The sequence below is a fragment of the Hoylesella pleuritidis genome (assembly GCF_963541955.1).
Taxonomy (GTDB): Bacteria; Bacteroidota; Bacteroidia; order Bacteroidales; family Bacteroidaceae; genus Prevotella; species Prevotella pleuritidis.
Genome location: NZ_CAUTUT010000005.1, coordinates 1 through 57671 on the forward strand (window position 1 = coordinate 1; position 57671 = coordinate 57671).

Sequence of the window (57671 nt, forward strand, 5' to 3'; positions counted from 1 at the left end):
GAGCAACTGACTCTTAATCAGTGGGTCTAGGGTTCGAGTCCCTAAGGGCGCACAATGAGGCTAACCAAATATCGGTTAGCCTTTTTTCTTCATTAGACTGTGGCACAGAGTTTGCTTTTTGTCTCGGGAAGAGTTACAAAGTAGATAATAACGAACAATTAAAGAAAGGTAAGAGGATAAATATATGACGAGTCAGTTTTCACCTAAGGTGTCAGAAATACTTGCTTTCAGCAGGGAAGAAGCTGCGCGGCTGGCCAGCCGTTCGGTTGGTCCGGAGCATCTTTTGCTCGGTATTATCCGCGAAAAAGACAGTCCGATAACCGAGCTTTTCATTCGGATGGATATTGATCTCAAATCTGTCAAGACTGAACTTGAAAATAAGGTGAGAGAAGATGAGGTCAGTGAGGTTATCAATACCTCTGAACTCGTATTGAATGAGAAAGCAAGTAACATTCTGAAACTTGCTGTTTTGGAGGCACGGATACAGCATACCCAATTGGTGGATGTGCAACATTTGTTGCTTGCTATCCTTCACGATCAAGTTAATAATGGTGCAAAAGAAGTCTTGGAGTTCAATAATATGACATACGAAAACGCTTTAGCAGTTCTCCAAAAAGAAGTAAGTCCGACGCAAGATGGCATCGGACTACCTGACGAAGACGAAGAAGAGTTTGAAGAAAGCAGGACGACAGGCAGTGGGAATCAGTCTACCGGGAGTCACTCTACAACTCAAACGCATAAGTCTAATGCCAAGACACCGGTACTTGACAATTTTTCGACGGATTTGACACAAGCTGCCGTAGAGGGAAAACTTGATCCTGTGGTAGGCCGCGAGAAAGAAATACAGCGCGTAACAGAGATATTGTGTCGCCGAAAGAAGAATAACCCGATATTGATTGGTGAACCCGGCGTGGGTAAAAGTGCTATTGTTGAAGGTTTGGCACAGCTCATTGCCAAGCATCATACATCTCCGGTGCTCTATAACAAACGATTGGTAAGTTTAGATATGACGGGTATTGTGGCTGGAACAAAATACCGCGGACAGTTCGAAGAGCGTATTCGGGCATTAATTAAAGAGATTGAACAGAACCCTGATATCATTGTTTTTATTGACGAAATCCACACATTGATCGGTGCAGGAAGTACACCTGGCAGTATGGATGCAGCCAATATTATGAAGCCGGCATTAGCGCGCGGTACGATTCAGTGTATCGGTGCCACTACGCTTGATGAATATCGCAACAGTATTGAGAAAGATGGCGCCTTGGAAAGACGTTTTCAGAAGGTACTCATTGAGCCTACAACAGCCGATGAGACATTGCAAATCCTTGTGAATATTAAAGACAGATATGAGTATCACCACCACGTAAGCTACACTGATGAAGCGTTGAAAGCGTGTGTCAAGTTGACAGAACGCTATATTACTGACCGTTCTTTTCCCGACAAAGCGATAGATGCGATGGACGAAGTTGGTGCACGCATCCATCTACAACACGCAGAAGTACCGCAGACGATTGTCGATAAAGAGAAAGAAATAGAGCATATCAAGCAGAAGAAACAGGCTGCTGTCAAGAATCAAAACTTCGAATTGGCTGCTGGTTATCGGGATACGCAGACGCAGTTAGAACAGGAATTGGAAGAGTTAAACCGTCAATGGACCAGCGGAGAAAGTGAGACTCGTGAGACTGTAACGGATAAAGATGTTGCGGATGTGGTCTCAATGATGACTGGTGTGCCTGTCCAACGAATGGCAGAAGCCGAGGGGGTGCGTCTGAAAGGAATGGCTACAGAGCTTAAACGGTCGGTGATTGCACAGGATACGGCTATTGACAAGATGGTGAAAGCCATTCAACGTAATCGCGTCGGACTCAAAGATCCCAACCATCCGATAGGTGTTTTTATGTTCTTGGGTCCCACCGGCGTGGGCAAAACTTATTTAGCCAAAAAGTTGGCAGAGTTTATGTTCGGAAGTACTGATGCCTTAATACGTATTGATATGAGCGAATACACAGAGAGTTTCAATGTTTCTCGGCTTGTGGGAGCACCTCCGGGGTATGTCGGATATGAAGAAGGAGGACAGTTGACAGAGAAAGTTCGTCGGCATCCTTACTCCATCGTGTTGCTTGATGAGATTGAGAAAGCTCACGGCAATGTATTCAATCTCTTGCTGCAAGTGCTGGATGAGGGCCGTTTGACGGATGGGAACGGTCGCTTCGTAGACTTTCGTAACACTGTGATTATTATGACTTCTAATGCGGGAACGCGCCAGTTGAAGGATTTCGGACGTGGAGTCGGTTTCAATGCAAGCGGTAAATTAGGTTTGAGTATTGATGAGAAAGACAAAGAGTATGCCCGTTCCATCATTCAAAAAAGCCTTAGCAAGCAGTTTGCACCTGAGTTTTTGAATCGACTTGACGAGATAATAACTTTCGATCAGCTTGATCTCGATGCTATTAAACAAATTATTGACATTGAGCTAAAAGGTTTGTTCAAACGCGTTGGGGATATGGGCTATCAGCTGAAAATAACGAATGAGGCCAAAGAATTTGTCGCAACAAAAGGTTATGATGTGCAATTCGGTGCGCGTCCGTTGAAGCGGGCCATTCAGAATTACATCGAAGACGGACTCTGCGAGATTATTCTTTCGGATAAAGAAAAGTCTGGTGAGACGATTACTATCAGTAAAAAGAAAGGTAAAGACGAACTGATTTTCAAATAAATTGTATTGAATTGTGGAAATAATGATACCGGATGAGCTTGTCACGGGACGAGACATCCGGTATTTTTTATGATTATAAATCTTACAGAATGACATTCTGTGATATAAAAATAGATTGTTTAGACATTTTTATAAAAGAATAATTGTGTTGTCGAGAAAAAAGATTTAATATTGCAATTCTATTTAGAATTTAGACGAATTCTCATCTTTTCTTGTCGGTTAAGATATTATTTGTCTGTTCAATATGATCAGAAGATGAAGAAGTTTTATTTGATACTATTGATTGTTGTAGCTTGTTTGCAATTGCAGGCTAAGTCAATGAGAGAAATGTGGCTGACAATGCCCGATTCCATTGTGCCGTATTTGAATAAGAATCTGCGACTTGAGCTTGTAGATTATATGGATATGAAGGTCAAGTCTGAGGTAAAGAATCTTTTGAGAGGGATAACCGTTATGGATACATTGACTGCTAATTATGCTTCACTTACAATAAATGAAACTTTGAAAATGCAGTTGCGTTTATTGCCGATAACAAACGGAGATACTATTCTCTGTATGGTCAGGACTTTCAATGGACCTTTGCCGGAAAGTGAGATTGCATTTTTTACTTCTCGTTGGTACCGGCTTGAATACCCCTCTATTGATTTGCAATCTTTTGTTTCATCATTAGTTGTAAAACCGGATACAATGTCCCAACATCGGTTCAATGAGCTCAAGAATAAGATAGAGGCTGTAATGGTAGAAGCATCACTCTCGGATAAAGACGATGAATTGACGATTCGGCCTACTGTTCCGTTATTGGCACGTGGTGAAAAAAAGACTGTTGACACAATACTTATGCAAAGAAAACTTAAATGGAATGGTCGGACTTATAACTAATGTTATATGTTTGCACATTTCTTATATATACTCTTGCAAGTACAAATAAAATAATTAACTTTGTAACGTGTTTTTCATGGTATTAGATTATTAAGGTTAAGAAAGATTGGTTGTCGTGAGACAATCAATTTTTTTATGCTCTTTTCCGAACAGTTATATTCCTCTTGATATACAGATTCAATATAGACGTCTTTGAATGAAGCTGTGCTGCTATTTTCATTACATTTCGGTTGCTATACGAAAAACATCTATTCATCGTACGATTAATTATTAATGACACGACGTTTAACTGCTTTTCGGAACGTGAAAAGCCACAAATTGCAAGATACCTCATAACTCTCTGATAATCAAAAAGCCCAAGACTGAATGTGATTCGAATCTCGGGCTTTTTCTGTCTGTCAATTTATGACACGTGGTAAATATTGAAGTGATTTATTTGGAAGCTTCTTTCATTACACCTTCTATATATAGGCGAGTCATTTCGGGTACACCATTGGTGCGCACCGTAATGCTCTTTTTGAAATGTCCGGGGAACTTCCCTTTACCGTTATAGGTCACTTTGATCTGTCCTTTTTGTCCCGGTTTGATGGGTTCTTTAGTATAAGAGGGGACTGCACACCCGCAACTGGCTACGGCTTGATTGATAATCAACGGCGCCTGTCCTACATTCGTGAATGTGAACACTGCTTCTTGTACGGGATTGCTTTCACTGAATGTACCGAGATCAATGCTCACTTTATCAAACTTAATCTCTGCTTGCTGTTGTGCTGCAGCGTATGTCAGGCACGCGAACAGCATCAATGTTATACTTAATACCTTTTTCATCTCTTCTTGAATTTATATGAACTCAATGGCAAAGTTACGAAAAAGCCAATAGGACGATATTAAAATAAGGTGGAAATTGACACAAAAGTAATATTTATTAGCTAATTTTTAAATCTATTAATAATATGTGTGAGTGGTTGGATTCACTTAGTTTAAGAGGATGATATGTGATAAATCAAAGTTTTGTTATAAAATATCAAAGTTTTGTTGTACTTTTGCACGACAGATGAAATAAAGTAAAAGAAGATGTATAGAACGAATACTTGCGGCGATTTGCGCTTGGCCAATGCCGGTAAAAAGGTAACATTGGCAGGATGGGTGCAGCGTGTGAGGAAGATGGGTGGGATGACTTTCGTCGATCTTCGCGACCGATACGGTATCACTCAGTTGGTTTTCAATGAGGCAGATAATAAAGAACTCTGCGATAAAGCCAATCGGCTGGGGCGTGAATATTGTATTCAAGTGAAAGGCGAAGTAGGTGAACGGCAGAGTAAAAATAAGAATATCCCGACGGGAGAAATCGAGATACTGGTTTGCGAACTGATCCTTTTAAGTAACAGTTTAACACCTCCTTTTACAATAGAAGACAATACAGACGGTGGCGATGACATCCGGATGAAGTTCCGTTACTTAGACCTGCGCCGTCCTTCTGTGCGTAAAAATCTTGAATTACGCCATCGAATGACCATTCTGATACGCAATTTCTTGGATGCACAGAACTTTATTGAGGTAGAGACTCCGATACTAATAGGCAGCACTCCGGAAGGTGCGCGTGACTTCGTAGTGCCTTCTCGTATGAATCCTGGCCAGTTTTATGCGCTTCCACAGAGCCCTCAGACCTTGAAACAGTTGCTGATGGTAGCGGGATTCGACCGCTATTTCCAGATAGCCAAGTGTTTCCGCGATGAGGATTTACGGGCCGATCGTCAGCCGGAATTTACTCAGATCGACTGTGAAATGTCGTTTGTTGATCAAGATGATGTGATTGAGCTTTTCGAGGCTATGGCTCGCCATCTCTTCAAAGAGGTGCGCGGTGTGGAACTTCCGGCTAAACTTCAGCAGATGACTTGGCATGAGGCGATGCGCCGTTTCGGTAGTGATAAACCCGATTTACGCTTTGGAATGGAGTTCATTGAGCTGATGGATGAGTTGAAAGAGACCGGAGATTTCGGTGTATTTAATACTGCCGAGTATATCGGAGGTATTTGTGTGCCGGGATGTGCAGATTATTCGAGAAAGCAACTTGATGAACTGGCCGAGTTTGTTAAGCGTCCGCAGATAGGTGCCAAGGGCTTGGTTTATATCAAATATAACGCGGATGGAACGGTGAAAAGCAGTGTCGATAAGTTTTATTCACCCGAAATAATGGCACGGGTTAAGGCAAAGATGGGAGCTAAAGATGGCGATCTTGTCTTGATTTTGAGCGGAGACAGGATTAATAAAACGCGCACTCAGCTTTGTGCTCTTCGTTTGGAAATGGGCGATCGGTTAGGTTTGCGTGATAAAAACAAGTTTGAATGCCTTTGGATTGTCGATTTCCCGCTCTTTGAATGGAGCGATGAAGAGCAGCGTTTGATGGCCACCCATCATCCGTTCACAATGCCGAATCCCGAAGATATACCGTTGCTTGACGAACATCCCGAGCAGGTTCGTGCCAAGGCTTACGACTTTGTATGCAATGGGATAGAAGTAGGCGGCGGCAGTTTGCGTATTTACGACGGGCAGCTGCAAGAGAAAATGTTCCGTATTTTGGGCTTTACCGAGGAACGCGCAATGGCACAATTCGGTTTTCTCATCAACGCTTTCAAGTACGGAGCACCGCCTCACGCTGGCGTGGCATTTGGTCTTGACAGGTTTGTTTCGATTATGGCTGGTCTCGATTCTATTCGAGATTGCATTGCATTTCCTAAAAATAACAGCGGACGTGATGTGATGTTAGATGCTCCCTCGCTGATAGACAAGAAACAATTAGATGAGTTGCAGATCCGTGTTGATTTAAGTCAAGAAAACTAAATATAGCTATCTGAAAAATTGCTTGATGCTGTTTTTCTTTGATAAAGAAGAGGTTAAGCAGAAAGAAAGTCGTAATTTTGCAACAGAATATAAAGAACCGTGATCCAATCAAAGTGAAAGCGGATAATTTTAGTTTATATTATTATGGCAGAAAAGAAAGCAACGACGAAGAAAGCCGTAGCAACTAAGACAGAGACAACTAAGAAAACTGTGACGAAGAAAGCTTCGGAAAAAAAAGTAGAAGTGCTGATCAATGCAGAGAGTGTCGGTTTCAGAGCTGGTGACGTGTATCAAGCACTGGCAACAGCAGCCAAAGCATTGACGGTAGCTGAAATTGCAAAGGCTGCAAAAATCACAGCAGAGGAAGTTCTTCTTGGTATGGGATGGCTCTTCAAAGAGGGAAAAATTAAAAATGAGGCCAGTAAGATCGTCCTTGCTTAAATAGGAATTCTGAAAAGAGCCGCAGACATTGAGCCTGCGGCTTTTTTATTTATGCAATACAAAAGAGAAATTATTCGTGTGCTTACCGAAGCTGGTGAGGATGGACTTTCTGTTCAGAAGATTGCCTATCACGTGTTCAATTCTTGTAATTCTCTGTTTCGTACCGTGAGTTATAACGAGATTTATCGTTTGGTAGCAACTTATTTAGTCAATAATTCCAAGAATCGGGAGTCAGTGATAGCGCGGACTGATAGGCGGGGAGTCTATCGTTTGAATCTTGAATCAAGAGAAACACGGCAGTTAATGCTTCAATTCGTAGATGAATCAACGGCTAACGAAAATGGAGATAATGTTTTCGAGGATGATCTGTCATTACCTTTGTTTTGAACAAAACTTACTTTTTGTTTTGTCATTTGCTTTATTTAAATTATCTTTGCAATACAAACATTTGAAACACAAGGTTTATGGCGCAGAGCAACAATCATTTGGTTATTATGGCAGGAGGTGTGGGAAGTCGCTTCTGGCCGATGAGTACCGTTGAGAATCCGAAGCAGTTCATCGATGTTTTAGGGGTAGGCCGGACTTTACTTCAACTTACTTTCGACCGGTTTTCGGGAGTTTGTGTTCCCGAAAACGTGTGGGTGGTTACGAACAAGATGTATTTTGACATCGTTAAAAAGCAATTGCCCGAGATTCCTGTGGATCATATCTTGACCGAACCGTGTCGGCGGAATACGGCTCCGTGTATTGCCTACGTCAGTTGGCGTATCAAGGCACAAGATCCCAAGGCGAATGTCGTGGTTAGTCCGAGTGATCACATTATTACGGACCCTGTTGGGTTTCGACGTGTGGTGACGATGTGTCTGCAATTTGCAGGTGAAACCGACGCTATTCTTACGTTGGGAATGAAACCGACACGTCCGGAGACAGGTTATGGATATATTCAGGCAGATATGACAACGACCTCTGCTCGTAACAAAGAGATTTATCGCGTAGATTCATTCCGCGAAAAGCCCGACTTGCAGACTGCTCAGGCGTATATCAGCAACAGTAATTACTTTTGGAATGCGGGCATTTTCATTTGGAGTGTCAGTACGATTGTTAACGCGTTTCGGGTGTATCAGCCCGCCATCAGTAAGATTTTTGAGAGTATGCTTGACGTTTATGCTACCGATAAAGAGCAGGCTTTGATTGACGAACGTTATCCGGAGTGTGAGAACATTTCGGTGGATTATGCCATAATGGAGAAAGCCGAGGAGATCTTTGTGTGTCCGGCTGATTTCGGGTGGAGCGATCTCGGTACGTGGGGGAGTCTGTTAGCACAAACCAAACACGATCTTTATGGCAATAGTTGTATCGGGAGTAACATTACGATGTTCGATTCGCATAATTGCATTGTGCATACGACTCAAGAAAAGCGAGTTGTTATTCAGGGTTTGGATGATTGTATTGTGGCAGAGTACGATGATGCTTTACTGATTTGTAAATTATCGGAAGAGCAGCGTATCAAACAATTTACAGAAGAGAAATAAATTATTTTGAGAGTTTATGAAGATAGCATTGATTACAGGAATAACGGGCCAGGACGGTTCTTACCTGGCCGAGTTTTTAATTGAAAAAGGTTACGAGGTGCATGGACTTTTGCGTCGTTCGTCGTCGTTTAATACAGGGCGCATCGAACACTTGTATTTGGACGAGTGGGTGCGGGATATGAAGAAACAGCGTCTGGTTAATCTGCATTGGGCCGATATGACAGACTCTTCTTCGCTCATTCGGATTATTCGTGAAGTAAAACCCACTGAAATTTATAACTTGGCAGCACAGAGCCACGTGAAAGTGTCGTTTGATGTGCCCGAATATACAGCTGAGACAGATGCTGTGGGCGCCTTGCGATTATTGGAAGCCGTACGTATTTGCGGACTCGATAAAACCTGTCGAATTTACCAGGCATCGACATCCGAGCTCTACGGAAAAGTGCAGGAAGTGCCGCAGCGTGAGACAACACCTTTCTATCCACGGTCGCCTTATTCTGTAGCAAAGCTGTATGGATTTTGGATTGTGAAGAATTATCGTGAGAGCTATAATATGTATTGTTGCAACGGAATTTTGTTTAACCACGAAAGCGAGCGGCGTGGAGAGAATTTTGTTACGCGTAAGATCACTTTGGCAGCCTGCCGAATTGCATTGGGATATCAAGATAAGTTGTATCTTGGGAATATGGATGCGCGGCGTGACTGGGGATATGCCAAAGATTACGTAGAATGTATGTGGTTGATTCTGCAACAGCCTAAGCCCGATGACTTTGTCATTGCAACGGGCGAGATGCATACTGTGCGTGAATTTTGTACGTTGGCTTTCCGTGAAGCCGGTATTGAACTGCGTTGGGAAGGTCGGGGTGTAGAAGAAAAAGGAATTGATATAGCCACGGGTAAAGTGCTTGTAGAAGTAGATCCGAAATATTTCCGGCCGTGCGAAGTAGAGCAATTGCTTGGCGATCCTACCAAAGCGCGCAAACAATTGGGTTGGAATCCCACCAAAACTTCTTTTACAGAACTGGTACGTCTGATGGTTGCACACGATATGAAATTTGTTGAGAAGTTGTATCTCAAAACTCAATTGCCGGAGTAACGTGTTATGTTGAATAAAGATTCGAAAATATATGTCGCTGGTCATTGCGGATTAGTGGGGACAGCGATTTGGAATAATCTTCTTGACCGCGGTTACCAAAATCTGATAGGGCGCACGCACAGCGAACTGGATTTAACCGATCAACAGGCTGTGCGCCATTTTTTTGATGAGCAGCGGCCTGATGCTGTAGTTCTGGCTGCAGCTTTTGTCGGTGGAATTATGGCTAATTCGCTTTATCGTGCCGACTTCATTATGCAGAATATGAAGATGCAGTGCAATGTTATCAGCGAGAGTTTCACCCACAATGTGCAGAAACTGCTCTTCCTGGGTTCTACCTGCATCTATCCGAAAACAGCTCCCCAACCAATGCGCGAAGACGCATTGCTTACTTCGCCACTTGAATACACCAACGAAGAATATGCCATTGCCAAAATAGCTGGGTTGAAAATGTGTGAGAGCTATAATCTTCAATATGGTACCAACTATGTAGCAGTGATGCCGACCAATCTTTACGGCCCCAATGACAATTTTCATCTGGAAAACAGTCATGTCATGCCAGCGATGATGCGTAAAATATATCTGGCTCATCTCATAGGTAAGGGCGACTGGCAGTCGGTTTCAGCAGATCTGAACAAGCGTCCCGTAGGGGGTATTACGGGACAGCATTCACGACAGCAGATACTCAATGTGTTAGCCCGTTACGGCATCTACGACAACAAGGTAATACTGTGGGGAACGGGCAATCCTCTGCGCGAGTTTCTTTGGAGCGAGGATATGGCCGACGCCAGTGTCCATATTCTGCTTAATGTCGATTTTAAAGACATCATCGGTATTGAGAAATATTCTTCTGTGTTTTACGGCCAGAAGACCGATGGGGTAGTAGATCGTAACTCTTCGGCAGGCCGTGGTGGTGCAATTCCTTCATTAGGTGAGATTCGCAATTGCCACATCAATGTCGGTACTGGTGTAGAGGTCACCATTCGTGAGCTGGCCGATTTGGTAGCTCAGACCATAGGTTTCAGCGGAAATATCGAATTTGATGCCAGTAAGCCCGATGGTACACCACGTAAGCTCATTGATGTAGACAAGCTTCATCGGTTGGGGTGGCGTCATCGTGTAGAGATCAAAGACGGTGTACACCGCCTGTTTGATTGGTATCGTGCAAGTCTATAATATGGAACGAAATAAGAATGCTTTTCGTATTTACTCTTATTCCGATAACTTAGGAATTAAATTCTTGTTTTAAAAAGCGTGGGGTAAAGCCATCTTTGCTATGTGCCACTTTGGTAGGCGTACCAGTAGAGAGAACTTTACCACCACCTCGACCACCTTCTGGTCCCATATCGATAATGTAATCAGCTAATTTGATGACATCCAGATTATGTTCGATGATAATGACAGTATTGCCTTTATCCACCAACTTTTGCAGAACGTCCATCAACACGCGAATATCTTCAAAGTGAAGTCCTGTCGTCGGTTCATCTAGAATATAAAGAGTTTTGCCTGTATCGCGCTTACTCAGTTCAGTAGCCAATTTTACGCGCTGGCTCTCTCCACCTGAAAGTGTAGTCGAGGGCTGCCCTAATTTAATGTAACCGAGGCCGACATCTTGTATTGTTTTAATCTTTTGGAGAATGTTGGGCACGTTTTCGAAAAACTCAACGGCTTGATTAATGGTCATATCAAGTACGTCGGCGATACTCTTTCCCTTATAGCGCACCTCCAAGGTTTCTCGGTTATAGCGCTTACCGTGGCATACTTCACAGGGCACCATTACATCGGGTAGAAAGTTCATTTCGATGACTTTATATCCATTTCCACCGCAGGCTTCGCATCGCCCGCCTTTAACATTGAATGAAAAACGTCCCGGTTTATAGCCACGAATCTTTGCTTCGGGAAGATTGACGAACAAAGAACGGATATCGCTGAATACACCCGTGTATGTTGCGGGATTACTGCGAGGAGTACGCCCAATCGGACTCTGATCAACATTTACCACCTTATCGATATAATCTACACCTTCAATAGACGTATAAGGCATCGGGCGTTTCAGTGATCGATAGAAATGCTGAGACAGAATGGGTTGTAACGTCTCGTTGATCAATGTCGATTTTCCCGACCCGCTGACACCAGTCACCACAATAAGTTTACCCAACGGAAACTCAACATCAATATTTTTCAAATTATTGCCGCGTGCACCGCGAATCCAAATACTTTTTCCGTTGCCGGCGCGATATATCTTCGGGGCCTCTATTTTACGCTTGCCCGTGAGATAATCGGCCGTTATCGTGCGGATGTTTAGCATCGCCTGTGGCGAGCCTTGGAAAACAACCTCTCCACCGCGGCGCCCTGCTTTCGGTCCGATATCGATAATATAGTCGGCATTGAGCATCATATCTTTGTCGTGTTCTACAACGATAACAGTATTTCCGAGATCGCGAAGTTCTTTCAATGAATGAATCAGTCGCTCGTTATCGCGCTGATGCAGTCCGATGCTTGGTTCGTCCAGAATATAGAGAACATTGACAAGTTGTGAGCCGATCTGTGTGGCTAATCGAATGCGCTGACTTTCTCCGCCCGAGAGAGAAGACGACTGCCGATTGAGCGAAAGATAATCCAAGCCCACTTCTAAGAGAAAACCAACACGCGTCTTGATTTCTTTGACAATCTCTGTGGCAATTTTACGCTGTGTGGTATCAAGATGGTCCTCTACATTGTCGAGCCATTCACGCAGTTCAATGATGTCCATATTGGCTACCTCAGAAATATTTCGATCCCAAATACGATAGGAGAGTGATTCGCGCTTCAGCCGTTGACCTTTGCATTCTGGACATTTGCAGGTGGCCAGAAACTGGTCAGCCCATTTCTGTCCGGCTGCCGTCTCGTCGTTTTCCATTACGTTGCGAAGATATTTAATGACACCATCGAAAGCAATGAAATAATCAGTCGAGGTATGAACCAGTTCTTTCGAGATGCGCACATTCTCTAAACTGCCATAAAGTATCTCGTCAAGTGCATCAGCAGGAATCTTCTCAACAGGCGTCTTCACATTGCAATTGTATTTCTGCAAGATAGCGTCAATCTGCCAAAAAATCATTTGATTCTTATATTTCCCAAGTGGGATAATAGCGCCATCGTGAATGCTTGCCGACTTATCCGGAATTACTTTGCCAAGATCGATCTCATTTACATATCCCAGTCCTTTGCATTTGGAGCAGGCACCTTCGGGCGAATTAAACGAGAAAATATTCGGAGCAGGCTCGCCATACGATATGCCCGTAACCGGATCCATCAGTCGTTTGGAGAAATTATGAATCTCGCCGCTGTCCTTGTCCATAATCATCAGCACGCCGTCGCCCTGTCTCATTGCGACTTGAATGGTTCTCCGCAATCGTTCATCGTCTTTTTCCTGTACTTGAAGTTTGTCGATCACCACTTCGATATTATGATTTTTATATCGATCTACTTTCATCCCTCGTACAATTTCTTTCAGTTCGCCGTCTATGCGAACATAAAGATATCCCTTGCGACGCATACTCTCAAACAGCTCACGATAATGTCCTTTGCGCTGGCGTACCAATGGAGCAAGAACGAAAATACGCTTATCCGCATAATCACGGAGAATCATTGTGATAATTTTCTCTTCGGTATATTTCACCATCTTCTCGCCCGACGCATAACTATAAGCCGTTCCGGCACGGGCATAGAGCAGACGAAGATAGTCGTATATCTCGGTAGTTGTGCCCACGGTCGAACGTGGATTCTTGTTAGTTGTTTTCTGCTCGATGCTAATCACCGGGCTCAATCCCGTGATTTTGTCTACATCTGGGCGTTCCATTCCACCCAAGAAATTGCGTGCATAGGCCGAGAAGGTTTCGATATACCGGCGCTGTCCCTCGGCGAAGATCGTGTCGAATGCCAGCGATGATTTGCCCGAACCCGACAGACCGGTAATTACCGTCAACGAATTACGCGGAATTTCAACATCTATATTTTTGAGATTGTGCACGCGTGCGCCCCACACATTAATCTTCTCATCTTCTCTTTCCATGATCTTCCTGCTATTTTGTTGTCGATCCCGAATGTTCTGTAATACTTCTGATCAAGTTTACATCTTGCCGGATCTCAAAATTCTTTCCGTCGGCCCCACGTGCCTTCACCACAACGAAATACACGCCTTCACTGACATCCCGACCGTGAAATCTGCCATCCCAACCGCCTGTAAGCTCTTTCCATTGATAGAGTTTCTGTCCCCAGCGGTTGAAAATCGTAGCTTCAAATGTCACGATTGCTCGATAATTACTTTTGGCTTTATAAACATCATTGATACCATCTCCGTTCGGCGAGAAAGCATTGGGCATTTCCAATCGACTTTCCTCTGTTTTACTTCCGTCGAGTCCGTCGTCTGTCGACGTATCGCAAGCTATGAGCCCGACGAACATCCATATCCCGAATACACTGATCAATATACGTTTCAAATCCATATCTCTGTTAAGTAAAAACGTTGCAAAGTTAGTAAAAACAATCTGCTTTTTAATACCTTTGCATCAATATTTTATATTTCAAGACTGCAATATGATGAGAGAGAATATGACGCAATCAACAGTTTGCAGAGCAGGCTACACACGTCCAAATTTCAATACACAAAAAACAATCCCCCTGTCGGTATTGAATGAGACCGTCGGGGGGATTGTATTCTCAGGGAAACCGGTTTACGGTTTGGGTGTGGGTGTTGTTCCACCGCCCTTGTGCTGTTTCGCCTTGGGGTTGTTCACCGAAAAGCGGAGGCTTTTCATCGACTCGTGCAGATAAGCGTTGAGATAGAAGCGTATTTTAGGCGTCTTGATGGTAGCGGCAGTCACGTCTTCCTCCTTTTCCATCTGTTTGCCCGCAGCCTGCACGCTGAATGTGCCGATCTGCCCCAACTGGACAGTGTTGCCCTCGGCCAACTCGCGGTGCAGGTAGTAGGCCAGTCGGTCAATAGCGTTTCGTACATCGCCTGTGGTGAGCGAGCTCATCTCGGCGATATCCTTAATCACTTCCTCGAACGTGATGATTCGGGGTTTGTCGGCCTTGGCAAAATACATTGTCTTGCCCTTTTTCGGGCCGATTTTCATCAATACTTTACTGACGATGTAGTTCAACATAATTGTAAGTTTTTATAGGTTTGAAATTAGGAGTTATTATGAGTGCTGTGCCTTTCGACGAACAGTCTTTTCGGTTGCGGCGAAGCTCTGTTACGGGGTTATAGCCAGCGCTCTCTTAGGATAGACCAACGCGTACCCCAAGGGTAGACAGATATGTACCCTTAGGGTAGACTAATGCCTACCCCAGGGGTTGATTTTGTATTGTTCTCTTTCAGATGCTTCATCTTATCAAAGATTGCTTGAAAAGAAAAGTTGTGGCAGTAGCCATTTACTTACGACGCTTACTGCGCTTTCCAGGGTCTGAAACCCATTCTACGATCATTACCGGCAACGCGTACGTGACTATCCGAAATACCTAAATAGTATGAAGTCATCTTTTCTTTCGGACGGGGAGTACTTGACCAGTAAGCACCGATAGCACCTACACTCGAATATGTACCGCCAAAATAAAGCCCTTGGGCCGGAAGGTAGAAATAATTGGTAATATCGGCAGGTCTCCCCCAAGTAATGGATGGATAACTCTGGTCGGCAACTGTCACAGTTTTTCTGTAATCAACACCGTTTGGGGCAACATCAGCCTGATATCCAATTATGTAATCTTTCTTCTTAAACCACATTCCACCTTCATATAAATGTCCCAGAGTAGTCCAAAGTGTAGTATCCCAATGTGGATCACCTTTATCTGCATACCAAAGAAGTTCATTTACATTAGGACAAGCAGCACAAGAACGAGACGCAAAAGGCAAGGAACTATTACTGGGGTTATAACCTATTATTTCATTATACCAACGTGGATCATCATTATCCTTAGGATAGTTCTTGTTATTATCATCGTCAACCTTAGGCTGATAATTTTCATAACCATTCCAATAATGTTGGCCAACTTTTGCATCCCACATATAATATACATTGCTCGGATAATCCGTGGGGTTGATTTTAGCCGTCATCGGATAGACCGTATTCGCTGAATAAGTGGCTGAACTGATTTTTTTAGTAAATATTCCTTTTACATTAGTTTTGCTATCGTAAAGCGTATATTCGATAGTTAAAGCGTGAGTACCCGGAGCGATAACCACATAGGCAGCATTCGTGCTTTGACTTGTTTCGGGATTATTAAGCGGGAAGCCATAGAAAAATTTACTACTTTGGGTGTTGGTTTTAGTGGTGAGCGTAATTGTCTTGGATGAACCGTTTCCTTCCAGGCCTGATTTCGTCAATGTGTAGGTGCCGGCGATATTGTTGTCGGAAATGACCTTAATCTGCTGAACATAAGTAGATACAAGGCCATTGGGCGTGCGAGGAAGCAGACAGAGATAAGCAGCCTTATGGTCGAGATTGAATTTGTAAGTACCATTAGGTTGCTTATGGGCTGTTGCCGTGCCGCAGTCGCCGCATTTTCCGAGGTGAGCAGAATTATTAGGTGCACTCTGCATCTGTGCCGTGGCAATGGTTACTTGGTTATAAGTCGTGGCATTCTGCCCGGGATAATATACGTCTACTGTGGAAGAAGAATATCCCTTTGTCAATTTGAAGTGGGCAGTGGGCGATTTAGTCGTAATTTGCGCCTCGCCGCTCGCACCGTCAGCTGTCCAAATCTTATCGCCCTTTTCCCAAAAATACTTTACGGAAAAACCTCCCGGATAGGTTATGTCAAGAGAAGTGCGGGTGGCAGATTTGGCCTTTTTGTCAATATCGATACCGCCTACAAACGTAGCGTCTGGTGTCGTTTCTTTATTATTCTCTTTCGGATTATTATTTACACCTTCTTCATTGGTGCAAGCTACGGTGAATATCATAAGGATGACAACAACGAGCTTGGATAAAAATGATATTACGTTCATCTTCTTTTTTTAATTTTTTATATTACTTTTTCTAATCTCTAATTATTCAATCTCCCCAAGGGTTATTGCCCTGCGTAAATTCCTCCTCCTCTTCTTCTTCAAAGGAATTTCGCTTGGCATCGCCGCGATTATCACCGATGCGGCCCGGATTATGTCCTCCATCCAATTGGGAACCTGCCAACAGCGAATATTCTGTCGGCATCTTAACAACACTGATTTCAGGGGTGCTGTAAGCCTGTTTCATCACTTGATTCTTATTCATATTCATATCTAATTTGAAAGTTAATACTTATGTTATTTTCCTTTTGAGCACTTTCCTAAAAGGCACATAAAAGCGAACAAAGAGAACTTCTTGTTTATGGGATGTATACAGTATTTCGCGCGCGTACGTAAAATTTTGGAAAGGGGGTAGGACTGTGTGTTAGCAAATTATTTGGAACAGCCAAATAATCTACGTTAAAAGATGCGGAGACATAACTATTTCTCTGTATCGACATCGCATCTCCATCACTTCTATGCACGCTGTATATCGTCATAATCGTCGACAAAGGTAACTAAATATTCTTAAACACACAAAAAAAGGCGATAAAATTTGAAAATGTGCTGCGAGTTCATCATAATTCATTACCGAATACAATCCCTGTTTTTATCTTTAATAGAACAGAATATTTGGATTTCTGGTAAAAGACATCACATACTATAACTAATCGTTGAAGTCTTAATTATACAATAAAAACAGGGACCTATTATCTGTTATCAATAAAATTGACTATCTTTGCATATTGAAAGCAGTGTTTCGGCGCTGCCACCGGTACCGTTTTACGGTGCGGGAGGAAAGTCCGGGCAGCATAGGGCGCTCCACTTCCGAAAATAGAAGCTATTGGTAACAGTAGGTTAAGGCAGAAGAAAACAACCGCCATTCCTATGAATGGCAAGGGTGAGAAGGCGGTGTAAGAGACCACCAACAGATGGGTGATCATCTGGTTGTGCCCGCTGGAGGCTGCAAGTTCGCGTAAACCATCGTATACGGGTTGCCCGCTCGTTCCGATAAGGGCGATGGAGGGTAGAACGCTTGAGCTGTGGGGTGACTCACAGATTAGATAAATGGCAGGCACTCTGATGCCTGAAAAGACATCGGGGAACAGAACCCGGCTTACAGAAACACTGCTTTCGTTTTTTCGATTCGCCTGTCATATGGACACAGGGAATACTGTAACCCTTTGCAAACAGAACCGATGAGCAAGAAAATTCAAGATATCATACAGTTTATCAAGGTAGATATCTGGCGGCTGAAACCGACCGAAGTGTCTCCGCCTTATAGCTTTGCAGTGAGTGCTTTGAAAAAGTTGCTGCTGGCAGTGAGATTCTTTACGACAAAAGGTGTATTCGAGTCGGCTGCAGCACTCACATATTCTACAATCTTGGCGATCGTTCCCATTTCAGCAGTTGTCTTCGCAATTGCTCGAGGTTTCGGTTTTTCCAAATATATTGAAGATTGGTTTCGCAATGCATTTTCCAGTCAGCCACAAGCTGCCGATACAATTATCCGTTTCGTGAATTCTTATTTGGTGCATACGCACAGTGGTGTTATTTTAGGTATCGGACTTGTCTTTATGTTGTGGACTGTACTGATGCTCACTCGAAATATTGAGCAGACATTCAATAATATTTGGCAAGTGGAACGCGAACGGAGCTTAGTTCGTACGGTAACCGACTACCTGGCAATGTTTTTTATGCTGCCCATCATCATTATTTTGATTTCCGGTGTATCAGTGTTTCTTACTGCGGTGGTTAAGCAGACGCACGAATATCTGCTTTTGGGGCCGATGATGCGTCTCGCCATAGATATAATGCCGTATATTATAATGTCTGCGGTCTTCATCGCACTCTATGTCTTTATGCCTAATACTAAGGTTAAGATAGGGTACACGATCATACCAGGCATACTGGCAGGCGTGGCTATGCAACTGCTACAACTGTTCTACGTGCACTGTCAGATATTTCTCTCGAGCTATAATGCGGTATATGGTTCGTTTGCAGCATTGCCTCTCTTTATGCTGTGGGTACAGATTTCGTGGACGATTTGTTTGTTCGGTGCCGAGTTGAGTTATACCAATCAAAATTTAGAGGCTTTTGCTTTTTTGGCTAAAACAGATGATATAAGCCATCGTTATCGTCTGATGATGAGCGCCCTGTTGCTTAGTAAGATTTGCAAACGTTTTGCTGAGGGGCGCAAACCTTATTCAGCACTTGAACTGAAACTAGAGACGGGCATTCCAATCCGTGTTACGACCGATTTACTTTACGATATGGTAAAAGTCCATCTGCTGAGCGAGAGTATTGGCGGAAAGCGTTCTGATGACACGATTTTATTTCAACCGGCCGAGGCTTTAGAGCATATCACCGTAGGAACATTAACAGATCGTCTTGAAGCTATTGGAAGCTGGCGGCTCGATTTGGATTTACATCTGCACATAGATAGCCCTGCTTGGCGACAGGTAATGCAATCTCGCGATCGATATCTCAGCCATTTGAGAATGATCAAAGTGCAAGACTTATGACAATAAAGAGATGAATATGGAAACGATAATTATTGATTATGAGCACGTAGTGACTGACAAAATTGCTGCCCACACAGGAGATCCCGGTTTTCCGAACATCACTGATTATGGGATTACACGTAAACAATTGGATGATTATCTCTTTGACAAACAGGTAATCCTTGATAGTCGAGGTACGGAAAAATCCCAATACACAGTTCTGGGTATCTGCATCATTATTCCAGTGTTGATTCTTTCTGCTATTCCTGATCAACTCGTACCCGGCGGCGGATGGTCTCTCTTTTTGGGAGTAGGTGTCGGTTTAGTGATTGCTCTGATCGTCCGATTGCTCACGGCCTTATTTATCAAGAGACGTCTCTGCAAGATTCGTGATGAGAAAATCGAGTGTTATATAGCAGAAGTGTTGAAATATTAACAGAATAAGTTGATGAAATAACGAGTGAACAAGTTGATGAAGGAATGCAAATTTCTAGCAGCTGATTTGCTTACTCGTCAGCTTGTCGACTCATTTACTGATCATTTAAAAGACGATTAAAATGGATTTGACACAACTTCCCGACTTTATGAAATATAAAGATAAGTTCACACAAAATGGATTTGTTGAAAAAATATCTCGTATTGCTAAGCGTGCGGGTGTTAAATTAGTATATGCTGCCCTTATTCTCTATTATACTTTGGAGAGTGATCGGGTGTCCATTAAAGACAAAGCTATCATTATCGGTGCTTTGGGTTATCTGATTAGTCCTTTGGATGTTATCCCTGATGCTATCCCCATAGCCGGTCTTGGAGACGACTTAGCAGTCTTGATATATGTCCTTCGCAAAGTTTGGGATGAGGTTTCTGATGATGTAAAAGCCAAGGCTAAAACTAAATTGTCTCAATGGTTTGATGGTGACGAACTATCAAAAGTCGATAATCTTTTTGTTGATACTCCCGACGACCAACCGGTTTGATGACTATCGGTAAGTCGATTATGATTTATTCTTTCTCAATTTCTTGATCCTTCGTTTAGCTTCTGATACTTCGGGACATAGTTCGAGGGCCTTTTCGTAATTGCGGATAGCAGCTTTAGCCATATGCTCCCGCTCGCAATCGCGGCCCATTATTGTGTATTCTATAGCCAAACGTTTTAAGAATTCTTCCTTTGAACGAATGATTTCACGTAGGCGGAAAAGCTCTTCTTGCTGTCGGTTGATGATGTTCAGTTTGCGACGGATGAGTCGTTTAGCGGTAGGTTGTTCTATATCGTAACGGCTGTGAATGGCCAGAAAGAAACAGTCAAGAGCTGTTTGCATATCCCCTTTATCGAAGGCAGCTGCAGCTTCATAGTATGCTCTGTCGGCTTTACTTTGTTGTAGGGCTGTATGAATAGTGTTTGTGTTATTGAAATTGCGTGAGAAATGGATTACTTCGGGACGGACGAAGATGTTGCTACGCTGAATCGGCTCGCTGAGACTGAGACCTTCGAGCGATGTGCAGCGTGAGAGCGCCACATAAGTCTGACCGCCTGCAAAGATGCCTCCGGTGAAATCGATTTTCACGTGATCGAAAGTGAGCCCCTGACTTTTGTGTACTGTGATGGCCCAAGCCAGTCGGAGAGGGAATTGCTTGTATGTTCCGATCTCCTTTTCTTCTATTTTTTGCTCTTTCTTATTGAAAGAATAACATACGTTTCTCCATATTTCGCGCTCTACTTCGAGGTCACGCCCATCCTCGGTACGTACATAAATGCGGGCGCTTTGCGGCTCGTCGCTGATACCGATGATGATCCCAAGAGTTCCGTTAACCCACCGTTTGTCTTTGTCATTTTTGATAAAGAGAACCTGTGAACCTATTTTCAGCTCTAAATTGATTGGTGTAGGAAGCGTATTTTCAGGAAATTCGCCGGTGATGGAACCGTGGAAGTGGATAGATTCACCCGGAAGTAATTCTAATTGACGGGTGTTAATGTAATCGACTGTATCTCTTCTGCCCGCTAAAGTAATAGCGAGCTTACCGGTATTAGCATCTACCGGGGCTCCCACCCGGTGGTTAAGCGAAATCAGATCAGCATCACTCACTTGTGCCGTACGTATATGGTCGAGGATGTGGATAAACTGCGGGTCGCGTTGTCGGTATGTTTTTATAAGTTCAATAGAAACCAGTTGCATCTCGCGAAATACTTGAGCTTCGAAAAAATAGCCGAATTTGTAAAAAACTTGTAGCAATTCGCGGTCACTCTCTGTCACTACAGGCTGCAATTGATAGACGTCGCCGACTAGCAATAATTGCTTACCTCCAAAAGGTTCACGCATATTTCGACTATAAATTCGCAGCACTTTGTCGATGAAATCGATAATATCAGCCCGAACCATACTGATTTCGTCGATGATGATCAGTTCTACTTCACGAAGAATTTTGAGCTTTTCACCGTTGTATTTCAGTGTATTACGGATATTACGAACATTATATTGCGAGTCGTTTGGCAATAAGGGATGGAATGGCAGTTTAAAGAAACTATGCAGGGTTGCACCTCCTGCGTTGATGGCTGCAATGCCTGTGGGAGCCAGAATGATGTGTTTTTTCTTGGTGGTAGCGGCAATATAACGCAAGAAAGTAGATTTACCCGTCCCCGCTTTACCGGTGAGGAAAAGCGAACGACGGGTAAACTGTATGATTTGAAGTGCATTCTGTAACTCAGAATTGTCTAAATCGATGTCTTCAAAATAGGTCTCGGCCACGGTCGTTTGGACTCACAAGTCATCTAAATTCACCTCACGCTCAGTGGGGCGAGTACGTTTTCCCTCCTTTTTCTCAGTCTTATCGCTTTCTCCCTCATTCGGAATTGCAGGCTGGACGATGGGATTGCCATTCTCGTCAAGCATCACTTCGCCCTCAGAAACAATCGTACTGTCACTATGGGTGGTGTCTCGACGCACTGGTGTATAATAGCTTGCGCAGTTGTACATATCGCGCGTGATATCATCATCTTTGGCCGGTGGAAACTTGCTGTGATAATGTTTGAATGCCGGATCTTTGAAAACGGCCTGCAAAAAATAACCACATATCGGCAGGGCCGTACGACTGCCCTGCCCCAAAGCTCCTGTGCGGAAATGGATCGACCTGTATTCACCGCCCACCCAAGCACCAACAACGAGCTTAGGACTTACGCCCATAAACCACGCATCAGAATGATTATTCGATGTTCCGGTTTTACCGCCGAAGTCGGTATCGCGATAATTGCCCACATATCCCCATAAAGCCATTGATGTTCCACCAGGTTCACGCATTCCGCTTTCTAACAATTGCTGAACGAGAAATGCACTTTTATACGGTATTGCCTGCTCTTCGCCTGTGGGGACAGCATAAACTTCATTGCCGTCTTTATCTAAGATGCGAGTCACTAAGACTGGTTCGTGATGCTTCCCATCATTGGCCACCGTTGCATAAGCATTTACCATCTCGAGCAAATTAACATCGCTCGAACCCAAGGCAAGCGATGGTGCGTTGTCTAATGGACTCTTTATACCCATCTTATGAGCTGTCTCGATAATACGCGAGATTCCCATTTCTTGTCCCAAACGCACAGCCACAGAATTGATACTGCGTGCAAACGCTGACTTCAAGGCCATCGAATCGCCTGAAAAAGAGCCGTTGGCATTGGAAGGCGTCCACGTTGTCATCTCGTGTTTACGTTTGTCATACACTTGCATCGAGATATATTCATCGCGCCGTTTATCACAAGGCGTCAGCCCCTGATTCATTGCTTCGGTATAGACAAAGAGTTTAAACGTAGATCCGGGTTGGCGCATTGCTGTTACTTTATCATATTTCCACGAGTTGAAATCGATGTCGCCTACCCATGCTTTCACTGCTCCTGTCTGCGGTTCCATCGCTAAAAAGGCGCAATGCATAAAGTGAACCATATACCGAATGGAGTCCATCGTAGACAGTTCTTTCTCAATTGTACCCTTTTCATAATCAAACAACTTGACGGTATGTGGTTTATTGAGATAATATTTAATGGAATCAGGATTGTTGGGAAACCTTGCCACTAATGACTTATACACGGGTTGGCGTTGGGCTATGCCCTCAATGAAATTAGGAATCACCTTTCCATTCTCATCGATCCACGGGTCGCGGTTGCCCCAATGATTGTTGAAGTTGCGCTGTATCTGTTTCATCTGCTTGATAGCTGCATCTTCGGCATATTTCTGTAAACGTGTGTCGATGGTGGTGTATATTTTCAATCCGCTACTGTAAAGATCGTAACCGTTGTCGCGACACCAGTCTTTGAGATAGTCAGCAACAGCTTCGCGGAAGTATTTTGCTTGCCCGTCATAATTGGTTTCAACACTATAATTAAGCTTGATCGGTTCTACCGAGAGCGAGTCAAACACTTGTTTGGACAAATCTCCATGTGCAACCATATTGTTCAAAACCACATTCCGACGCCGAAGACTGTTTTGCGGATTGGTAATAGGGTTGTAGTGCGTAGTGGCTTTGAGCATACCTACAAGTACGGCGGCCTGTTCTGTGGTAATATTTTTAGGTGTTGTGTTGAAGTAAGTCTTACAAGCCGTTTTGATTCCAAAGGCATTCGAGCCGAAGTCTACGGTATTGGCGTACATCGTAATGATGTCTTTCTTATCGTAAAGCATTTCGAGTTTCAAGGCAATAATCCATTCCTTGCTTTTCATTACAAGTATGCGAATACCCGGAATCTTACCAATGAGCCCTGTGGAATATTGTGTTCGCACACGAAACATATTCTTAGCCAACTGCTGGGTGATAGTAGATGCACCGCGCGCATCGTGGTGAATGAGTGCGTCTTTCATTGCTGCAAACATTCCTTGGAAGTCAATGCCGAAGTGATGATAGAACCTTTCATCCTCTGTATCTACCAAAGCGTGCCAAAATTGTGGGTTTACCTCATCGTATTTGACAGGAGTTCGGTTTTCATTGAAGTATTTTCCGATGAGCTTGTTGTCTGCACTGTAAATTTCGGAAGCCTCTGATGTGTTGGGATGCATAATCTGGGCGAACCCCGGAGACTTACCGAACAACCAAAGAAAGTTGATGTCTACCATCCCGAGATACAAGAAAAGGGCAAGGGTACTTGATACAAATGCAACGCAAGTCTTGGTATACCACGCTCTGCCTTTATACAAACCTTTGTACCAAAGCCAAAAAACACGAGGCCTTCTAATGATCCAAGAGAATGCTTTCTGAACCTTATTCATAATCGTTTCACTGTTTTCTGCTGATCGGGCAGAGAGTTTTTAGAATCACAAAAATACAAAAATAAGTTCGTATTCAGCATTTTTCATCTATATAATTTATGATTTCTTCAATGTTGTCAGGTGCAAACCATCGGATATCTACATCTCGTTTGAACCACGTAAGCTGTTTACGACAATACTGTCGAGTATTCGACTGAATACGCCTAACAGCCTCTTCTAATGGAATTTGACCTGAAAAATAATCGAAGAGCTCACGATAGCCTACAGTGTTGAGGGCATTCAGTTCGCGATAAGGATACACACGCCGTGCTTCTTCAAGCAATCCGTTGGTTATCATCTGCTCAACGCGTTTGTTGATACGATCATATAGTTCTTCACGAGGGCGGTTCAACCCCACCTTTATGATATGAAATGGTCGCTTTTTGACAGTATTCCGGCGAAAAGATGAATAGGTTTGGCCCGTCATATGGCATATTTCTAAGGCGTGAACAATTCTTCGCGGATTATTCCGATCAACGATTTTGTAGTGTACCGGATCAAGTGTCCGAAGCTCTTCTACCAATGCAGGTAATCCCTCGTCAGCCAAACGTCGTTTCATCCATTGACGAGTATTGTCATCAACGGTGGGTATATCGTCAATACCTTTACATACAGCGTCTATATACATCATACTACCGCCTGACAGAATAACTCGTTTTTGTCCTGTAAGAAATAGTTGATTGAGCAATGAAAGAACATCTTTCTCAAAACAAGCAGCACTATAATAATCTTGGATACTGTGATTCCCGACAAAAAAGTGTTGCACACATCGTTGCTGTTCTGCCGTGGGCGCGGCCGTACCGATAGGCAATTCTCTGAATATCTGGCGTGAGTCGGCATTGATAATTGGACTTATTTCGTGTTTGGCAAGCTGTAAACACGTTTCCGTTTTACCGACACCAGTGGGACCAACAACGACGATCAGCGTATTCATCGGATTGAAAATGCAAACCGCACGACACGATTTAGCCTACTTGATAATACCTCGTCCGGATGATTCTACAAAGTCGATGATGTACTGAATTTCCGGAGTTATGCGCAGATTCTTTTTGATTTCGAGGATACCTTCGGCTCGGACACCTTTTGAATAGAGCAGACGATAAGCCTCGTGAATAAGTTCTATCAGTTCGTTACTGAATCCGCGGCGACGTAATCCCACAATGTTGATACCCGCATAACGTATCGGTTCTTTCCCTGCAATCACGTAAGGCGGCACGTCCTGACTTGTACGACTACCGCCTTGCACCATCACATAGCCACCGATATGGCAGAACTGGTGACACAAAACCTCTGCACTGACAATCGCATTATCATCTACTACGACCTCGCCTCCAAATTTTGTGGAATTCCCGATGATGAGATTTGATCCGAAAATACAGTCATGTGCAATGTGCATATTCTCCATCAAAAGGTTATTATTACCCACAATCGTGGTACCTTTCGAGGCTGTTCCGCGCGAGATAGTTACATTTTCGCGAATACTATTGTTGTCGCCGATCTCGCAAGTTGAGTCTTCCCCTTTAAACTTCAAGTCCTGAGGCTTGGTAGAAACACTTGCGCCGGGAAAGATTTCATTGCCGTTTCCCAGTCTGGCTCCATAGTTAATGGTAACGCTGTTTTGAAAAATATTATTGTCACCGATGACCGTATTGCGATCGATAAAACAGAAAGGGCCGATGACATTACCGTTGCCGAGCTTGGCTTCCGGGTGTACGTAGGCTAATGGACTGATCTTATTCATAACCGTTCATCATTTATTCTTAACAATCTGTGCCGTAAATGTGGCTTCCGAAACAACGTGATCGCCAACGAACATATAGCCTTTCATCGAGCTGACACCGTGTCTTACGGGGTGTAAAAGTTCTACTCTGAATAGCAAAGTATCGCCTGGAACCACTTTTTGACGGAACTTTACCTCGTCGATTTTCATAAAATAAGTAGACCATCGTTCAGGTTCTTCAAGCTGATTGAGTACCAACAGACCACCGCATTGCGCCATTGCCTCGATTTGCAAGACACCGGGCATTACCGGTTCTTGGGGGAAATGACCTACAAAAAACGGTTCGTTGCTCGTTACATTCTTGACTCCGACGATACTATTAGGCCCCATTGAAATGATTTTGTCTACCAATTGCATCGGATAACGATGTGGAAGCAACTCGCGAATGCGACTGTTATCCATTACGGGTGGGTCGTTTGGATCATAAATAGGTGCTTGAATTTCGTGTTTTCGGATTTCTTTGCGAATCAAACGGGCAAATTTGTTATTAATGGTATGTCCCGGACGTGTTGCGACAATACGCCCTTTGATAGGCTTTCCGATTAAAGCCATGTCGCCGATGACATCGAGCAGTTTATGACGAGTGCATTCATTCTCCCAAACTAACGGTTTGTGCTGGATATATCCCAGCTTAGTGGCATCCATATGAGACACTTTTAACTGGTCGGCTAATTGGTCCAAGAGCGCTTGGTTGGTCTGACGCTCATAGATAACAATGGCATTATCCAAGTCGCCGCCTTTGATCAAGTTAGCCTTTAACAGCGGTTCGATGTCACGAACAAAGACGAATGTTCGTGCAGGAGCAATCTCTTCGGCAAAGTCATCGATATTATCAAGCGTTGCAAACTGGCTATTGATAAATTTGGAATCGAAAGAACACATCGCCGTAATGCTGAACTGGTCATCCGGGAGAATGGTAACACACGATCCGGTAGTCTCGTCCTTTACTTCGATTTTATGTCGGATGATGTAGTAGTCCTTAGGTGCACTCTGTTCTTCGAGGCCGATTTGATGGATTTTCTCAACATACATAGTAGCCGATCCGTCAAGAATCGGAAACTCAGGACCGTTGACTTGAATGAGGCAATTGTCCACTCCGAGGGCGTAAAGAGCCGCAAGTCCGTGTTCAACGGTAGATACACGCACATCACCTTTGGCTAAAATGGTGCCTCGCTGTGTGTCGACAACATTCTCGGCAATGGCATCTATGATAGGCTGACTCTCCAGGTCGATGCGTTGAATCTTATAACCCGTGTTCTCAGGAGCCGGATTAAAGGTAACGGTAAGGCTCAATCCCGTGTGCAAACCTTTGCCACAAAGAGAGAAACTACCTTTCAGTGTATTCTGTTTCAGCATAATTCTTCTCGTATTTATTTCTTTTCTAATTCTTCAATTCTCTTTTGTAGGGCATCGATTTGCTTATACATCTCCGGTAATTTGCGGAAGATGGCTTGCGACCTGAAATAATTCTTGGGCTTCATTGGAGGTGTCCCAATGAGCGCTTGGTCACTTTCCAGATTTCCGGGAACACCCGATTGAGCACCTAAGAATACTTTATCGCCAATAGTTATATGTCCGGCAATACCTACCTGACCGCCTAACATACACCAATTTCCAACCTTCGTGCTTCCGGCGATGCCCACTTGTGCTGACATCACCGTGTTTTCGCCAATATCTGTATTGTGAGCGATTTGTACCAAATTATCCAACTTTACACCTTTACGGATATGAGTGCTGCCCATTGTCGATCGATCGATACATGTGTTGGCGCCGATCTCTACATCATCTTCAATGGTCACGATGCCGATTTGCGGTATTTTATCATAGCCCTCAGATGTAGGAGCGAAACCAAATCCATCTGATCCGATCACGCTTCCTGCGTGAAGGATAACACGATGACCCAGTTTGCAACCGTGATAAACCGTGACATTAGGATAGATCACACAGTCTTCGCCCACCTTCACATTGTCACAGAGTACAGCGTGCGGATAAATTTGACTTCCGTTACCAACCTCTACACCGTCGCCGATATAGGCAAAGGCACCTACATAGCTGTTTTCACCGATTTTCGCTGTCGGCGAAACGAAAGCCAACGAATCGATACCGCACTTCTTGGATTTAGTCGATTCGTACATCTGTAACAGTTTGGCAACACACTCATAAGCATTTTTTACGCGTATCAGCGTTGTTGTGACGGGCTGAGTAAGCTCAATACTTTCATCGATCAGTACTACACTCGACTGTGTATTATATATATAATGTGTATATTTTGGATTTGATAAGAACGAGATTGCACCCGGAACGCCTTCCTCAATCTTGGCAAAAGTATTGACGATAGCACTTTCATCGCCATCGACTTTACCTTGAATAAACTGGGCAATCTGCCCTGCTGTAAACTCCATTTCTGTCAGTTACTTGATTTAATTCTGCAAATATAGCAATTTTTGGGCAGAAATGGGATCAAGAAATCTAATATTTGTCGTTTTTTTTGAAAGTTGACAGTTCATTGAAAAATAATAAGTGCCAAAACAATTTTACACAAATAGATTTTGGATTGAATATAAATCGTATGATACTAATATTTTTCGCTATATTGAAAGCGACCGAAACTAAGAGAAAATAATTACGGAATGTTCATTTCTCAATTGAAAAATAAAATGGCTGAAGTCTCAATAAAGTAGATGTTTAGATATAAGTGTTATCTTGCTGATTATCAGTTGTTTTTATTGTTTATTTTTGTTGTCTGATAATTAACGGCTTTTCGCATTGCAACTAATGATTAGTTGTGTTGTATTTAATGGCTTTTTACCTTACAATTAACCGTTAATCGAATACCGATTAACGGTTAATTATAACATAAAGAGAATGAGGGTGTTATCTAATATTCATTAATTCTATTTCCATCTGTTGTTGAAGCTCTTGTGCTTTCTGTGCAGCAACTTCGGCAAAGTCTGTACCTTGACTGGCATAAATGATGCCGCGACTGCTGTTGATAAGTAGTCCACAGTCTTCGATCATCCCATATCGGCACACCTCTTGCAGGCTCCCACCTTGTGCACCGACACCCGGAACTAAAAGAAAATGCGTGGGAGCGAGTCGCCGAATATCTTCAAACATCTGTCCTTGTGTAGCTCCAACAACATACATTATATGTTCGTTGTCGCCCCACATTTGTGATTTGCACAATACTTTTTCAAAAAGTCGCTCGCCACTGGCATCTTCTGTTAGTTGAAAATCACGCGAACCTTTATTGCTAGTCAATGTAAGCAGGATGACCCATTTATCAGGATAGGAGAGGAAAGGTGTTACACTATCTTCGCCCATATAAGGAGCAACAGTGAGTGCATCTATATTGTACTCCTCAAAAAAGGTACGAGCATACATTGCCGACGTATTACCGATATCGCCGCGTTTGGCATCAGCGATGATGAAATGCTGCGGATAAACGTCTTTCAGATAACATATAGTACGTTCGAAAGCCTGCATTCCTTTCACGCCCAAGCACTCGTAAAAGGCTAAATTGGGCTTATAAGCTACGCAGAAAGGAGCTGTCGCGTCAATGATCGCTTTGTTGAAGTCGAAGATCGGATCGTTGCTCGTTCGCAGAGGAGCAGGAATTTTGCGGACATCTGTATCTAAGCCTACGCACAAAAAGGTGCGTTTGGCAAAGATTTGTTCAATGAGTTGCTGTCTGTTCATAGATTAATGATTTTATAATTCACTTTCTTTCATTCGCTCGGCATTCTCTGCCACAGTGAGCGCATCAATCATATCTTGGATGTTTCCACCCAAAAAGCCTTGCAGATCGTGCGTCGTATAGCCGATACGATGGTCGGTAACGCGACCTTGGGGGAAGTTATAGGTACGGATTTTAGCCGAGCGATCGCCCGTAGAAACAAGACTTTTTCGGCGGTTTGCAATGTCATCGACATACTTCTGATGCTCTCTATCATAGATGAATGTACGCAGACGCGAAAGCGCTCGCTCTTTGTTCTTGGGCTGATCGCGCGTTTCAGTACACTCGATGAGTATTTCTTCCGTCTCGCCTGTGTTGGGATTCTTCCACGGATAACGTAGACGTACACCAGATTCTACCTTATTCACATTCTGTCCGCCGGCTCCCGAGCTACGAAACGTATCCCATTTAATGTCACCTTCGCTGATGTTGACTTCGAATTTATCGGCTTCGGGCAGCACGGCTACCGTTGCAGCCGAGGTGTGCATACGGCCCTGCGTCTCGGTGGCAGGCACTCGTTGAACACGGTGTACGCCTGATTCATATTTCAATATGCCGTAAACCCCGTTGCCGCTCACGGCAAAATCGATTTCCTTGAAGCCGCCCACTGCTCCTTCACTTGCACTGGTTACAGAGAGAGACCAACTCTTTGAGTCGCAGAATTTCTTATACATTTGAAATAGATCGCCTGCAAACAGGGCAGCCTCATCACCTCCTGCACCAGCGCGAATCTCCATCTGGACGTTCTTGGCATCTTCGGGATCTTTGGGAATAAGCGCCAGTTTGATCTCTTCTTCTATCCGGGGTTGCAGCGATTCATTGGTTTGCAGTTCCTCACGAGCCATTTCCCGCATATCGGGATCACTCTCATTAGTCAGCAAATCTTTGGCCTCACGGATAGCATTTAGACAATCGATGTAACGCTTGCGGGCGTCCATAATATCACCAAGTTCCTTATATTCGCGTGTAAGTTTGACGTAACGGTCTTGTTCTGCGATAACATTTGGATCAGTAATCAGCGTCGAAACTTCTTCATAACGGCTCTCCAAACCGTCTAATTTCTCTAATATTGTATTTTGTTCTGCCATATTTAATAGTTGAATGTTCCGTATTCGGAGTAGATGGTCAGCGCTCGTGGGCCTTCTTCTATATGTCCTATAACCTGCGCATCGATGCCGAATGACTGACTGATAGCCATAATCGCGTCGGCAATTTCGGGCTGAACGTATAACTCCATACGGTGACCCATATTGAAGACTTGGTACATCTCTTGCCACGGAGTGCCGCTTTCAGCTTGGATCATACGGAAAAGTGGGGGAGTGGGGAACAGATGATCTTTTACTACGCGACAGTTATCGCCCACGAAATGCAGCACTTTTGTCTGTGCGCCTCCGGTGCAATGCACCATTCCATGAATGTCAGCACGATGCTTATCCAGTACGCGTTTGATAACGGGTGCATACGTTCGCGTAGGCGAAAGCATCAATTGTCCGGCATCAAGAGATAGTCCTTCTATGGCATCTGTCAGTTTTTTGTGTCCACTGTAAACCAATTTCTCGGGCATATTGTGATCGAAACTCTCGGGATAAAGCGCCGCGAGATATTTTGAAAAGACATCGTGGCGGGCGCTGGTGAGTCCGTTACTGCCCATACCTCCATTATAACGGTCTTCATAAACAGCCTTACCCGTAGACGAAAGTCCCACAATTACGTCACCAGGTCGTATGTTGGCGTTATCGATTATATCAGCTCTTTTCATCCGACACATTACGGTTGAATCGACGATAATCGTGCGAACAAGGTCGCCGACATCAGCCGTTTCGCCGCCAGTGGGGTATATTCCGATGCCCATTCGGCGCATTTCGGCCAGCAGCTCGTCTGTTCCATTGATGATAGCAGCGATTACTTCGCCTGGCACCAATAGTTTATTGCGCCCGATTGTGCTTGAAACCAAGATGTTGTCTACGGCTCCCACACACAGCAAATCGTCTGTATTCATCACCACGGCATCCTGTGCAATGCCTTTCCAAACACGCAAGTTGCCCGTCTCTTTCCAGTACATATAAGCCAAAGCCGACTTTGTTCCTGCCCCGTCTGCATGCATAATGTTGCAATATTCGGGGTCGCCACCCAGCACATCAGGTATTATTTTACAGAAGGCTTGTGGATAAAGGCCTTTGTCAATATGCTTAATCGCATTGTGAACATCCTCTTTGGCGGCACTTACACCGCGCATCATATATCTGTTTTCCATATTGAAATGTGTCTGTTTTATCGTTCGTGCCAGAAGTCCCAACTTGCGAACGCTTGCAAAAGCAGCATTTCGAGACCGTTTTTAACGGTCGCTCCCTGCGCTTTTCCACGTTTCATAAAGAGCGTTTCGTCTGGATTGTAAATCAAATCGTATAAAAGCGTATGACTATTCATCGCTTCATAGGGTAGGTTAGGGCATTCGTCAGCGTGCGGATACATACCAACGGGCGTGCAATTAACGATTACATTATACTCGCGAATGTCTTCCGGCGTAAGCCTTTCATATTGAATTGTATTGGGATGGGTGTCACTGCGACTCACAAAAAGAGTTTTCAACCCGAGTGAACGCAGTCCATAATCGATCGCTTTGGATGCTCCGCCGGTGCCTAAAATAAGCGCTTTCTTATGGCAAGGCTCAAACAGAGGCTCAATACTCTTGCTGAAACCGATTACATCACTATTGTATCCTTTAAGCAAAGTCTTCTTTCCGTTGTGTGTTACACGTATCACGTTCACTGCTCCGATGGCTTCGGCTTCAGGCGTAATGGCATCCAGGTAGTCGATTACCTGTTCTTTGTACGGCAGGGTAACATTAAGCCCACATAAATTAGGCGTTGAATCAAGAATCTCTCGCAAGTTTTCAATAGACGGAATTTCATAGTTGATGTACTGCGCATCGATTCCTTCGTTCTCGAACTTCTCATTAAAGAAGCCCACCGAGAAAGAATGCCCCAGTGGATAGCCGATTAATCCATATTTATCCATCGCTCTTGGTTGTTATGTTCATAATATGTAGCAGACTAAAAACTATTTGGTTGCGAAATACATTGTGCAAACGCCGAATGTGAGTCGCCTGTAACTGGCCTTAGAAAAGCCTGCTTTACGCAGGATATCCACCATTCGATCGCCTTGTGGAAAGGCTTCAATGGTGGCCGTGAGATAGCGATAAGCTTCCTTATCTTTGGAAATCAGTCGGCCGTACAGGGGCAGAAACGTGTGCGAATAAACCTTGAACAGCCAGCGCATCGGGGCAGAAATGGGAGCGGTTAACTCGACAATGCTTAGGTGTCCGCCTTTTCTCAGCACTCGACACATTTCTGTCAATCCGCGGTCTAAATCTTGAAAGTTGCGTATTCCGAATGCTGCGGTTACGGCATCAAAAGTCTCGTCAGCAAAGGAAAGCGACAAACAGTCTTCTTTCTCGAACGAGATTATTCCCCGTAATTCCGCTTCTGCCACTTTTTTCTGGCCGATATCCATCATTCGTTGGGATATATCCACGCCCACAAGTCGACTTGGTTGCAATATCTGTGCAGCCAAAATAGCAAAATCGCCGGTGCCGGTCGCGATATCAAGTACCGTTTTCGGGGCAAAGGGTAATAACTGCTTAATAGCCCGTTTGCGCCAACCTTTATCAATATTCAACGACAAACGATGGTTCAGTGTGTCATAAGTGGGCGCGATACTATCGAACATCCGTTCCACTAATCGTCCCTTTTCGCCTAGGCCGTTGTAAGGCTTTATCTTCTCTTGTTCGTACATCGGGCATTTATCTCGAAGCCAAATAGGCTTTTACATTGCGTTCGATACGAGCGGAAATATCGCCATTCTCAATGGCTTTATCAAACTTCTGGCCTGTGATGTGCTCGTAAAGCTCAATATAGCGGTCGCTCACACTCTCGGCATAAGTATCTGTTATTTCGGGCATCGACTGTCCAGGCTCGTTCATAAAATCGTGTTCAATAAGCCATTGGCGCACAAACTCCTTAGAGAGTTGGCGTTGAGGCTCTCCCTTTTCAAACTTCTCTTCGTAGCCATCTGCATAAAAATAGCGACTGCTATCAGGTGTATGAATCTCATCGATAAGGTAAATCTTACCGTCACGTTTACCGAATTCGTATTTCGTGTCAACGAGAATGAGTCCCTGTTTAGCGGCTATTTCTTGTCCGCGACGAAATAGTTTGCGTGTGTAGTCTTCGATAATCGTGTAGTCTTCGGCCGTTACCACGCCTTGAGTGATAATCTCTTCACGCGAGATATTAAGGTCGTGCCCCTCATCGGCTTTAGTTGTCGGTGTAACGATAGGTTCGGGGAAACGTTGGTTTTCGCGCATACCTTCGGGCAATTTAACACCACACAACTCGCGCTCTCCGTCTTTATACGCACGCCAAGCACTACCCGTGAGGATGGAACGAATTATCATCTCCACCCTGAACCCTTCGCATTTAAGTCCCACGGTAACCATCGGGTCTGGCGTAGCGAGTTTCCAATTAGGGCAGATGTCGCGTGTAGCATCCAAAAACTGGGCTGCAATCTGATTGAGAACTTGCCCTTTAAAGGGAATGCCTTTGGGTAGAACGACATCGAAAGCAGATATTCTGTCGGTGGCAACCATCACCAGTAAGTCGTCGTCGATATTGTAAACGTCGCGTACCTTACCGTGATAAACACTCTTTTGTTTATCAAATCGGAAATCGGTTTTAGTCAGTGCTTGCATCATTTCTATCTTGTTTTAAGTCTGTTTCACTGTTCTTTGCCTTTGTCGTAAGTATCATAAGCATTTACGATCTTTGTTACCAGCTTGTGGCGCACAATGTCTTTCTGGCCTAACGTGATGACAGCAATATCGTCGATATTGCCCAATACCCGCAAGGCTTCACGCAAGCCGCTACGTTGTTCACGCGGAAGATCAATCTGGGTCATATCTCCCGTGATGATCATTTTGGTATTCCAGCCCATCCGAGTGAGGAACATCCGTATCTGTGCAGGCGTTGTATTCTGCGCTTCATCAAGTATAACTACTGCGTCACTCAATGTTCTGCCACGCATAAACGCCAATGGTGCAATCTGAATGACGTGCTTCTCCATCATATCTTGCAGTTTGACAGCTGGCAGCATATCTTCGAGCGCATCGTAAAGCGGCTGTAGATAAGGATCGATTTTATCTTTCATATCACCCGGAAGAAAGCCTAACTTTTCACCAGCTTCTACTGCCGGGCGACTGAGAATAATCTTTTTGGCCGTCTTCTCTTTCAAAGCCTTTACCGCTAAAGCAATACTGAGATAGGTTTTACCTGTTCCAGCTGGCCCTACGGCAAACAACATATCGTGTGTTTCGTATGCTTCGATGAGCTTCTGTTGGTTTTCGCTACGCCCTTTGATGGGTCTTCCTGAGATACTATATATGAGAACGCCTTTCACACTCTCTGCTTTGGTCTTACGATGCTTGATGATATCGAGGATGTCTTCTTCCGAAAGAGAGTTAAAACGTAGTAAATGCAGGCGTAGGTTCTCGGTGTTTTCTTCAAATTTACACATCTCTTCCTCATCGCCCAACACGCGAATGACATTATCTCTGGCTACGATGCGCAACTTCGGAAATAGCGACTTGATGACCTGCAAATTACCGTTGTTGACGCCATAAAACATCATCGGATCAATGTCTTCTAATAGGATATGCTTCTCTATCAATGTTGATAACCTTAAAAATCTTGATATTTCTGTTGCAAAAGTACATTAAAAATATGAAAGTTGCAAATAAATCGAATTGCGAATTTCAAGTTCTGAATTAATTTGTTACCTTTGCATACCAATTCGAGAGCATTCTGAATGAAACTTTCTAAAAACAGATATCTAAGCGGATTTGCTGTGATTGTGTTGTTATTAGCACTTGTTCGGCTGGTCTTTCCATCCGTAGCGAAACCGCTTTCACATACATCGAATTCCGACTCAATTACAAGCGAAAAATCAGATACCGTTAAATACACGACGATTAACGGCTTTTCTCACGATGATTTGCCGTTAAACGCAAGCCAATTAACAGCAAATCGCAAGGGGGCTCGATTCTTCCGTGCAGACGGGACAATTGCGAAGCATCGGATCAAGAGTGTTCCTCATTTCGGAAACGCATTTCCCGACCAAAACGATGTGCAATTGATCGCGGCTAACAAACACGGTGTTCAGCCTGTTATTGACCGCCAAGAGGCCGAGCGGCGCAAGTCGGAACTGGTGTATGTGGGTAGCAATCCTTTTTTCAGTGTAGATCGGTTGCACAGTAGTATCCCTTACTTAGTACCGCGGGCGGCCGTTCTGCTGCAAGATATCGGGCGTAATTTCTTCGACAGTTTGCAGTTGAAGGGTGTTCCGCTGCATAAAATCATTGTTACGAGTGTGATGCGGAGTAAGGCCGATGTAACCAAACTTCGTGGGCATAATGGCAATGCTACACAGAACAGTTGCCATCTTTACGGTACTACTTTCGATGTTTGCTATAACCGGTATAAAACTGTCGAGGCGCCCAACGGACCTCATCGGCGATCTGTTCGAAATGATACGCTGAAGTGGATATTAAGCGAAGTGCTTAACGACATACGTAAGTCGGGTAGGTGCTATATTAAATATGAGGTTCATCAGGGGTGTTTCCATATAACAGTGAGATGATATTTATATGCAAATACACAGTGTATTAATGTTATATCCGATGTGGAATAAAAGAAAAAGTAAATTAATGAAACTCTTTTTGAAGCTGATTATCGTCTTTATTTTATTTCTTTTTCCTTTTCTGATACAAGCTCAAACACCCATAGCGAATCGGGTGAAAGCTATGGCCAAGCATTTACCCGAAGGGGCGAATGTGATTGCAAAATACACGGATAATAAGCGTCACTGTTTGTATTATGGCTTACACAACCGCCTTTTCAGATACGATGTCATTAAAAATAAGAGTGAAAATGTCGAGTTCTCATCATCGGGATATGCCCGTATGCTCAATACTTTTGTCAGTCCCAAAGGTGATTTTATCTTTGTTGTAGTAGCAAAAATACAGGACGAAACAACTAAACCTTATGACAATGAGGAGCTATGGCGTTATGACTCTCATTCAAAAAAATCTTCGAAAATAGGTTCCGGCTTCAAAGTCGAGAAAAGAAAAGGTTGTTTTGTTATCAAGAAAGTGTCTAAAAAGAAAGATTCTATTCATCTGATGACTCGTCAACGATGGACGGCAAAGGATTACTATTTTGATTTAGATGGTCATATCATTTGGGGTAAGGACGAATATCAAATTGATTTACGTAAATTACGGTAATTGAAAAACGGGTATCGAATGATGTCGTATCATCCAATACCCATTCTTCTTTTTAATTTGTTAATAATTTAGTAGGCAAAAAGCGGATAGTCTCTCATTGTCTCATTGACCTTGGTACGAACTTTCGTGATGACAGCTTCGTCTTCGGGAGCGTTGAGCACTTCTTCAATGAGTTCGGCGATCAGCCCCATCAGATCTTCCTTGGCGCCGCGCGTGGTGATAGCTGCCGTACCGAGACGGATGCCACTTGTTTGGAAAGCGCTACGCGTATCGAATGGAACCATATTCTTGTTCACTGTAATGTCAGCTGCAACTAAGGCCTTTTCTGCTACCTTACCGGTGAGTTCAGGATATTTGGTACGTAGGTCTACAAGCATCGAATGATTATCTGTACCGCCGCTCACAATACTGAATCCACGCTTGACGAGCTCTTCTGCCAGTACTTTTGCGTTTTTCTGTACTTGCTTTGCCCAGTCTTTAAACTCTGGTTGCAATGCCTCTTGGAATGCAACGGCTTTGGCTGCGATAACGTGTTCGAGTGGACCGCCTTGTTGACCGGGGAACACGGCGCTGTTGATCAGCTGGCTCATCATCTTCACTTCGCCCTTTGGAGTTTTGAGTCCCCACGGGTTTTCAAAGTCTTTACCCATCAAAATGATGCCACCGCGTGGGCCACGGAGGGTTTTGTGTGTGGTAGATGTCACGATATGTGCATATCTTACAGGATTCTCAAGCAATTCGGCTGCAATCAGTCCGGCAGGATGTGCCATATCTACCATCAGCAATGCACCCACTTTGTCGGCAATCTCGCGCATACGTTTATAGTCCCATTCCCGACTGTAAGCGGATCCGCCACCGATGATCAGTTTGGGCTTGTGCTCGAGAGCGAGTTGCTCCATCTCGTCATAATCGACGCGTCCGGTTTCCTTTTTTAGGTTGTAACCGATGGGATTATACAAGATTCCAGAGGTGTTGACTAAGCTTCCGTGAGAGAGGTGACCACCGTGGGCAAGATTCAAACCCATAAATGTATCACCGGGTTTAAGACAAGCAAGCAATACGGCAGCATTGGCTTGCGCTCCGGAGTGGGGTTGCACGTTAGCAAACTCAGCTCCGAAGAGCTTCTTTACACGCTCGCGCGCTAAATCTTCAACAACGTCTACAACCTCACATCCGCCATAATAACGCTTGCCAGGAAGTCCTTCTGCGTATTTGTTTGTGAGGTAAGACCCCATTGCTTCCATCACTTCGTCGCTGACAAAGTTTTCAGACGCAATCAGTTCAATTCCTTTCAGCTGACGCTGGTGTTCTTTTTCGATTAAATCGAAAATCTCTTGATCTCTTTTCATAATTTAAGATTGTTGTTAGTTTAGGTTTGGTTATTATGAATTTAACAAAGTTCTACCTTATCAATGTCTTGTTCTTTGTCGCAGTAATGGCATTTCAAAATTCCCGAATCCTTATCGACAACATTAAAGATAGTCTGCATCGGCTCATTATTGGTGATGCATTTCGGGTTGTTACACTTAACAATATTGCGCAACTCATCAGGCGTATCTACTGTTTTTTTCTCTACCACCTCGTAATCTCGTATGATATTGAGAACGATCTTGGGAGCAACCACTGACAAACGAGAAATTTCCTCATCTGTAAAAAACTTATCCGATACTTTGATAATGCCCTTCTTACCGATTTTTTTTGACAGATAATTGTTTCCGATTGTCACAGGAGTCGTAAGATTGAAAAGCCCTAAAAGCAATGCTACTTGGTAGGTCTTCTCTGCGGGAATATGGTCGATCACCGTGCCGTTTTCGATAGCTGCGACTAATCTTTCCTTCTTGTTCATCTTCCTTCTGTTTTTACTTGTTTTGCGAATAATCTATACGATGATGGTTGTATCAGTCAAAACATCGTCCAGAGTGATTCCTAACACATAGCTGAATATTGCTTCGCGAGCATAGAGTCCATTCTGCGCCTGTTGGATATAATATGCGTGCGGATTATCGTCCACGTCATAAGAGATCTCATTTACACGCGGAAGCGGATGAAGAATCTTCATATTGGGCTTAGCGAGATGTAACATCTCACACTTTAATATATAGGTATTCTTCACACGCTCATATTCCATTAAATCCGAGAATCGCTCCTTTTGTACGCGAGTCATATAAAGAATATCAGCATCTGCGATCACTTTGTCATTGAAAGCAGTATGCTCTTGGAAGCGAATGCCATTCTCCTTGCAATAAAGTTTGTATTCATTCGGCATTGACAATTCTTTCGGTGCAACGAAATGAAATGTCGGATTAAAATGTCGCATCGCTGTAATCAGCGAGTGAACAGTGCGTCCGTATTTTAAGTCTCCCACCAAATAGATGTTCAGATTGTCGAGCGTTCCCTGCGTTTTATAAATAGAATATAGATCGAGCAGGCACTGAGATGGGTGCATATGAGCACCGTCACCGGCATTAACAATGGGTACCGGAGCCACTTCACAGGCATATTGTGCCGCTCCCTCGATGTAATGTCGCATCACGATGACATCCGCATAGTTAGCCACCATCAGAATTGTGTCTTTCAGCGTCTCGCCTTTGCTTACGCTTGAAGCCTTTGCATCAGTAAAGCCTATCACCTTGGCACCTAACCGATTGGCAGCTGTCTCAAAACTCAATCTCGTTCGTGTAGACGGTTCAAAGAACAGTGTGGCCACAATCTTACCTTTCATAAGCTCCCGATTGGGATACTTTTCAAATGCCTGTGCCATCTGGATCAGGTATAGAATCTGTTCTTTTGATAAGTCTGCGATCGTCACAAAATTATGTTTTTCCATCTGCTTGATGAGTTATTTTGGGTCAGTGGAGTTGTTTATTTCGGGTGCTAAGATACATATAATTTTTGAATCAGATAGTGATTTAGGAAGAAAAGTTGTACTTTTGCACACAAATTTATTATTACGTAACAGAAATGAGGAAAGCTTTCATACATTTTCTGTGGGGCACACTCAGTATGGTAGTATTGCTAACCGTAGCTGCTTTCACAGCTATTTGGTTTGGCTGGATAGGTTATATGCCGCCAGTTGAGGACTTGCAGAATCCGATAGATCGTTTTGCCACACAGGTTTATTCGGCCGACGGAGCTGTGATGGGCACGTGGAATTTCAATCGTGAGAATCGCATCTGCATCCCTTATTTTCAACTGTCTCCTCATCTTGTTCACGCGTTAGTGGCCACAGAAGATGCCCGTTTCTATGAACATTCGGGCGTGGATTTCATTGCCATTGGCCGAGCTATTGTCAAGCGCGGACTGATGGGACAGGCAAGTGCCGGTGGGGGCAGTACCATTACCCAACAATTAGCAAAACAATTGTATTCGGCAACTGTGCATTCTACTACCGAGCGCCTCTTTCAGAAACCTATCGAATGGATAATTGCTGTAAAATTGGAGCGTAATTATACGAAAGAGGAGATCATTGCGCTTTATCTCAATTACTTTGACTTTTTGCATAATGCCGTCGGTATCAAGACGGCAGCTAATACTTATTTTAATAAAGAACCCAAAGATTTGTCTGTAACAGAGTCGGCTACATTGATTGGTCTGTGCAAAAACCCCTCGCTTTTCAATCCCGTGCGTTATCCCGCAAGGTGTGTTGAGCGTCGAAATGTTGTTCTGGCACAGATGGTAAAAGCCGGATATCTTACCGATACTGAATATCGCAAATACAGTGCACAACCTTTGGCTTTGGACTTTCATCGTACTGATCATAAGGATGGTATTGCCACGTTCTTTCGCGAATTTCTGCGCCGCTATATGATGATGAAGCGCCCCAATCGATCTGATTATCCTGTCTGGAACAAACGACAATATGTTATCGATTCTATTGCTTGGACCACAGACCCGTTGTGTGGCTGGTGCAATAAAAATTTCAAGAAAAACGGCGATCCGTATAATCTTTACACCGACGGACTGAAAGTTTATACCACCATCGACTCGCGAATGCAGCGCTATGCCGAAGAAGCTGTCTATCGCCACGTAGCTAAATTCTTGCAACCCGAATTTACGAAAGAAAACCGGAGAAAGCCCAATGCGCCTTTCACTGATCAATTGACTCGACAGCAGGTACGTGCAATTATGGACCGATCGATGCGGCAGAGTGAGCGTTATCGCGTACTGAAAGAGGCAGGAACATCTGAGGCCGAGATCCGCCAGTCGTTCCGCACACCCACTGAGATGTCTGTCTTTACCTATCACGGAGACATCGACACCATAATGACGCCGATGGATAGCATTCGTTATTACAAGTCGTTCCTGCGTTCGGGCTTTATGAGTATGGAACCCGTTACGGGGCAAGTGAAAGCCTATGTCGGTGGCATCGACTTTTCACATTTTCAGTACGATATGGTGATGGAAGGCCGACGACAGATCGGCTCGACTATCAAACCGTTTCTCTATTCGTTAGCGATGGAAAACGGATTCTCACCTTGCGACAAGGCGCCTAACGTGCAGCAGTCTTACTTGGTAGCAGGTAAGAGTTGGACGCCGCGCAATTCCAGCCATAGTCGTTATGGGCAGATGGTTACCCTGAAATGGGGACTGGCGCAGTCGAACAATTGGATATCGGCCTATCTGATGAGCAAGCTAAATCCCAGCCAGTTTGTTCAGATGTTGCACGACTTCGGTATCAGCACCCCCGACATTCATCCTTCGATGGCGCTTTGTCTTGGCCCTTGCGAAGTGTCTGTGGCTGAGATGGTGAGTGCTTACACCACGTTTGCTAATCACGGTATCCGTTGCGCCCCGATGTTCGTCTCGCGAATCGAAGATAACGAGGGTAATGTCATCACTTCTTTTCAGCCCCGTATGAACGAGGTTATCAGCGAGGCAAGTGCTAATAAAATGCTCATCGAACTGATGGCTGTTGTCGATGAGGGAACGGCTAAGCGCCTTCGCTTTAAATATCATATTGAAGGTGAAATCGGCGGGAAAACCGGAACGACGAATCGGAATGCCGATGCGTGGTTTGTCGGATTCACACCTCAGTTAGTTAGCGGCTGTTGGGTGGGCGGCGAAGACCGCGACATTCATTTCGACTCGATGCGGATGGGACAAGGTGCAACAATGGCCTTACCTATTTGGGCATATTATATGAAACTGGTTTATGCCGACAAACGATTGCCATATACTTCTAATACATTGTTTGGAATTCCCCAAGGGTTTAATCCTTGTGAAAAAGAAGATAGTGAAATAAATGGATTTGAGATAGATGAGATTTATGAATAAACTGTTGTTTTTAAGAGTCAGGATCATTTATAGGAACATCCCAGGAAAAACGCATTAAATAAATACGCTGATTCAATATCGCAGGACAAAATAAAGAAAATGACGTCATATCTGTTTGAATATGACGTCACTTTTGCTTGAATATGACATCATATTTATCAGGGTATCTAGAAAAGATTGAACCAGACAGTTTCATAATGCGTTTTTCCTGGGGAACATCCTATTTTGAAAATGTAATGCTGCATATCTTAATTTGAGTGTGAGGTAGACAAAACCTCTTTTCAGAACAAGTGCCAAAATCGCAACGGAGTTACGAAAAATGTTACTGCCCTTACGCCATAAATACCGGTTTCTGATACTTAGAAATACGGTGACTGGAGTGTCGATTGTTTGTCGAACTCACGTTAATTGAGAAGTACGAGTAAAGTGATGATTTCTTGGTTTGGGTTATCTTTTAATAAAATCTTCGGCTCGTTGCAAATCGGCAGGTGTATCAATACCGATTGTTTCGACATCAGTCAGCCCCACCTTAATCTTATATCCGTTTTGAAGCCAACGCAATTGTTCAAGACTCTCGGCTAATTCTAAGGATGATTGGGGTAAGTTGGTGATCTCGGCAAGCACAGATACCCGATAAGCATAAATGCCGATGTGTTTTAAGAATGGATATCGGGCAAGCCAATCGGCCGATTCTGCGCCGCGAATAAACGGGATTACAGAACGTGAGAAATACATAGCATAGCCCCGATTGTCGAGAATAATTTTCGGAGAATTCGTATTCTGTAGGGCTTCGAGTGAAGTAAACGGCTTGCCGAGCGTTGCAATCTGTGTACCGGAATCCTCAAAGCATTCGCAAAGCGTTTCTATCTGCGATGATTGTATAAAGGGCTCATCTCCCTGAATATTGATGATAACATCGTAGTTACCGTTTATCTTTCTGACTGCTTCCGCTATTCGGTCTGTCCCGCTTTTATGGTCGGGAGAAGTCATTACGGCCTGTCCGCCGAACGCAATCGCGGTGTTGTAAATCCGTTCGTCGTCAGTAGCAACATAAACCGTATTCAAAATAGCTGCCACTTGCTCGTAAACTCTTTGTATAACAGGCTTTCCTCCGAGCACGGCCAAGGGTTTCCCGGGAAAGCGAGATGAAGCATAGCGGGCGGGAATGATTCCTATAAATTCCATATTTTATGCAATTATATGGGCAAAGATACTAAATTTTACTAATACTTCTTGGTCTGTCGCAGATTTTTTACTACTTTTGGGGGTGAACAAAAAACAACTCTGAACAGTGAAAAATAAGATATTCGTTTTATTGATGCTATTGATTCCGGTCGCCGTTTGTGCCCAAAAGATTACGTTAGGTTCGTGTATAACAAAAGACGGAGGCCAATATAAAGGTGAAATGGTAAGCGGAAAACCGGAAGGAAAGGGTAGTGTGCTCTATAAAAACGGTGATACTTACGAGGGTGAATATGTAAAAGGACGTAGGCAAGGTTATGGAATCTATACGTTTTCTGACGGTGAAAAGTATGAAGGACAGTGGTTCCAAGATCAGCAACACGGCCGGGGCACATTTTATTTTTCAAATAATAACAAATATGTTGGTCTCTGGTTCCGCGATTATCAACAAGGACACGGCATTATGTATTATTATAATGGTGATAGATACGAAGGAAATTGGTATCAAGATAAACGTCAGGGAAAGGGAAAATATATTTATTCCAACGGCGCTTATTATAATGGAGAGTGGAAAGATGATCTGAAATCGGGCCGAGGATTCTTTGATTGGGGAGACGGAACAACATACGATGGAATGTGGGCCAATAACCAACGATCGGGAAAAGGAACCAATCATTATGCTGACGGCGATGTATATATAGGCGAATGGCAATCGGATATCCAGAATGGAAGAGGTATCTATAAGTTTCAGAACGGTGATGTATATGAGGGCGATTACATCCAAGGCGAACGAACGGGTGAAGGAATCTTTAAATATGCTAATGGTGATCGTTATACAGGCCATTTCAAGGATGGTGATAAGAATGGACAGGGTACCCTGGTCTTGAAAAACGGCGATGTGTATCGAGGTCAGTGGAAAAACGATATGCAATGGGGAACTGGTCGATGGACACTGAAAAAAGGCGACGTTATTGAAGGAACCTTTGTCAAAGGATCAATTGACGGCGAAGTGATTATCCGCTATTCCGACGGTTCAAAATTCAAAGGACAATATAAAAAGGGTAAGCGTAACGGGCCGGCTATTGAAGAGGACAAAAACGGAAACCGTTTCGAGGGTACTTATATCAATGACCGCCGCGACGGAAAGTTTATTGAGAAAGACCGTAACGGAAAGATTACAGCCCGCGGACATTATGATTCCGGCAGACGATTTACAGACTAAAAACAATCATATTATGATTATTGACACGTTAGACAATTTTGAAAGATACGTTTCTTTGAATCCTTTGTTCAGAGATGTCATTACATTTATCCGATCGAATGATATCAGACAGATGTCATTAGGAAAACATCCCATCCAAGGTGATGATCTGTTTGTCAACATTGCGAAATTCAATGGAAAAGCAAAAACAGCGGCTGTGCTTGAGTCTCATCGTCGGATGATTGACATTGCCCTCTGCTTCAATGCCGATGAAACGTTCGGTTATACGCCTGCTGATGCACTTCCGGAAGCTGTGTATCACGCCGAAGACGACTATTCTGTATATCCCGGTATTTCTGCACACACTTATTTGACAACCCATCCAGGAATGTTCACTATCTTTTTCCCACAAGAGGGGCACGCACCTTGTATATCGCAGGAAAACGAACTTCATAAGGCAATCTTCAAAGTAAAGGCATAATTATGGCAACAAAGCAGAAACATATAGGGTTAGTAAGAAATGATACTTATCTCGAGCCTTATGAAGAGGCCATCCGTGGACGTCATGATCACGCACTGTGGAAACTGAATCAACTTACGAAAAACGGTAAAAAAACGCTGAGTGACTTTGCCAACGGACACGAGTATTATGGACTTCATAAGACAACTCGGGGATGGGTATTCCGTGAGTGGGCACCAAACGCCACAGAACTCTATCTGGTGGGTGACTTCAATGATTGGAGTGAAACGGTGAAATATCGTGCGAAACGCATTGAGGGAACGGGAAATTGGGAATTGAAATTGTCTGAGAAGGCAATAAAGCACGGCGATCTGTACAAAATGCGAGTGCATTGGAATGGTGGAGAAGGTGAACGAATCCCTGCATGGTGTCGTCGAGTAGTTCAGGATGAGGAGACAAAAATCTTCTCAGCACAGGTTTGGAATCCTGAGCCTTACAAATGGAAAAAGCAGCACTTTAATCCTACCACATCTCCGTTACTTATTTACGAGTGCCACATCGGGATGGGGCAGGATGCTGAAAAAGTAGGATCCTACATCGAATTTAAAGACAATGTGTTGCCGCGTATCGTGAAAGACGGCTATAATTGCATTCAGATTATGGCCGTTCAGGAGCATCCTTATTATGGCAGCTTCGGTTATCACGTTAGCTCTTTCTTTGCTGCCTCGTCTCGATTCGGAACTCCCGAAGAGTTGAAAGCACTCATTGATGCAGCTCATCAACAGGGTATTGCCGTCATAATGGATATTGTCCACTCGCACGCTGTAAAAAATGAAGTAGAAGGTTTGGGCAATCTTGCCGGCGATCCCCATCAATACTTCTATTCCGGCGATCGCCGTGTGCATCCTGCTTGGGATAGTCTTTGTTTCGATTATGGCAAAGATGATGTCGTTCATTTCCTCTTATCCAATTGTAAATACTGGCTCACGGAGTTTCATTTCGATGGTTTCCGCTTCGACGGCGTCACCTCGATGCTTTATTACAGTCACGGACTCGGCGAGGCATTCTGCAACTACGGCGACTATTTCAATGGTCACGAAGACGATAATGCCATTTGTTATCTCACGTTGGCCAACCTTTTGATTCACGAGGTTAATAAACATTCGATCACTATTGCCGAAGAAGTGAGCGGTATACCGGGCCTTGCCGCCAAGTTTACCGATGGCGGAATGGGGTTCGATTATCGTATGGCGATGAACATTCCCGATTTCTGGATCAAGACGATTAAAGAACTTCCCGACGAGGATTGGAAACCGAGCGCAATCTTTTGGGAGATGAAGAATCGGCGTGCTGACGAAAGAACGATTTCTTATTGCGAGAGTCACGACCAGGCACTTGTCGGTGATAAGACCATCATTTTCCGTCTGATCGATGCCGATATGTATTGGCATTTCAAAACCGGCGATGAAAACGAGCTTGTACATCGGGGCATTGCTCTTCACAAAATGATACGTCTTGTCACGGCGGCAGCCATTAACGGTGGTTATCTCAACTTTATGGGAAACGAGTTCGGCCATCCGGAATGGATCGACTTTCCGCGTGAAGGCAACGGATGGAGTTATAAATATGCGCGAAGACAATGGAATTTGGTAGATAATCTCGAATTAGACTATCATTATCTCGGTGATTTCGATCGAGCAATGCTCGGCGTAATCAAGAGTGAAAAAGGCTTTAACAAAACGCCCGTACAAGAAATCTGGCATAACGACGACGACCAAATCCTCGCCTTTATGCGTGGCGACTTAATTTTCGTCTTCAATTTCAGTCCTACACATTCATATACCGACTATGGCTTTTTAGTTCCGGTCGGTGCTTATGATGTAGTGCTGAATACTGATGCTAAGGCTTTCGGCGGAAACGGATTGGCTGATGACACAGTCACACATATCACCAACTACGACCCGCTCTATGCCGATGCGCGTAAAGAGTGGCTAAAACTCTATATTCCGGCAAGATCAGCTGTGGTCGTAAAGAAGAACTGATGATGGAAAACTTTCACGGCAGGAATAGCACAAATGTACTGCGTGTGACGTGTGCTATCCTCTTTTTGACTTTCTCATTAGCTTATCTTTATTGTTATCAGGCAAATGAGTTGATTTTCGCACAACACGTGTTATCGGGTGGTCGAACCTGCTATAATCCCATAGTCGGTGCTGTGCTAATTACGCTTGTGCTCTTTTTGTTGCACAAGGTTATAGCAACATCGATACGTATTCCGTGTCTACTGTATGCCCAGACTTATTTTCTGCCACTACTTTTGCTACTGATCTTGACAGATATCAGTCCTGATCTTGACCGTCATTCTACTTTTGGCATCTGGTTGTGGCTCTTTCCATTGCTACTGATTATTCACGGCGGAGCCTTGTGGATGATACATCGGGCAACGACATCCCCAAAGAATCGCCCCCCAATAGATTTCTTTTCACAAGCGATGTGGGTCAATATAATTCAGTTAGTTATAATGTTTTTTTTAGTTGGACAAGTTGGTTCGGGCAATGATACATTTCATTATCGAATGGCAGCAGAGAAAGCATTGGTGAAAGGTGATTATACAGCAGCACTCAGTCCAGGAGCAAACGCATTACAGACAGATACGAATCTCACAATGATTCGTATCTATGCGTTGTCCCGAAAGAAGCAACTCGGCGAACGACTCTTTGAGTATCCGCTCGTCGGTGGCTCGTCTGCACTTCTCCCGAACGGAAATAACGTCCGGCTGTCGATATATCCTGAGAGCAAGATTTACCATTATCTCGGTGTACGAATCAAACAGACAATGACGCCATTAAATTACCTGCAATTCCTTGATCGCCGTCATTTGGCCAAGCGTCCGGCCGCCGATTATCTGTTGTGTGGTTATTTGCTCGACTGCAATCTCGATGATTTCGTTCGCACACTTCCGCATTATTACGACATAAAAGGACCTCTACCCAAGCATTATCGTGAGGCTTTAACACTCTATACACACCTGCATTCTACTCCCACTATCATCTATCATGACAGCGTGATGGATGCAGATTTTCAAGATTTCCAAGATATGGAACACAGCGAAAGAAATAAAACCATACGCCAAACTAAGCTCCGTGATACGTACGGCAATACCTATTGGTTTTATTACCAATATGGCAAGATTGGGAAAAAGATTCGAACCTAATGGTTTTTCTGATTAACTAAAACATAATATAAAACACATTCTTTCTTGTAATATAAAGTATTGACAATCAGTCTTCTATAAATATCTTTTCAATTTGCACCTAATCTCCTAGTGATTGATGGTTGATCATCCTGCGATTAACCGTTAGTTGTCTTTCGATTAACGATTAATTACACGCTAAAAAATTATTAATGAGAAATGATGGATATTCAAGTTGAGAACGACTCTTTGATTAGGATGTTTTCATAGACTCATAATAGAGAGTTACGTTTTCTTTTAAGATTAGAAAAATAAGAAGTTCACAAGATTATGAATCGTAATTTTGTGAACTTCTTATATCTTTATTTGTATCGAATTACTTGTGTGTAGCTTTCCACCAGGCCGTTTTCTTCATTCCGGTAGTGGCTAATGAATTGGTGGATAGATCAGAAATGGTAATTCCTGAATAGGTATTGATCTTATGTTTGCCCGGTCTATACAGCGAGGAATAATAGTATTCTGTATTGGATTTGTAAGGAACCGTGCGACTGAGTTGCGCTTGGAATTTGTTACGTAATGTCTCATCGGTACAGAGATTTCGTACATAGTCACCGAAGTCATAAAAAATCGGTGGAGCATAACCATCGAGATCCTGTATGGAATTGATTAACGATGTGTTAAAAGTGTATTGTTTGTTGATTTCTTTCATTATTTTTGCGATACTGTCCACTTGTGAACAGTCAGTTATGCCGATAGTTCCGCAGTGATAAGCAGTACCTCCTATCTCATAATTATTATAGAAGTTATAGAACTCGTCACATATAGCCTGATAATCGGGAGTGATATTTGCCAAATGCTTCCATATCTTTGCGTAAGGCATTCCGAATGCCATAATCTCTGTGGGACAGCCGATTAAATATCCGGTAACTTCTTTCAGCTGATAAGCCGTTTCTATATTCGACATATTACAGTCGTCAAACATTAGGTATTGCAGCTTTTTGATACCCGAGGCAGAGATGCCCGAAACCAGCGCCGAGATGTCCGTCTTTGCCTCACTGCCGCCGAACCACCGAGTACTTCGGGTAATCGGACCATCGTATTCGGATATTTTGGCATTCAGATAAATACTTCGTGAAGCAGCTGTAAAATCTTTTGCTTCAAGCCATCCGTAGCCGTGGCTGCCGATAATCATAGCATAAGTGTCAGCAGGTGCATAGGATTTGACTTGATTCAAAATATAAGTGATCCAATGTGAAGAGTTCAATGCCAACTTATTTGCAGCTGTATTCTGATAGCGACGGAGCGTATCATCTACACACTTGCCTTCTTCGTACTTTACTTTAATCAGCACTCCCGAAGTAGAACTTTCTGAAATAAAAATCATCAAGTTCTTATCGCCGAGTCCATTCTGATTTTTTATCGCTGTCTTTATATCCAAGATATTTTGTTGGAAAAAGTCATAAAGATTACGACTGTTTCCTGTCCAAGGCATATATACGAATACGGTCTTGGCTGCATTACGGTCCGGCAATGGTGACTCAATAGGATCTTCGTGACAAGATGAGAGTAGACAGAGTGCACTCAGTAATATAAACAGATATTTCTTCATTGTTATTTCTTTTTAAGTTCGGCTATTGATTCTTTCAGTGCGGCAATCTTTTCTTCTGAGTCGCTTTGTTTCTTACGCTCCAAAGCGACAACGGTCTCGGGGGCGTGAGCTACGAATTTCTCATTGGAAAGTTTCTTTTTAATGCCTGCAAGGAATCCTTCCAAATGAGCGAGTTGGGCTTCCTGCTTGTTAAGCTCGGCCTCAATATCAATCAGATTGCCTATGGGTACAGCATATTCATCCGTTCCGACCATAAATTGAGCTGCATCGACAACTTTCTCTTTGACTATTTCGATAGCTTGCAAATTAGCCATTTTAAGGATGACCTCATTGTAGTCGGTATAGCGGTTTTGATTGACAACATTCAATGTGAGTTGTTTTTTGGGCGAGATGTTTTTCTGGTTGCGCACGGTGCGTACGCCGCCGACAATTTGTTTGACGGCTTCAATGTCTTCGACAAGTTTTCTTTCTGTCTCTGTCGGAGCCGGCAATTCTAAGCGTTCGCGCATAATCGAGTTGCCCTCTTTACGATCATAGAGATGCTGCCAAAGTTCTTCGGTGATGAAAGGCATAAACGGATGGAGCATTTTCAGCAATGCATCGAAGAAGCGAAGAGTTGCATCGAAAGTCTCACAGTCTATCGGCGAACCATAGGCGGGCTTCACCATTTCGAGGAACCAGCTTGAAAACTCATCCCAAAAGAGCCGATAAACGAGCATTAAGGCCTCTGAAATACGATATTTCGAGAACTGATCATTGAGTTCCTCATTTACTATTCGCAATTTGGCATCAAACCATTTTACAGCTATTTTATTGACTTTCGGCTGCACTTCATCAGTCACTTGCCAGCCTTTGACAAGTCGGAAAGCATTCCAAATCTTGTTATTGAAGTTGCGTCCTTGTTCGCAAAGACTTTCGTCAAACAGTATATCATTGCCTGCCGGAGCAGAAAGCATCATTCCCATACGCACTCCGTCGGCGCCATATTTGTCGATAAGCATCAGCGGGTCGGGTGAGTTGCCTAATGATTTAGACATCTTCCGACCGAGTTTGTCACGCACAATACCTGTGAAATACACATGTTTGAATGGCATCTTGCCCCGATATTCATAACCGGCCATAATCATTCGAGCTACCCAGAAGAAAATAATATCCGGTCCGGTGACTAAATCTGATGTGGGATAATAATAATTGATTTCTTCATTATCTGGTTTATTGATTCCATCGAAGACAGAGATGGGCCATAGCCAAGATGAAAACCAGGTATCGAGACAGTCTTCATCCTGTTGTAAGTCGGCGGAAGTCAATGTACTGTCTTGCTGTTTTGCTTTCGTCAAAGCATCTTCGACAGAGGATGCGACCACACATTCGCGCTTGCCGCCAACCGTGAAGTAGTAAGCCGGAATACGATGTCCCCACCAAAGTTGGCGCGAAATACACCAATCTTTAATGTTTTCGAGCCAGTGGCGATAAGTATTTTTGTATTTAGATGGATAGAATCGGATTTCATTTTCCATAACGGGCGGTAAAGCCATATCGGCAAAGTGCTGCATATTCAAAAACCATTGCGTGCTCAATTTGGGTTCAATAGGCACGTTGGTACGCTCAGAAAAGCCCACTTTGTTATTATAATCCTCTACCTTTTCCATTAGTCCAGCTTGTTGTAAATCGATAGTGATCTGCTTGCGCACCTCCATTCGATCCACACCTACATACAATCCGGCAGCCTCGGAAATTGTTCCATTGTCGTTGAAAATATCAATAGTTTCTAAATTATGCTTCAAACCGAGTGCATGGTCATTGATGTCGTGGGCTGGCGTAACTTTCAAACACCCCGTACCGAACTCGATATCAACATACTCGTCTTCTATAACGGGAATCTCTCTGCCCACCAATGGCACAATGACGTGCTTGCCTTTGAGCCACGTATTCTTCGGATCGTTGGGATTGATACACATAGCAGTGTCGCCCATAATGGTTTCCGGGCGTGTCGTTGCCACAATAGCATAGTGTTTCGGATCTTCAACCACCCGATATTTCAAATAATAGAGCTTAGAATGTTCGTCTTTATAAACCACCTCTTCATCAGAAAGTGCCGTTTGAGCTTGCGGATCCCAGTTTACCATTCGCACGCCGCGATAAATCAATCCTTTGTCGTAGAGATCGCAAAAAACCTTAATCACACTCTCGGAGCGCGTTTTGTCCATTGTGAAAGCCGTACGATCCCAGTCGCAAGAAGCTCCAAGCTTACGAAGTTGTTGCAGTATGATGCCGCCGTGTTCGTGTGTCCAATCCCACGCGTGACGCAAAAACTCGTCGCGCACAAGGTCGGTCTTCTTAATACCTTGCTGTGCGAGCTTGTTTACGACCTTTGCTTCTGTGGCTATCGAAGCGTGATCTGTACCCGGAACCCAACACGCATTCTTTCCTTCCATTCGTGCACGACGTACTAAGATATCCTGAATCGTGTTGTTAAGCATATGTCCCATATGCAGTACACCGGTGACATTGGGTGGTGGAATTACTACGGTGTAAGGCTCTCTACCATCAGGTTTGCTGCTGAAAAGATGATTGTCAAGCCAATATTGATACCATTTCGACTCTACTTCTTTGGGTTCGTATTTACTTGCTAATTCCATTTTATCTGTTTCCGTATTTACTCCTTTAATTATAAAAGGCGGTGCAAATATACGAAGAATCTATGTAAAATCAGCAGGATTTAATAGAATCGTATAAGTTTCCGTGAACAAAGAATTTCCTTTTCACAATATTTGATTATTCGAGATGCTGCTCGCGCACCGTCCGTGATGATTACTCTTTAGAAATGAACAGCGTATAGCATGTAGGCGGAGGAAAACCTGTGGTCGTTAATTTTCCGCCCCTTGTAGTCAATCCAAAGCCTAAAGATTTCGGCAAGACTGAAAAACATTTGCAGGGCGGAGGTCAATATCCCCGCCCCGCTTTTCTTGACAGTATCCATCTTAGTTCTCTTATAGTTTTCTTGCAATTCTTTTTCGATTCTCTTGCAATCCTTCCTTAAAACTCTTACAGGCAAAATGAATAAACGAAACAATTCTTGAAGATATCTCTTAGGCCGATGGGTGCTTCTCCTTGAAAAATTCCGAAAAAAGCACTTCCACTTCCGCTCATTTGTGCATACACGGCTCCTGAACGGTACAGCGCTTCTTTAACAGTCCTTAGTTCAGGATGCACGGCGAAAACGGGGACCTCGAAATCATTGGTCAATCCGTCTTTCCACGTCTCGACGGGCTGTCTGACAATGTCTCGGCAACATCGGACAGGCTTTTGGGGCGCGATGGCGGCATAGGCCTCGCGAGTGGAAACGGAAATCTCGGGCTTGACAACGACGAGTGAATGGCCACACAGCTGATCTGCCGGTCCCTCTGCCGGCGAAAGGATATTGCCGATTCCCGTTGCATAAGCGGGTTCGGCAGTGATGAAGAAAGCACAGTCTGCTCCCAACATCGCGGCATAGTGCTCCATTTCAGCTTTGCTGATATTCAGTCGAAAACGCTCGTTGAGGAGACGGATCATAAAGGCGGCATCGCTCGAGCCACCTCCTAAGCCTGCCTGCGAAGGAATTCGTTTGTACAAGTGCACGTGCACACGATCGAGCTGATGGTCACGGGCCAGTAATCGGTAGGCTCTGACCACCAGATTGTCTTGTTCGTTTCCGTCGACGACATTGCCCGTTATTTTCAGATCGCACGACGTATCCGACGGAAAGGCTCCATCCATTCGTTTTACTTCAAGGACATCGTACAGTGGAATGGGATAAAATACCGTTTCAAGATCGTGATAACCGTCAGGGCGGCGGGCCACGATATTTAGCCCTAAATTAATCTTAGCACAGGGAAATGTAATCATCGTCGCTTCTTTTTATTATGCAAAAGTAATCAATAAAGTGGAAAGATCGGGATATTTTTTGTATTTTTGCACTCGATTCTCGGCAGAACCGGGTCTGTTATCCATTCTGTACGATAATCAGAATTACAATACGAAATATGCCGGAAAATAAAGGAAAAGGTAGGAAGAAATCATCGGCTCTGATCGATTCTCAATACGGGCATCTGCAACCGCAGGCCTTGGAAATCGAAGACGTAGTGTTGGGTGCGTTGATGATCGACAAAGATGCTTTCTCTATTGTCAGTGAGATCATTCGTCCCGAAACTTTCTATGAACCTCGGAATCAGAAAATTTTCACAGCAATTCGCCATCTCAATATGAATGAGCGCCCAGTGGATATTCTCACGGTTACGGAGGAACTGAAACGCGAAGGAACGTTGGAAGATGTCGGGGGAGGTGCACGTATTGTCGAGTTGAGTTCTCGCGTGGCTTCGTCAGCCCATATCGAGTATCACGCCAATATCTTGGCGCAGAAATTCCTGGCTCGTCAGCTCATTACGTTTGCCGGCCAGATCGAGAGTGAGGCTTTTGACGAGACTTCCGATATAGCTGAACTGATGCAGCACGCCGAGGGTAGGTTGTTCGAGATCTCTCAGAAGAATATGCGACAGGATTATACGCAAGTAGAACCTGTGGTACGTCAAGCAGTAGAGATTCTTCAAAAGGCTTCTGCCAGCAGCGGTGGGTTGACCGGCGTGGCGTCGGGATTTACCAAATTGGATGATATTACGTCAGGTTGGCAACCTTCCGATTTGGTTATCATTGCAGGGCGTCCAGCAATGGGTAAGACTTCATTTGCATTGAGTATAGCTAAGAATGTAGCCGTCAATTATGATGAACCGATTGCATTTTTCTCGCTCGAAATGAATAACGTGCAGCTGGTCAACCGTCTTATATCCAATACTTGCGAAATCGCAGGTAACAAAATGTTAAGCGGTCAACTCACGCCCGATGAATGGGAACGGTTGGACAAGAACTTGCAGAAGTTGAAAGAAGCTCCTCTTTATATCGATGATACGCCTGGATTGTCAGTCTTTGAACTGCGTACGAAAGCACGCCGATTGGTTCGGGAGAAAGGTGTGAAGGTGATTATGATCGACTACTTGCAGCTGATGAATGCCAACGGAATGAAGTTTAATAGTCGTCAAGAAGAGGTTTCGACAATCTCACGATCGCTAAAAGGTTTAGCTAAAGAGTTGGATATCCCGATATTGGCACTCTCACAGCTGAACCGAACCGTAGAAAACCGTGAAGGACTCGAAGGCAAGCGTCCGCAGTTGAGTGATCTCCGTGAGTCAGGAGCCATTGAACAAGATGCCGATATGGTGCTTTTTGTGCATCGTCCGGAGTATTACCATATCTTTCAAGACGAAAAAGGAAATGATCTCCACGGCATGGCACAAATTATTATAGCCAAGCATCGTAAAGGCGCTACGGGTGATGTACTTCTCACTTTCCGAGGAGAATATACCCGATTTGAGAATCCTGAGGACGGATTCAGTCATTCTTCTACACCTGATTCAGGCGGAGAAATTATCGGAAGTAAAATGAATGGAAACAATATTCCATCTGACTCTCTGCCAATGCCTGATAATGATATGCCTTTCTGATTCGATAATATTGTTTATAACAAATTGTTAGGGTGAGTTCCACCTTTCAACAGCGTTGCTCCCCCTATGGAAAAATTAGATCAAGTTTATGATAAGAGAAAATAGAATAAAAACTTCGTTCTCCTTGTGGAAAAAGATTATAGGTGAGTCCTTACTCTTCCTTTTATTTTTCTCGCTCCCTCTTTCAGCCCAAACAAACAGAGTTTTGAGGGATAGCTTAGCCACAGCCTCAGAACGAGTGGCTTACCATCCGGACAGCATTGATCTGCGATTACGCAAAGCTTCGTGGAATATAATGTTAGAACAATGGAGTTTTGCTCGCGATGAATACGACTATATACTTCTTCGAGAACCTGATAATATTGCAGCACTTTATTATCGTGCCTTTGTCAATGAGAAATTAGGGAGATTGAATTTTGCTCGCTTGGATTATGAGAATCTTTTGAAGCGTGTACCCGGAAATTTTGAAGCACAGTTGGGGTTAGCATTACTTAATGAAAAAGATCATCATTACACAGAGGCCTTCAATCAAATTAATCAGCTTATTGACCAATTTCCCAATAACCCCATAGCATATGCGGCGCGAGCTGGTATCGAGAAAGAACGGAAGATGTATGAATTGGCGGAATATGATTATGGAGAGGCTATCAAACGCGATATTACTAATATCGATTACATTTTAAACCGTTCAGATGTACGCTATTTGTTAAGTGACTATGTAGGAGCACGGGAAGATCTCGATAGAGTAGTTAATCTCGGTATTTCTCGTGCTAACCTCCGAAAGTATTACAACCGATTAAAAATTAAAAGGAAAAATTAAGGAATATATTTTCACAATAGAATATGATTTACCGTAATTTATCATAATATATATTATATATCTTAAAGTAGTTGGAGTGAGCGGAAATGGAAAGACCTCACTCATAAAACTTCTTTTGGGATTGAATATAGAATGTATCCGCATTACCACCTCTTACCGCGTATAGTGCGCCAGACCTATACTTTATAATAAGAAGAACAACGAGACGCCTATTACAGAAACAATAGCGCCGATAACTCCCTTGACGGTGAGGCGCTGATGAAACAGGTAATAAGACAGAGGCAGGATGATAATAGGACTCATTGACATCAGTGTACTGGCAATTCCGGCCGCAGTATACTGCACAGCAACCAACGAGAAACCCACACCCACAAGCGGTCCGCTGATAACAGCGATGATCATCGCCAACATCCCCTTGCGATCTTGTACGCTGTGAACAAACAATCGACTCTCGCCCTTGAGCAACAACCACGCCGTAAAACATATCAGACCCGTGATGCAACGGATTGCGTTGGCACTGAACGGTAGCAGCGGCCCTATCTTAGGAAGCAATTCAGCCGGCACTTCGGCGATGTAGGTTTTGATGCCCATCATTCCGAGAACTAATCCTAAGCCCTGTCCTACCCCAGATCCAATACCGTAAAGCACACCTTTAAGCGGCAGTTGAAGCACCAGTCGCTTGCCCTCTCCGCGTCCGAGCACTGACACGGCGATACCACCGATCGTCACAGTCATTGCCACTAAGCTCTGCCAACCCAGCTTCTCGTCCATCAAAAGCCACGCTGAAACGGCCGCATACATCGGAGACAGGGTGACAAGAAGCTGTCCGTAACGCGAACCAATGGTGAGGTAACTGTTCAGGAGACACCAATCGCCGAAGAAATAGCCAACAAAGCCCGACAAGGCAAGCCACATCCACGTATCTACCCGCGCATAAACAGGAAATGGATAGCCTGCCAGCACCCACGTCAAAATACAAGACAACACACATCCCAGCAACATTCGCCACACATTCAGCACCAATCCACCCCACTGTCTGCCAGCAACTTCGCAGGAAAGCGCTGCCACCGTAAACGAGAATGCTACGCCCAAAGAGATGATTTCTCCAATATATACCATTTTTCTATGGTTAGGATAAAAACAGATTTTGCGGCTGCAAAGATAGTAAAAAATCTAAGATTACGAAAGAAAACACCTTATTGTACATAGAAAGTGTATAAATTAA

General features: G+C 43.8%; 46 protein-coding genes, 1 other RNA gene and 1 pseudogene. 21 read left to right on the forward strand and 27 right to left on the reverse strand.

Annotated features, from left to right (window positions below):
• Nucleotides 1-184: 184 nt before the first annotated feature.
• Entirely contained in the window at nt 185-2719 is a 2535-nt protein-coding gene (locus tag RWY97_RS02980; protein ID WP_273177746.1) for an ATP-dependent Clp protease ATP-binding subunit, read from the forward strand.
• Between the two features lie 255 nt (nt 2720-2974).
• Nucleotides 2975-3598 carry a DUF3256 family protein gene (locus RWY97_RS02985; protein ID WP_315565452.1) on the forward strand — a complete coding sequence of 208 codons (624 nt, stop codon included), beginning with the start codon at nt 2975-2977 and terminating at the stop codon, nt 3596-3598.
• 432 nt (nt 3599-4030) lie between these two features.
• Here RWY97_RS02985 and RWY97_RS02990 read toward each other — a convergent pair whose 3' ends face one another.
• Nucleotides 4031-4423, reverse strand: a complete 393-nt coding sequence (locus RWY97_RS02990; protein WP_021584305.1) for a DUF1573 domain-containing protein — start codon at nt 4421-4423, stop codon at nt 4031-4033.
• A gap of 246 nt (nt 4424-4669) precedes the next feature.
• Here RWY97_RS02990 and aspS point away from each other — a divergent pair, with 246 nt between their 5' ends.
• The 6 genes from aspS to RWY97_RS03020 all read left to right on the forward strand — a co-directional run bounded on the left by aspS (nt 4670) and on the right by RWY97_RS03020 (nt 10678).
• The gene (aspS, locus tag RWY97_RS02995) at nt 4670-6436 is read left to right on the forward strand and encodes an aspartate--tRNA ligase (RefSeq protein WP_315565454.1); all 1767 of its coding nucleotides are present in this window, start codon (nt 4670-4672) and stop codon (nt 6434-6436) included.
• 144 nt (nt 6437-6580) lie between these two features.
• Complete coding sequence (locus tag RWY97_RS03000; RefSeq protein ID WP_024991292.1) at nt 6581-6877, forward strand: winged helix-turn-helix domain-containing protein; 297 nt, start codon at nt 6581-6583, stop codon at nt 6875-6877.
• A 51-nt stretch (nt 6878-6928) separates the two neighbouring features.
• Nucleotides 6929-7264: a hypothetical protein gene (locus RWY97_RS03005; protein WP_273177753.1), complete on the forward strand. Its 336-nt coding sequence runs from the start codon at nt 6929-6931 to the stop codon at nt 7262-7264.
• A 77-nt stretch (nt 7265-7341) separates the two neighbouring features.
• Nucleotides 7342-8409 (forward strand): mannose-1-phosphate guanylyltransferase, encoded by a 1068-nt coding sequence (locus tag RWY97_RS03010; RefSeq protein ID WP_315565456.1) that lies wholly within the window; start codon nt 7342-7344, stop codon nt 8407-8409.
• Nucleotides 8410-8425: 16 nt separating this feature from the next.
• Nucleotides 8426-9505, forward strand: coding sequence for a GDP-mannose 4,6-dehydratase (gmd, locus tag RWY97_RS03015; protein ID WP_315565457.1), 1080 nt, complete (start codon nt 8426-8428; stop codon nt 9503-9505).
• Nucleotides 9506-9511: 6 nt separating this feature from the next.
• Nucleotides 9512-10678: a GDP-L-fucose synthase family protein gene (locus RWY97_RS03020; RefSeq protein WP_315565458.1), complete on the forward strand. Its 1167-nt coding sequence runs from the start codon at nt 9512-9514 to the stop codon at nt 10676-10678.
• 49 nt (nt 10679-10727) lie between these two features.
• Here the strand turns inward: RWY97_RS03020 and uvrA are convergent, their stop codons facing one another.
• From uvrA to RWY97_RS03045, 5 genes and pseudogenes are all read right to left on the reverse strand, one after another.
• Nucleotides 10728-13556: an excinuclease ABC subunit UvrA gene (uvrA, locus tag RWY97_RS03025; protein WP_315565460.1), complete on the reverse strand. Its 2829-nt coding sequence runs from the start codon at nt 13554-13556 to the stop codon at nt 10728-10730.
• A 10-nt stretch (nt 13557-13566) separates the two neighbouring features.
• Nucleotides 13567-13881 (reverse strand): annotated as a pseudogene (locus tag RWY97_RS03030) (gliding motility-associated C-terminal domain-containing protein); the annotation flags it as partial.
• Nucleotides 13882-14217: 336 nt separating this feature from the next.
• The gene (locus RWY97_RS03035; protein ID WP_021584325.1) at nt 14218-14652 is read right to left on the reverse strand and encodes an HU family DNA-binding protein; all 435 of its coding nucleotides are present in this window, start codon (nt 14650-14652) and stop codon (nt 14218-14220) included.
• 281 nt (nt 14653-14933) lie between these two features.
• Nucleotides 14934-16493 (reverse strand): hypothetical protein, encoded by a 1560-nt coding sequence (locus tag RWY97_RS03040; RefSeq protein WP_315565463.1) that lies wholly within the window; start codon nt 16491-16493, stop codon nt 14934-14936.
• Between the two features lie 46 nt (nt 16494-16539).
• The gene (locus RWY97_RS03045) at nt 16540-16755 is read right to left on the reverse strand and encodes a hypothetical protein (RefSeq protein WP_315565465.1); all 216 of its coding nucleotides are present in this window, start codon (nt 16753-16755) and stop codon (nt 16540-16542) included.
• A 526-nt stretch (nt 16756-17281) separates the two neighbouring features.
• Between RWY97_RS03045 and rnpB the strand changes: the two genes are divergently transcribed.
• From rnpB to RWY97_RS03065, 4 genes are all read left to right on the forward strand, one after another.
• Nucleotides 17282-17665, forward strand: an RNA gene (gene rnpB / locus RWY97_RS03050) — RNase P RNA component class A.
• A gap of 63 nt (nt 17666-17728) precedes the next feature.
• On the forward strand, nt 17729-19054 hold the full coding sequence (locus tag RWY97_RS03055) for a YihY/virulence factor BrkB family protein (RefSeq protein ID WP_273178234.1): 1326 nt from the start codon (nt 17729-17731) through the stop codon (nt 19052-19054).
• Between the two features lie 16 nt (nt 19055-19070).
• Nucleotides 19071-19469, forward strand: coding sequence for a hypothetical protein (locus tag RWY97_RS03060; protein WP_315565467.1), 399 nt, complete (start codon nt 19071-19073; stop codon nt 19467-19469).
• Between the two features lie 121 nt (nt 19470-19590).
• Nucleotides 19591-20007 carry a YkvA family protein gene (locus RWY97_RS03065; RefSeq protein WP_021584342.1) on the forward strand — a complete coding sequence of 139 codons (417 nt, stop codon included), beginning with the start codon at nt 19591-19593 and terminating at the stop codon, nt 20005-20007.
• A gap of 18 nt (nt 20008-20025) precedes the next feature.
• Here RWY97_RS03065 and RWY97_RS03070 read toward each other — a convergent pair whose 3' ends face one another.
• The 13 genes from RWY97_RS03070 to RWY97_RS03130 form a co-directional block, all read right to left on the reverse strand.
• Entirely contained in the window at nt 20026-21774 is a 1749-nt protein-coding gene (locus RWY97_RS03070) for an AAA family ATPase (protein ID WP_315565469.1), read from the reverse strand.
• Between the two features lie 12 nt (nt 21775-21786).
• Entirely contained in the window at nt 21787-24276 is a 2490-nt protein-coding gene (locus RWY97_RS03075; protein WP_315565471.1) for a transglycosylase domain-containing protein, read from the reverse strand.
• 73 nt (nt 24277-24349) lie between these two features.
• Nucleotides 24350-25249, reverse strand: coding sequence for a tRNA (adenosine(37)-N6)-dimethylallyltransferase MiaA (miaA, locus tag RWY97_RS03080; protein WP_024991303.1), 900 nt, complete (start codon nt 25247-25249; stop codon nt 24350-24352).
• A 36-nt stretch (nt 25250-25285) separates the two neighbouring features.
• A complete protein-coding gene (lpxA, locus tag RWY97_RS03085; RefSeq protein WP_273178240.1) occupies nt 25286-26056 on the reverse strand; it encodes an acyl-ACP--UDP-N-acetylglucosamine O-acyltransferase in 771 nt (256 codons plus the stop codon).
• A gap of 9 nt (nt 26057-26065) precedes the next feature.
• Nucleotides 26066-27451 (reverse strand): bifunctional UDP-3-O-[3-hydroxymyristoyl] N-acetylglucosamine deacetylase/3-hydroxyacyl-ACP dehydratase, encoded by a 1386-nt coding sequence (locus RWY97_RS03090; protein ID WP_021584304.1) that lies wholly within the window; start codon nt 27449-27451, stop codon nt 26066-26068.
• Between the two features lie 14 nt (nt 27452-27465).
• Entirely contained in the window at nt 27466-28497 is a 1032-nt protein-coding gene (gene lpxD, locus RWY97_RS03095) for a UDP-3-O-(3-hydroxymyristoyl)glucosamine N-acyltransferase (protein ID WP_315565475.1), read from the reverse strand.
• A gap of 472 nt (nt 28498-28969) precedes the next feature.
• Nucleotides 28970-29794: an orotidine-5'-phosphate decarboxylase gene (pyrF, locus tag RWY97_RS03100; protein ID WP_273178035.1), complete on the reverse strand. Its 825-nt coding sequence runs from the start codon at nt 29792-29794 to the stop codon at nt 28970-28972.
• Nucleotides 29795-29806: 12 nt separating this feature from the next.
• Nucleotides 29807-30919 carry a peptide chain release factor 1 gene (prfA, locus tag RWY97_RS03105; RefSeq protein WP_024991306.1) on the reverse strand — a complete coding sequence of 371 codons (1113 nt, stop codon included), beginning with the start codon at nt 30917-30919 and terminating at the stop codon, nt 29807-29809.
• A gap of 2 nt (nt 30920-30921) precedes the next feature.
• The gene (locus tag RWY97_RS03110) at nt 30922-32085 is read right to left on the reverse strand and encodes an AIR synthase-related protein (RefSeq protein WP_315565477.1); all 1164 of its coding nucleotides are present in this window, start codon (nt 32083-32085) and stop codon (nt 30922-30924) included.
• A 17-nt stretch (nt 32086-32102) separates the two neighbouring features.
• Nucleotides 32103-32849, reverse strand: a complete 747-nt coding sequence (locus RWY97_RS03115; RefSeq protein ID WP_024991308.1) for a shikimate dehydrogenase family protein — start codon at nt 32847-32849, stop codon at nt 32103-32105.
• Nucleotides 32850-32891: 42 nt separating this feature from the next.
• The gene (ubiE, locus tag RWY97_RS03120; RefSeq protein WP_315565479.1) at nt 32892-33626 is read right to left on the reverse strand and encodes a bifunctional demethylmenaquinone methyltransferase/2-methoxy-6-polyprenyl-1,4-benzoquinol methylase UbiE; all 735 of its coding nucleotides are present in this window, start codon (nt 33624-33626) and stop codon (nt 32892-32894) included.
• A 7-nt stretch (nt 33627-33633) separates the two neighbouring features.
• Nucleotides 33634-34581, reverse strand: a complete 948-nt coding sequence (locus RWY97_RS03125) for a phosphoribosylaminoimidazolesuccinocarboxamide synthase (RefSeq protein ID WP_315565545.1) — start codon at nt 34579-34581, stop codon at nt 33634-33636.
• Nucleotides 34582-34607: 26 nt separating this feature from the next.
• Complete coding sequence (locus tag RWY97_RS03130; RefSeq protein ID WP_315565480.1) at nt 34608-35555, reverse strand: PhoH family protein; 948 nt, start codon at nt 35553-35555, stop codon at nt 34608-34610.
• A gap of 138 nt (nt 35556-35693) precedes the next feature.
• Here RWY97_RS03130 and RWY97_RS03135 point away from each other — a divergent pair, with 138 nt between their 5' ends.
• Both RWY97_RS03135 and RWY97_RS03140 read left to right on the forward strand, forming a co-directional pair.
• Nucleotides 35694-36524, forward strand: a complete 831-nt coding sequence (locus RWY97_RS03135; RefSeq protein WP_315565482.1) for a DUF5715 family protein — start codon at nt 35694-35696, stop codon at nt 36522-36524.
• A 67-nt stretch (nt 36525-36591) separates the two neighbouring features.
• Nucleotides 36592-37170 carry a hypothetical protein gene (locus RWY97_RS03140; RefSeq protein ID WP_315565483.1) on the forward strand — a complete coding sequence of 193 codons (579 nt, stop codon included), beginning with the start codon at nt 36592-36594 and terminating at the stop codon, nt 37168-37170.
• Nucleotides 37171-37238: 68 nt separating this feature from the next.
• Here RWY97_RS03140 and glyA read toward each other — a convergent pair whose 3' ends face one another.
• The 3 genes from glyA to pyrB are packed head-to-tail and all read right to left on the reverse strand — an operon-like array spanning nt 37239 to nt 39997.
• On the reverse strand, nt 37239-38519 hold the full coding sequence (gene glyA, locus RWY97_RS03145) for a serine hydroxymethyltransferase (RefSeq protein ID WP_315565484.1): 1281 nt from the start codon (nt 38517-38519) through the stop codon (nt 37239-37241).
• Between the two features lie 41 nt (nt 38520-38560).
• Nucleotides 38561-39016 carry an aspartate carbamoyltransferase regulatory subunit gene (locus RWY97_RS03150; protein WP_273178055.1) on the reverse strand — a complete coding sequence of 152 codons (456 nt, stop codon included), beginning with the start codon at nt 39014-39016 and terminating at the stop codon, nt 38561-38563.
• 33 nt (nt 39017-39049) lie between these two features.
• Nucleotides 39050-39997, reverse strand: coding sequence for an aspartate carbamoyltransferase (pyrB, locus tag RWY97_RS03155; RefSeq protein WP_273178057.1), 948 nt, complete (start codon nt 39995-39997; stop codon nt 39050-39052).
• Nucleotides 39998-40131: 134 nt separating this feature from the next.
• Between pyrB and RWY97_RS03160 the strand changes: the two genes are divergently transcribed.
• The gene (locus RWY97_RS03160; protein WP_315565485.1) at nt 40132-42444 is read left to right on the forward strand and encodes a transglycosylase domain-containing protein; all 2313 of its coding nucleotides are present in this window, start codon (nt 40132-40134) and stop codon (nt 42442-42444) included.
• 447 nt (nt 42445-42891) lie between these two features.
• On the opposite strand, the gene kdsB is transcribed toward RWY97_RS03160, so the two are convergent.
• Nucleotides 42892-43629 (reverse strand): 3-deoxy-manno-octulosonate cytidylyltransferase, encoded by a 738-nt coding sequence (gene kdsB / locus RWY97_RS03165; protein WP_021584253.1) that lies wholly within the window; start codon nt 43627-43629, stop codon nt 42892-42894.
• A gap of 133 nt (nt 43630-43762) precedes the next feature.
• Between kdsB and RWY97_RS03170 the strand changes: the two genes are divergently transcribed.
• The 4 genes from RWY97_RS03170 to RWY97_RS03185 are packed head-to-tail and all read left to right on the forward strand — an operon-like array spanning nt 43763 to nt 48501.
• Nucleotides 43763-44848: an MORN repeat-containing protein gene (locus RWY97_RS03170; RefSeq protein WP_273177076.1), complete on the forward strand. Its 1086-nt coding sequence runs from the start codon at nt 43763-43765 to the stop codon at nt 44846-44848.
• A 13-nt stretch (nt 44849-44861) separates the two neighbouring features.
• Nucleotides 44862-45308, forward strand: coding sequence for a NanQ anomerase/TabA/YiaL family protein (locus RWY97_RS03175; protein WP_315565486.1), 447 nt, complete (start codon nt 44862-44864; stop codon nt 45306-45308).
• A gap of 2 nt (nt 45309-45310) precedes the next feature.
• Nucleotides 45311-47329, forward strand: a complete 2019-nt coding sequence (locus RWY97_RS03180; RefSeq protein ID WP_315565487.1) for an alpha amylase C-terminal domain-containing protein — start codon at nt 45311-45313, stop codon at nt 47327-47329.
• Entirely contained in the window at nt 47275-48501 is a 1227-nt protein-coding gene (locus RWY97_RS03185) for a DUF6057 family protein (RefSeq protein ID WP_315565489.1), read from the forward strand. The genes RWY97_RS03180 and RWY97_RS03185 overlap by 55 nt, the downstream gene beginning before the upstream one ends.
• Before the next feature lie 355 nt (nt 48502-48856).
• On the opposite strand, the gene RWY97_RS03190 is transcribed toward RWY97_RS03185, so the two are convergent.
• The 3 genes from RWY97_RS03190 to ispE all read right to left on the reverse strand — a co-directional run bounded on the left by RWY97_RS03190 (nt 48857) and on the right by ispE (nt 53977).
• A complete protein-coding gene (locus tag RWY97_RS03190; protein ID WP_315565490.1) occupies nt 48857-50089 on the reverse strand; it encodes a clostripain-related cysteine peptidase in 1233 nt (410 codons plus the stop codon).
• Nucleotides 50090-50091: 2 nt separating this feature from the next.
• Entirely contained in the window at nt 50092-52728 is a 2637-nt protein-coding gene (locus RWY97_RS03195; protein WP_315565492.1) for a valine--tRNA ligase, read from the reverse strand.
• A gap of 406 nt (nt 52729-53134) precedes the next feature.
• Complete coding sequence (gene ispE / locus RWY97_RS03200) at nt 53135-53977, reverse strand: 4-(cytidine 5'-diphospho)-2-C-methyl-D-erythritol kinase (protein WP_315565493.1); 843 nt, start codon at nt 53975-53977, stop codon at nt 53135-53137.
• 137 nt (nt 53978-54114) lie between these two features.
• Here ispE and dnaB point away from each other — a divergent pair, with 137 nt between their 5' ends.
• Nucleotides 54115-55626, forward strand: a complete 1512-nt coding sequence (gene dnaB, locus RWY97_RS03205) for a replicative DNA helicase (protein WP_021584261.1) — start codon at nt 54115-54117, stop codon at nt 55624-55626.
• A 205-nt stretch (nt 55627-55831) separates the two neighbouring features.
• A complete protein-coding gene (locus tag RWY97_RS03210; protein ID WP_021584327.1) occupies nt 55832-56446 on the forward strand; it encodes a tetratricopeptide repeat protein in 615 nt (204 codons plus the stop codon).
• A 183-nt stretch (nt 56447-56629) separates the two neighbouring features.
• On the opposite strand, the gene RWY97_RS03215 is transcribed toward RWY97_RS03210, so the two are convergent.
• Entirely contained in the window at nt 56630-57565 is a 936-nt protein-coding gene (locus tag RWY97_RS03215) for a DMT family transporter (protein ID WP_315565496.1), read from the reverse strand.
• Nucleotides 57566-57671: the final 106 nt, after the last annotated feature.

Coding starts and splice junctions, on each gene's coding strand:
- RWY97_RS02980 (WP_273177746.1), top strand. CDS start 185: ATGACGAGTCAGTTTTCACCTAAGGTGTCAGAAATACTTGCTTTCAGC.
- RWY97_RS03090 (WP_021584304.1), bottom strand. CDS start 27,451: ATGCTGAAACAGAATACACTGAAAGGTAGTTTCTCTCTTTGTGGCAAA.
- dnaB (WP_021584261.1), top strand. CDS start 54,115: ATGCCGGAAAATAAAGGAAAAGGTAGGAAGAAATCATCGGCTCTGATC.
- RWY97_RS03170 (WP_273177076.1), top strand. CDS start 43,763: ATGCTATTGATTCCGGTCGCCGTTTGTGCCCAAAAGATTACGTTAGGT.
- ispE (WP_315565493.1), bottom strand. CDS start 53,977: ATGATTACATTTCCCTGTGCTAAGATTAATTTAGGGCTAAATATCGTG.
- RWY97_RS03055 (WP_273178234.1), top strand. CDS start 17,729: ATGAGCAAGAAAATTCAAGATATCATACAGTTTATCAAGGTAGATATC.
- RWY97_RS03135 (WP_315565482.1), top strand. CDS start 35,694: ATGAAACTTTCTAAAAACAGATATCTAAGCGGATTTGCTGTGATTGTG.
- RWY97_RS03005 (WP_273177753.1), top strand. CDS start 6,929: ATGCAATACAAAAGAGAAATTATTCGTGTGCTTACCGAAGCTGGTGAG.
- RWY97_RS03190 (WP_315565490.1), bottom strand. CDS start 50,089: ATGAAGAAATATCTGTTTATATTACTGAGTGCACTCTGTCTACTCTCA.
- RWY97_RS03150 (WP_273178055.1), bottom strand. CDS start 39,016: ATGAACAAGAAGGAAAGATTAGTCGCAGCTATCGAAAACGGCACGGTG.
- RWY97_RS03020 (WP_315565458.1), top strand. CDS start 9,512: ATGTTGAATAAAGATTCGAAAATATATGTCGCTGGTCATTGCGGATTA.
- RWY97_RS03000 (WP_024991292.1), top strand. CDS start 6,581: ATGGCAGAAAAGAAAGCAACGACGAAGAAAGCCGTAGCAACTAAGACA.
- RWY97_RS03060 (WP_315565467.1), top strand. CDS start 19,071: ATGGAAACGATAATTATTGATTATGAGCACGTAGTGACTGACAAAATT.
- RWY97_RS03040 (WP_315565463.1), bottom strand. CDS start 16,493: ATGAACGTAATATCATTTTTATCCAAGCTCGTTGTTGTCATCCTTATG.
- aspS (WP_315565454.1), top strand. CDS start 4,670: ATGTATAGAACGAATACTTGCGGCGATTTGCGCTTGGCCAATGCCGGT.
- RWY97_RS03195 (WP_315565492.1), bottom strand. CDS start 52,728: ATGGAATTAGCAAGTAAATACGAACCCAAAGAAGTAGAGTCGAAATGG.
- glyA (WP_315565484.1), bottom strand. CDS start 38,519: ATGAAAAGAGATCAAGAGATTTTCGATTTAATCGAAAAAGAACACCAG.
- RWY97_RS03035 (WP_021584325.1), bottom strand. CDS start 14,652: ATGTTGAACTACATCGTCAGTAAAGTATTGATGAAAATCGGCCCGAAA.
- prfA (WP_024991306.1), bottom strand. CDS start 30,919: ATGGCAGAACAAAATACAATATTAGAGAAATTAGACGGTTTGGAGAGC.
- RWY97_RS03065 (WP_021584342.1), top strand. CDS start 19,591: ATGGATTTGACACAACTTCCCGACTTTATGAAATATAAAGATAAGTTC.
- RWY97_RS03075 (WP_315565471.1), bottom strand. CDS start 24,276: ATGAATAAGGTTCAGAAAGCATTCTCTTGGATCATTAGAAGGCCTCGT.
- RWY97_RS03215 (WP_315565496.1), bottom strand. CDS start 57,565: ATGGTATATATTGGAGAAATCATCTCTTTGGGCGTAGCATTCTCGTTT.
- RWY97_RS03115 (WP_024991308.1), bottom strand. CDS start 32,849: ATGGATAAATATGGATTAATCGGCTATCCACTGGGGCATTCTTTCTCG.
- kdsB (WP_021584253.1), bottom strand. CDS start 43,629: ATGGAATTTATAGGAATCATTCCCGCCCGCTATGCTTCATCTCGCTTT.
- RWY97_RS03045 (WP_315565465.1), bottom strand. CDS start 16,755: ATGAATAAGAATCAAGTGATGAAACAGGCTTACAGCACCCCTGAAATC.
- RWY97_RS03110 (WP_315565477.1), bottom strand. CDS start 32,085: ATGGAAAACAGATATATGATGCGCGGTGTAAGTGCCGCCAAAGAGGAT.
- RWY97_RS03140 (WP_315565483.1), top strand. CDS start 36,592: ATGAAACTCTTTTTGAAGCTGATTATCGTCTTTATTTTATTTCTTTTT.
- RWY97_RS03125 (WP_315565545.1), bottom strand. CDS start 34,581: ATGCAAGCACTGACTAAAACCGATTTCCGATTTGATAAACAAAAGAGT.
- lpxA (WP_273178240.1), bottom strand. CDS start 26,056: ATGAATAAGATCAGTCCATTAGCCTACGTACACCCGGAAGCCAAGCTC.
- gmd (WP_315565457.1), top strand. CDS start 8,426: ATGAAGATAGCATTGATTACAGGAATAACGGGCCAGGACGGTTCTTAC.
- pyrF (WP_273178035.1), bottom strand. CDS start 29,794: ATGAACAGACAGCAACTCATTGAACAAATCTTTGCCAAACGCACCTTT.
- uvrA (WP_315565460.1), bottom strand. CDS start 13,556: ATGGAAAGAGAAGATGAGAAGATTAATGTGTGGGGCGCACGCGTGCAC.
- pyrB (WP_273178057.1), bottom strand. CDS start 39,997: ATGGAAAAACATAATTTTGTGACGATCGCAGACTTATCAAAAGAACAG.
- ubiE (WP_315565479.1), bottom strand. CDS start 33,626: ATGTACGAACAAGAGAAGATAAAGCCTTACAACGGCCTAGGCGAAAAG.
- RWY97_RS03175 (WP_315565486.1), top strand. CDS start 44,862: ATGATTATTGACACGTTAGACAATTTTGAAAGATACGTTTCTTTGAAT.
- RWY97_RS03010 (WP_315565456.1), top strand. CDS start 7,342: ATGGCGCAGAGCAACAATCATTTGGTTATTATGGCAGGAGGTGTGGGA.
- lpxD (WP_315565475.1), bottom strand. CDS start 28,497: ATGGAGTTTACAGCAGGGCAGATTGCCCAGTTTATTCAAGGTAAAGTC.
- RWY97_RS03160 (WP_315565485.1), top strand. CDS start 40,132: ATGAGGAAAGCTTTCATACATTTTCTGTGGGGCACACTCAGTATGGTA.
- miaA (WP_024991303.1), bottom strand. CDS start 25,249: ATGAATACGCTGATCGTCGTTGTTGGTCCCACTGGTGTCGGTAAAACG.
- RWY97_RS02985 (WP_315565452.1), top strand. CDS start 2,975: ATGAAGAAGTTTTATTTGATACTATTGATTGTTGTAGCTTGTTTGCAA.
- RWY97_RS02990 (WP_021584305.1), bottom strand. CDS start 4,423: ATGAAAAAGGTATTAAGTATAACATTGATGCTGTTCGCGTGCCTGACA.
- RWY97_RS03180 (WP_315565487.1), top strand. CDS start 45,311: ATGGCAACAAAGCAGAAACATATAGGGTTAGTAAGAAATGATACTTAT.